Source organism: Rathayibacter sp. CAU 1779, assembly GCF_054551755.1.
The window spans coordinates 1-56,794 of the sequence record NZ_JBTOLK010000001.1; the positions used below are offsets into that span (position 1 = coordinate 1).

Sequence of the window (56,794 nt, forward strand, 5' to 3'; positions counted from 1 at the left end):
ACCAACTCAGCCACATCGTCTACGACACAAGCCCCACCGCAGAAGAAGGCCTCTGGACCCGATCAGGACACGTCCACTAAACGAACACGCCCGAACCCATCCACTCTTTTTGGCCGATAAGCCGCAAACACACCCGCCGCAGAGACGACAACACCCCGAGTTCCCATGTGTGTACTGGGTTCTCGGGGTGTTGGATGCGGTGGCAGGTGAGGGATTCGAACCCCCGAAGGCTAAGCCGGCTGATTTACAGTCAGATCCCTTTGGCCGCTTGGGTAACCTGCCTTGGCGCTCCCGACCACATGTGATCACCTGACCGAAGGCGCTCACTAAGAATACCTACGCACCGGCATCCGGTGAAATCGAGGCATCCGTCAAGCATCCACGCCGTGCCGGCGACGTTGATGACACGGCGGAACGGCGTCAGATCCGGGGCGGTTCTCCGTCGGTCGGTGGTTCAGACGACGGGGGCTCCGGGGCCGGCGGTTCAGACGACGGCTCCGCGGCCGGTGGTGCTGCCGCCGGCGGTGCGGTGTCGGCGGGAGCGGCATCCGCTCCGTTCAGGTCTGCAGCCTCGTCGAGGATCGTCTCGTCGGATGCCGGCGCATTGGGGTCCGGCTCGGGCAGCGTGCCGCCCGCGTCGGCCACCGCTTCGGCGGCGTTCTCGACCTGGCGCTCGGCGCGGCGTGAGCGAATGATGCCCGCCACGACGAGCGCGATCACGCCGAGCAACACGATGATGCCGGCGACGATGAGCCAGGGGGTCACGTCGGATCCGGTCGCGGCGAGGACGCCGAAGTCGTGGGTCACGCGGCCAGCATAGGGGGCGCGGGGTGTCACCGGCGCGTGGCGCCCCGTCCGTGAGGCTTCGACCGCGAAGAGCCGACGTCTTAAACTCGCTTGCAGACAAACCCACCACTCGAGGGAGCGCAGGTCATGGCAGATTCGTCGTTCGACGTCGTCAGCAAGGTCGACAAGATGGAGGCCGACAACGCGGTCAACCAGGCGCGCAAAGAGGTCGACCAGCGTTACGACTTCAAGAACGTCGGGGCGTCCGTGGAGTGGAGCGGCGAGAAGATCCTGCTGAAGGCGAACAGCGAGGAACGGGTGAAGGCGATCCTCGACGTTCTTGAGTCGAAGTTCATCAAGCGCGGCATCTCGCTGAAGAGCCTGGATGCCGGCGATCCGTATGCCAGCGGCAAGGAGTTCCGCCTGGAGATCGCCCTCAAGCAGGGCATCGACCAGGAGGCGGGCAAGAAGATCAACAAGCTGATCCGCGATGAGGCACCCAAGTCGGTGAAGAGCCAGATCCAGGGCGACGAGGTGCGCGTCTCCTCGAAGAGCCGCGACGACCTCCAGTCCACGATCGCGCTGCTGAAGAAGGCCGACGTCGACGTCGACCTGCAGTTCGTGAACTTCCGCTGATCGGATGCCGCTGCCTTCGACCGACACGGTCGTCCTGTATCCCACAGCAAACGCGGAGTCGTTGCGCGCCGGCGCCGTCGTGCTGCACGTTCAGCCGTACGGCGACGGGCATGAGGTGGTCCTTCTGGATCGCACGCCGGCGCATCCCATCGATCGTGCATGGCCCGATCAGGGGCCGGATCGCGGCACGATCCTCGTCGACGAGCGGGAGCTGCCCCTGCTCGACGTCGTCGTGGCAGCGACGGACGGAACGGGCCTGTTCATCGGGGACGAGATCCCCGTGCGCCGCGGCACGGAGGGTTGGGCGTTCGTGGTCGCGCATGTTCTCGAGACACCCAGCCGCATCGCCGTCGGCGACGAGGCGGTGGTCGCCGTCGACGAACGCCACCGTCGTGCGCTGTCCGTCGGACACACCCTCTGCCACCTGGCGTCGCTCGCGCTGAACGCCGCGCTGGCCGATCGGTGGAGCAAACCGGCCCGCGAGGATGCCCTCGGCCGGCCGGACTTCGACCACGAGGCCATCCAGTCGTCGACGATCGTGCCGAACGGATCCGTTGACGTGTTCCGTCTCAACAAGTCGCTGCGGCGCAAGGGATTCGCCACGGATGGCCTTGCAGAGTCGCTGACCGCACTCACGGAGATCACGGCCGCCGCGCTCGCCCAGTGGGTGGCGACGGATGCCGCGGTGCACATCGAGCGGGACGGCGACGGTCTCGGGGACCCGAGGTACTGGGTGTGCGAGCTGCCGGAGGCATCCGCTCGCATCGCCTGCGGCGGAACGCACGTCTCGCGGCTGGGTGAGCTCGGATCCGTCTCGGTCCAGTTCGAGCTCGGCGACGATGCAGGAACCCTGATGCTCACGATGCGCTGCGCCGCCGCGCCGGTCTGACGAAGCGCGCGTCACGAATCAGGACAGGGTGCCATTGGCGGCGGACATCCGCTCGGCGTTCCGAATGTCCCGTATCGCGTTCGGGTCGCGCATCGCACGTCAGCGCAGCGCGTAGCCGAGCCAGTGCTCGAGCGCGGTGTAGGCATCCTGCCGGATCGATTTCTGCGACAGCAGGATGTCGTGCAGTGCGCCATCGAAGCGACGCACGGTGACCGCCGACCCGAGTCTCGTCGCCCGCTCGGCGATCTCGTTGACGTCGAGCACGACGTCGCTGTGCAGCATCGCCTCACTCCACGTCGGTGAGATGGCCGAGCGCGCGGACAGCATCGTGAACACGGGGATCTCGAGCTGCAGACCGTTGGCGACGCGTCCGTGACCGGCGAGCACCGCGCGCAGCCAGGCGGGATGCAGCGCGAAGCCTCGTTCGGGGCGCCAGTCGAGGTTGTACGTCCACTCGCCCTGCTCGGTCGCCGAGACCGAACGCGTGTAGAAGCCGAGGTCGACAACGGGCATGCGTCCACGGGGCGAGACTTTGGCGTGCAGTTCGATCAGCGGCTGGATCATGTCACGCCCCAAGGCCCCGGTCTGGAACTCGAGCCACGGGCTGTTGAGCACGAGAGCGGATGCCGCGCCTCGGTGCCGCGCCGCCCACAGGCTGAGCGTGAGTCCGCCCGTTGAGTGCCCCATGAGCAGGAGGCGCCGGCGGGAGCGGTCGGACGGATCCAGCGTGTGGCCCATCGCCGCGAGTGCGGCCGCGATGTCCTGATCGTAGGTCTCGAGGTCGGTGACGTATCCGGGGGTCTGACCCTCGCGCAGGCTGCGGCCGTACCTTCGCAGGTCGAGCGCGAAGAACCGGGCGCCCTGCCGCCACCAGAACTCGGCGAGCTCCGTCTGGAAGAAGTAGTCCGACCATCCGTGCACGTAGAGCACGTCGACACCGCGCGCGGGTGCAAACGGCACGATCCGTGGCGGTCTGCGGTATCGCACGATCGTGGCGACGAGCTCACGACGACCCACGCCGCCGGCCTCCGCTCCGAGCGGCAGTGTTCGCTGCTCGAACGGGCGGCCGAGGACGTCCGGCACCCACTCCCCCATGCGGAAAGCCTAGGCGCGACCGGGTACCCAGCGATTGCGCCACCCTTCGGCTTCTGCGCCGGGAAAGGTGGCGCACAAGCCGAAACTCCGCGCAGTTATCGATCGCGGGCGAAGCGGGAGTGCCGAACTCTGGCGCTTGTCGATCGCGGATGAAGCGGGAGCGCCGAGCGTCCGGCGCGGTCAGTTCGCGACCGACACCTCTGGGTGGTTGGAGGCGCGGACCATTTCGTCGCGCGGCACCACCTTGATGCGAGCGCGGCCCTGCTCCGCTCCGAGCGCCTGCTCGAACGCGTCGAGGTTGTGCCATCCGTCGAGGTTCGTGTACTCGACGCCGCGCGACTTCAGCAGCTCGACGACCGATTGCTCGGACGGATCCGCCGGCGTCCACCAGTTGCCGAGATCGTTGATGAGGTGCGAGACCGTCTCCATGGCGTCCGACTTGGTGTGGCCGATGAGGCCGACGGGACCGCGCTTGATCCATCCGGTGGCGTACACGCCGTAGAACTGCGTGTTGTCCTCGGTGTGCAGCACCTGGCCCTCGTGGTTCGGAATCACTCCGTGGTGCTCGTCGAACGGGACGCCGTCCAGCGGCGACCCGAAGTATCCGACGGCGCGGTACGCGGCCTGCACCGGGATCTCGCGGATCTCGCCCGTGCCGACGACGCCGCCCTGCCCGTCGGGAGCCGTGCGCTCGTAGCGGATGGCTGCCACCCGGCCATTGCCGTCGTCGACGAACTCGACCGGACGAGCATAGAAGTGCAGATGGAGGCGACGGGATGCCTGCCCCACCTCCCGCTGCCGCCACTGCTGCAGCACACGGTCGATGACCAGCACCTGCTTGTTGCCGGCGATCACTTCGCGTGCATGGTCGTCGTAGTCGAAGTCCTCCTCGTAGAGGATCATGTCCACGTCGCGCAGCTCACCCAGCTCGCGCAACTCCAGCGGTGTGAACTTGACCGAGGTCGGTCCGCGACGGCCGAAGACGTGTACATCCGTGACCGGGGACTCCTTCAGGCCCTCGTAGACGTTGGCGGGGATCTCGGTGGGGAGCAGGTCGTCGGCGTGCTTCGCGAGGATGCGCGCGACATCCAGCGCCACATTGCCGTTGCCGATGACCGCGACGGATTCGGCGTCGAGCGGCCAGGTGCGCGGAAAGTCGGGGTGGCCGTCGTACCAGCTGACGAAGTCGGCCGCGCCGTACGACGCCTCGAGGCCGATACCCGGGAGATCGAGGCCGGCATCGCGGATGGCACCCGTCGCGAAGATGACCGCGTTGTAGTGGTGCTTGAGGTCGTCGAGCGTGATGTCGGTGCCGAAACGCACGTTGCCGAAGATGCGGATGTCGCCACGGTCGAGCACCTCGCGCAGCGCGGTGATGATGCCCTTGATGCGCGGGTGGTCGGGCGCGACGCCGTAACGCACGAGGCCGTAGGGCGCGGGCAACTGGTCGAACAGGTCGATCGACACGTCGAACTCGCGCTCCGCCTTGAGCAGGATGTCTGCCGCGTAGATGCCGGCAGGACCGGCTCCCACGATGGCCAGGCGGAGTTTGGTCATGACGGTATCCCCTTCGTCGTACTCGTGGTCGCTGTGCTGATCCGATGCGTCGTCCCGGCGCGCCGAGCGCCCGTGCAGTGCGCTGCTGTAGTGCATGCCGGCATCCGTTCAGTTCGGGGCGCGGGTCAGCTGGATCGCTCCACGATGGTATCCGCGAATCTGGTCAGAGCATTCTTGACCGACCCTTGAGGTAACGGAGCGATCGCCTCGACCGCCTCGCGGGCCCAGCGGTGCGCCTCGTCGAGGGTCTCCTGGGTGACAGGATGCTCCCGCAGCGCGGCGACCGCGCCACTCACATCCTTGTCGTCCGGTGCTCCGAGCACCTCGGTCTCGAGCCGTTCGAGCAGGGCCGTCGCGTCGGCGTCACCCTCGGATGCCCGCTTCCGCAGCTTGAGCAGAGGGAGGGTCGCCACGCCGGCGCGCAGGTCCGTTCCCGGCGTCTTGCCCGTCTCGGCATCCGTGCCGGAAAGGTCGATCACGTCGTCGACGAGCTGGAATCCGACGCCCACCTTCTCGCCGAACTCCATCACGGGGGCGATGTACTCGGCGGGAGCCCCCGAGAACATCACGCCCATCTGGGCTGCGGCCGCGATGAGCGACCCTGTCTTGTCGGCGAGCACGCCGATGTAGTGCTCGATCGGATCATCGGTCTCGTTCGGGCCGACCGTCTCGTGCAGCTGGCCCAGGCAGAGGCGTTCGAACGTGTCTGCCTGGATGCGGATGGCGCCCTCGCCGAGGCTCGCGACGAGCTGGCTGGCGCGCGCGAACAGCAGATCACCCGTGAGCACGGCGACGGAGTTGCCCCACACGTGCTGAGCGCTCGGCACCCCGCGCCTGGTCTGCGCGTCGTCCATCACGTCGTCGTGATAGAGCGATGCAAGGTGCGTGATCTCCACTGCCTGCGCAGCCGTGATCACCTCCGGCGTCGCGCCATCACCGAGCTGCGCGGTGAGCAGCGTGAGCATGGGGCGCACGCGCTTGCCGCCGGCGTTCAGGAGGTAGCGGGCCGTGACATCCGCGAGCTCATCGGCGTACTTCACCTGCTCGCGCAGGCCGTCTTCGACGAGGTCCAGGCCGGCGTCGATGCGCGCGGCCATCCGCTTGTCCTTGCCGGAGGCGAAGAGTCGTTCGGTGAAGCCGATCTGGCTCGACAGCGTGGTACCGCGTCGCACGAGAGGCAGCGAAGGCACTACTGGTCACCCTTCGGTTCGGAGTCCGACGTGCGGACGCTCGCCGGCTCTGCGCCCGTTGGGACGCGGGTCGGCTCCGGCACGAAGCCGCGGTGCAGCGCGACGATCCCTGCCGTGAGGTTGCGGTACGCGACGCGCTCGAACCCCGCGCTGCTGATCATGTGCGCCAACGTCTGCTGGTCCGGCCAGTCGCGGATCGACTCCATGAGGTACGCGTACGCGACCGGGTTCGACGAAGCGAGCCGGGCGAACACCGGCATGCCGTAGCGCAGGTAGGAGTAGTAGGCGGAGCGGATGACGGATGCCGGCGGCCGCGAGAACTCGCAGACCACGACCCTGCCCCCCGGCTTCGTCACGCGGAAGAATTCGGCGAGCGCTGCATCCGGATCGACGATGTTGCGCAGCCCGAACGAGATGGTGACGGCGTCGAAGCTGTCGTCGTCGAACGGGAGCTGTATGGCGTCGGCCTGCACGAACTCGATGTTCGGATTGCCGGCCTGACGATGCTTGCCGACGGCGATCATGCCAGGCGAGAAGTCTGCGGCGACAACGCGAGCCCCCGAACGGGCGAGGGAAGCGCTGGATGTTCCGGTTCCCGCTGCGACGTCGAGGATGAGCTGGCCGGGCCTCGGGTCGACGGCACGCGTGGTGGCGATGCGCCACAGAGTCGCGTTGCCGACGGAGAGCACCGTGTTCGTACGGTCGTAGGCGACGGAGACCTCGTCGAACATCGCGGCGACGTCCGACGGCTGCTTGCTCAGGTCGGCCCTTCTCACCCGGTCAAGCTTACGGACTCCTACCAGCGGTTGTGCACGTCCTCCGCCCAGCCGAGGAGGCCGTCGATGGACTGGCGGCGTCCGTCGTCGGTGGCGATCCAGCCCGAGTAGTGACCGAAGCACTGGTGGGTGTTCGAGGCGATGATCCCGAGCTGCGTCGCCGACTGCTTCAGGTGGAACGGGGTGAAGGTGGCATCCACCCGTTCTCCGTGGATGCGCCACTGCCGCATCCAGTCATCCGTCGAGTACTCCCAGACCAGTTCCTCGCTGAGCTTGTGCACGCGCCCGTCGACGGTCAGCGCGTTCTCCGTCGACCCCGTGCCGTCGGTCCATTTCGCGCCGAGCTGCACTCCGACACGTCGGCGCTCGGATCCCTCGCCCACGTACCCGGATGCCGCGCCCCAGTTCCACGCGACGCTGTACGGCCAGCGTCCGCGACCGTGATCCAGCACGGCCCATGACTCGCCTGGCGGCACCGGATGCTCAACGTCGTCGACCGTGATCGTGCCGATCGCCGGACGGTCGACATCCTTCACCGTGTATTGGAACAGTCGCTTGCTCCACGGCACGACGACGCCCATCGCCTCGTGATCGGCCAGCGTGCGCCCGTCGGGCCTGGTCGCAACGACGTCGATCGACACCCGAGGAGCGGATGCCGTCAGTCGCGTTCCGCTCTCCTCCTCGCGGATGTCGATCCGCAGCTCGCCGCCGCGCACCTTCGCAACGGCGCGTGCGGGGCCGGCACCCAGTGTTCCGGGAAGCTCGGCGCCTCGCCCGAACGGCACGACCGCGTTCGTCGGGATCGCCTCCCCCGTCGTGCGATCGAAGACCCACAGCTCGTGCACTCCGGCGTAGTCGATGGCGGAGACGGTGAGACCGACGAGGTGCGTCGACGTGGTGATCCCCCAGTACTCCCAGCGCTTGTTGCGACCCCAGGCGTAGCCGCCGCGGCCGATGCCGTCCGTGTTCAGAAGGGGGATGCGGGACCAGCCGACGGCATCCGGATTGAGGCGGCCGTTGCGAAGACAGAGGTCGGTCGCGGTCGTGAGCTCCCGCTCCGGAACGTGCCTGGAGCGAACGGATTCGGGTGCCACAGGACTCTCCTTCGAGTCGCGGGTCGGGTCGGGTCGGGTCGTGCACACCCTACCGGCGGCTCGGCCCATGACCGGCACGCCGCGAGCGACGGCCGCCGCTCGGCGATCTCGCGTCGTGGTGAGCAGACGTCCAGTGTGCGATAAGGCCGTGCCCAGGGCGCGGTCGTACGCTTGAGACGTGACCGTAACCGCGACCCGAGTACAGGCGTTGACGGTCGAGACCACCCCACTCGACGACGTCCGACACATCCTCCCCTTCACCGACGCGCACACTCCTCTGGTGTGGCTGCGCAAGGGAGAAGGCATCGCAGGCGTCGGGGAGGCCCTGCGTCTTCAGTTCCACGGGCCGGGACGCATCGCCCAGGCATCCGCGGCATGGAAGCAGCTCGCCGCCGCATCCACCGTCGCCGACTCCGTACGGATGCCGGGCACAGGCCTCGTCGCGTTCGGCACGTTCGCGTTCGACGACGAGAGTGCGGCGACGAGCGTTCTGATCGTGCCGGAGGTCGTGATCGGACGCCGGAGCGGACGCGCCTGGATCACGCGCATCCGGCCCTCCGGGTCTCAGACGCTTCCCGGGGTGCCGCATCCGCAGCCGTTCGGCGCCGAATACCGCCTCACGATGCTGCCCGGTGCATTGACCCGCGAGGCGTACAAGCGCGCGGTAGCGGTGGCCGTTCAGCGCATTCAGAGCGGCGACCTGGAGAAGGTCGTGCTGGCACGCGATCTGCGCGCCCACCTGCCCGTCGAATCCGATGTGCGTCGCGCGCTGGTGGAGCTCGCGCTCGGATATCCCGAGTGCTGGACATATGCCGTCGACGGCATGCTCGGATCGAGTCCCGAGACACTCGTGCGTGTGCACAACGGAACGCTGGATGCACGCGTGCTCGCCGGAACCGGCGAGCGCGGACGGGACGCGGCATCCGACCGTGAGTCCGCCGACGGCCTTCTCGCCAGCCGCAAGGATCTCGAGGAACATGCGGTGGCCGTTCGCAGCGTGCTCACGGCGCTGACGCCGCACACCTCGGCGCTCGAGTCGAGCCGCAGCCCGTTCACGCTCAAGCTCCCCAACCTCTGGCACCTCGCGACGGACGTGTCCGGCACGCTCGGAGACGGATCCGGATCCCTCGACCTCGTCGCCGCCCTTCACCCGACGGCAGCTGTCGCCGGAACGCCGACGGATGCCGCGCTGCAGCTCATCCGCGAGCTCGAGCCCTTCGACCGCGAGCGCTATGCAGGTCCCGTCGGATGGATCGGAGCGGATGGCGACGGCGAGTGGGCGATCGCACTGCGCGGTGCCCAGGTCAAGGCGACCGGCGACATCACCGCGTATGCCGGATGCGGCATCATGGGCGACTCCGTCCCCGAGCGTGAACTGGCCGAGACGAAGATGAAGTTCCGGCCGATCACCGAAGCGTTCGGATAGCTCGTCCGCGACCGGACTCCGCCTCCTACACCAGGATCGGGTAGCTGAACATCAGCACGATTCCGGCGATGGCGGCGATGCCGCCCAGCCCGAGCAGCGTCAGGCTCCCCCACTTGGTGATGTCGCGTTGGGACATGGCCGTGAGGAAGAGCACGAGCGCGAAGAGCACGGTCAGAAGCGAATACTGATCACCCCTGGCGTTGTCGGTCAACGCCTGGTCGTACCTGGTGTCGGCGACTCGACTCCAGTGCGCCGCCTGTGCCGTCCCCGGCGGAATGTAGGCCTTGTTCGTCAGCGGTGAGTTCTCCTTCATGCCCTCTTTCGTCCAGGCGTCGAACGCGAGGGCGAACTGAGTCGAGAAGCGCTCCTGGATGTACTCGGCGAGCGCGGTCTCCCCATTCGCCTTCGCCAGCACCCACTGGGTGTAGACCGAGAGATCGAACTGCCGGGCATCCCGCGCCTCACTGGCGTACTCGGAGGACTTGACCCTGGCGCTGGACGCCTGGCTGAAGGATATGGACATCGCGCCGCTCCACTTGGAGGACTCGAATCCACACCACGCCGTGGCGACAGCCATGATCGACAGCATGAAGACCGCGACGATCTCCTGAACACGATCCCGCCTGGATCTCCGGTCGACGGTCTCCGGCACGGGTGCCTGCGCGACGGGCGCCTCTCGCTCAGCCACGGGCCATCCGCTTCTACGGAATCACGATGTTGAACGCAGGGTCGCCCTGAGTGAGCACCGACGTCAGCGACGTCAGCACTCCGGAGTCGCCCGAGATCGCGACACCGGGACTCTGCTGGTCGCCTCCGACCAGCGCGAGCAGCCGCGGCTTGGTCAGCTCGAGCGTGACGCCGGCTGTTGAAGGATCCGCCGTCGTCTCCAGATACACGAGCGCACCGTTGTGCAGTGTCACGCGGAAGTTGCGCGACTCGTCCGTGAGCGTGATGTCGAGGACGAGGTCGAGATCCCACGCCTTCGGGCCGTCCACCGAGATCGCGATCGAGTCGAGCAGCTGCTCGGGTGTGAGCTGTGCGAGGATCTCCGGCGCGTTCGTCTGGGTCGGCGTGCCGAAGTTCCCTTCGCGCAGCTCGGTCGCGCCCGACAGGAAGAAGTTGCGCCACGTGCCGTTCTCCGCGCCGTAGGCGAGCTGTTCCAGCGTGTCCGCGTACAGTGTCCGCGCCGCCGTGTTCTCGGTGTCGGCGAACACAGCGTGGTCGAGCAGTGTCGCCGCCCAGCGGAAGTCGCCTGAGTCGTAGGCCGTCTGCGCGAGCTCCACGACGCGATCCACGCCGCCGATCGCCGCCACGTACCGTTCGGCGAGAGCCTTCGGCGGGTGCGGCCAGAGCCGGGCAGGGTTGCCGTCGAACCAGCCCATGTACCGCTGGTAGATGGCCTTCACGTTGTGGCTCACGCTGCCGTAGTATCCGCGCGCGTGCCAGGCGTTCTCGAGCGCGGGCGGCAACGTGATCTCCTCGGCGATCTCGGCGCCGGTCATGCCCTGGTTGAGCATCCGCAGCGTCTGGTCGTGCAGGTACGCGTAGAGATCGCGCTGCAACCCGAGGAACTCGCGGATCTCCGCGTTGCCCCACGTCGGCCAGTGGTGCGACGTGAACACCACGTCGGTGCTGTCGCCGTACCGGGCGATGGCTTCCGTGAGATACCTGGACCACACGTGCGGGTCGCGCACCAGCGCACCGCGAAGGGTGAGCAGGTTGTGCAGCGTGTGCGTGGCGTTCTCGGCCATGCACAGTGCCCGGTACTTCGGGAACAGGAAGTGCATTTCGGCGGGTGCCTCGGTGCCCGGCGCCATCTGGAACTCGATCTCGAGCCCGTCGACGGTGTGCTTCTCGCCGGTCTTCGAGACCTCGATGGTCGGCGGCACGATGCCGGCGTGACCGGTCGAGGTCGTCTGACCGAGTCCGGCACCGACTGCTCCCCTCGGCCCCCGATCCAGCGCTGCGCCGTACATGTAGCCCGCGCGACGCCCCATCGCGGTGCCCGCGTACACGTTCTCTGCGACGGCCTGCGCAACCGTGTGCTCTGGTGCGATCACCTGGACGGCGCCCGAGGCGAGCTCCTCTTTGGTGATGATCCCGAGCACACCGCCGAAGTGGTCGATGTGGCTGTGCGTGAAGATGACTGCCTTCACGGGGCGCTCTCCGCGGTGCTCTCGATAGAGCGCCAGCGCGGCCGCTGCGGTCTCCTTCGAGATCAGCGGATCGATGACGATCACACCGTTGTCCGTCTCGACGAAGCTGACGTTCGAGAGATCCAGTCCGCGCACCTGGTAGATGCCGGGGACGACCTCGAACAGACCGTGTTTCGCGACCAGCGACGACTGTCGCCACAGGCTCGGGTTCACCGTCTCGGGACCGTCACCCTGCAGGAAGTCGTAGCTGTCGGCATCCCAGACGACCTTGCCGTCGTCGTCCTTGACCACGGCCGGGCTCAGTGTGCCGAGGAAGCCGCGGCTCACAGCTTCGAAGTCCTTGGTGTCGTCGAACGGCAGCACGTCGCGCAAGGATGCCTGCTGCCCGCGGATCGCCTCTGTCGCGTCGTTCTGTTGCATGTTTCTGCCTCCTGTGGCGCCGTCGATGATCGCGTGATCGAGCCGTGCGAACGTGCCGGCACGACGCGTGAACGTCTCATCAGCCTCACGCCGGAGAGGAGGATCCACCGCGCTGAGCGGGACTTTCACCCTGTGCGGGGGACACCACAGCCAGGTTCCGGGGAAGTCAGGATAGATCGAGCTGGTTTCGACAAGCTCAACCAGCGGCCGGTGCTGAACCGGCGGTAGCGATGGTCAGCGCACCGTCAGGCTCTGCAGGCGCTCGCGCTGCGCATCCACGTCGAACCGAGCGGGCGGCCAGCCGAGGTGCAGCCCGTGCAGGGCGTCGATGAGCAGCTGCTGCACGGCGAGGCGTGCGTACCACTTGTGGTCCGACGGCACGACGTACCACGGGGCGTGATCCGTCGACGTGCGCTCGATGGCCGCCTGGTAGGCGTGCTGGTACTCGGGCCACAGCGCCCGCTCGTCGACGTCTGCCGGGTTGAACTTCCAATACTTGTCGGGCCGGTCGAGTCGGTGCATCAGGCGACGCTTCTGCTCGTCGAATCCGACGTGCAGCATCACCTTGACGATGCGTGTTCCGCCCTCGACCAGCTCACGTTCGAACTCGTTGATCGCGCCGTAGCGGCGCTCGATCTCCTCGGGCGATGCGAGGCCGCGCACGCGTCCGATCAGCACGTCTTCGTAGTGCGACCGGTCGAAGACGCCGATGATCCCCGGGCCGGGAACGTGCGGACGGATGCGCCACAAGAAGTCGTGCGCCAGCTCGTCGTCCGTGGGCTTCTTGAACGCCGTGTAGTGCACGCCCTGCGGATTCACCGCGCCGACGACGTGCCCGACGATGCCGCCCTTCCCCGCCGTGTCCATTCCCTGCAGCACCAGCAGCACGGCGTCGCGTCCGCCGTCGACGCCCGACGCGTACAGCCGTTCCTGCAGCTCGGCGAGCTCCGCGGATGCTCCGCGCAGCGCCCGCTTGCCGGACTTGCGGGATCCCTCGAAGCCGGGTCGGGCATCCGTCGCCCACCGCGACAACTCGAAGCCGTCACGGGCGGCGAGCCGGAGGGACGGATCGACGATCCACAGGTTGCGGTGATGCACGCCGTTGTGGGCCACGATGCTCCTCGTGTCGTTCGGGACGCCGTGGCGCATCCGCGTCACCGGGGCAGCGGCACCTCGAGGATGCTCGTTCCGGCCGGCGGTGCCGACAGCGCCTGGTCCAGTTCGCCGCGGGTCCCCGCCCGACGGTAGCTCCAACCATAGGCCTCGGCGAGAGCCTGGAGCTCGACGTTCTGCGGTGTCGTGAGCACGCGGCGGAGGGCGGCCGGCGGTGCGGTCTGCGCCACCTCGAGCGAGTCGAAGATGGTTCCGCCGCCGTCGTTGCCGACGACGACCTGCACGGTGGGGCGCCGCTCACCCTCGCCGAACAGGAGCGACCCCGCGTCGTGCAGCAGCGCGAGGTCGCCGAGCAGCACGCGCGTCGTTCCGGCCGGCACCTCGGAGCCGACGGGCTGGGCGGCCAGCGCAATGCCGATCGCCGTGCCGATCGTGCCGTCGATGCCCGCGAGCCCGCGGTTGGAGTGCACGCGGATCTTCTTGCCAGGCACGACGGAATCGAGATCGCGGATCAGCCGCGACGCCCCCAGCACGAGTCGGTCGTGCGGCCACGTGAAGCGCCAGAGCGCCTCGGCGAGCATGCGCCGCGTGATGGGAGCGCGTACTGCAGCGAACTCCGTCTTCGCGAACGCGAGTCGCTGCTCAGGCGAGTGCGAGCGTCCGGCCTCGACGTCGGGCGCGACGTGATCCGCGGATGCCTGTGCCTCCTCCTCGAGGAGCGCTCTGCTGGCGAAGACCCAGCGTCCGACCCACGCTCTGGCGTCCCGGTCGCGCGGGTCCGCGTTCCTCGCGTCGACGGATCCGACGATCCGCGCGGATCGCGCCGGGTCGTACACGTCCTCACCGATCGGCGCGACGACGACGACCTCGACATCCCCACGTTTCAGCAGTGCTGGCACCTCGCGACTGAGCGTCGGATGCCCGAACACGACGGCGCGTTCGACGGCACCACCGAACTCCGCTTCACGCAGCAGGTCCCGGTAGCGCACCACGAGATTCGGACCGAACCTCGCGCCGCTCGACGCCTCGGCTAGCAGCGGCCAGCCGCCATCGCGCGCGAGCTCCTCGGCCTCGGGTCCGGCCGCGTTGCCCGCGATCACGACGGTGCGGACGCCGGGTGCCAGCGAGAGGTGCTGACGGTCGGACGAGACGGCGGTCGGCGCGCTCGGGCAAGTCCCGGCCGCTTCCGTTCCTGCACGCTCGGCGGTCATCACGGCGACCGCAGCGGACAGGTCGGGCACCGCAACGGACAGCGGTTCGCGGAAGGCGAGGTTGAGGTGCACCGGCCCGGACTCGTCGACCGCAGCGGACCACGCCTGTGCGGCGAGGTCGGCGTAGGCATCCGCTTCGCCCTCGGCGCTGGTGGGTGCATCGACGTCGAGCGCCCTGCGCACCGCGCCTCCGTACATGCCGGCCTGCACGGTGGTCTGGTTGGAGCGGATGCCGCGCAGCTCGCTCGGCCGATCCGCCGTCAGCACGAGCATGGGCAGGTTGGAGTGGTGCGCTTCGAGCACGGCGGGGAGCAGATTCGCCGTCGCCGTGCCGCTCGTCGTCACGATCGCGGCCGGGAGCCCGGATTCCGCCGCCAGCCCGAGCGCGAGGAAACCGGCGACGCGCTCATCCAGACGCACGTGGAGCTCGATCGCGCCGATCCGTTCGAGCTCGGCGGCGACGAGCGCAAGCGCCTGGGATCGGGATCCGGGAGCCAGCACGACGTGCCGCAGCCCAACCGCGACGAGACGGATGAGCAGGGAGACGGCGGCGTCAGTCGCGGGATTGCCGGTCGGGATGGGTTCCGCGCGTCGCTGGGCGGACTCAGGCATCCCGGCGGCCGTCGGAATCGCCTGGGCGCTTCTTCGTGTCGTCGAGGTCGGCGAGCTCCTGCTCGAGCCGACGGATGCGCTCCTGATCGCGCCTGTCGCGTTCCACTTTGCGCAGGAAGTCGGGATCGTCGTCAGGGGCGACGATCCGGCGACCGGATGCCGTTCCGCGGCGAGGCCGTCCGATCAGGAACCACAGGATTCCGCCGATCAGCGGGAACACGATGACGATCGGGATCCACGCCGCCTTCGGCAGTCCTCGCACGCGTTCGCGTTCCGCCAGCGCGCAATCCACGATCGAGAAGATGTAGAAGAGCGCGGCGATGACTCCGACGACGAGCCACACGCGAATCATGTGGCCATGTTAACCCGGCGGCACCGGGTCGGTCCTGTGAGGTGCCGCCGAGACCTCGGTCCGAGGGCGTCGGCATCCACTCGGCCGTGTCGTGCCGGCCCGTTCCTTCCCTGCGATTCCTCCGCGCGCGATCCCGGTCCTCCCGGCACGTTCCGGGCGGGCGCCGTGCGCTTCACAGCGCCCTCACCGCGTCCGCGTCCCTACACTTGAACGGTGAAACGCATTCCGGCCTGGCTCACCTACACCGTGTTGCGGCTGCTCTTCATCGCCGTTCCGCTGGTGGTGCTGCTGCTCGTGCTGCCGGCGGATTTGTGGATCGTCTCGGCAGTGGCATCCGTCGTCATCGGATTCTGCCTGTCGTACCTGTTCCTGCGCGGTCCCCGGGAGAGCGTCGCCGAGCAGCTGGCTGCCGCACGCAAGCGTGAGCGCACCGAGGCGAAGCCGACTCTCGACGACGAGGTGGAGGACGCCGCGGTCGACGCCGCGAACGATGCGGCGGACAAGCCGAAATAGTCACGGCGATACCGCGCCTACCGTTCCCTCACCAACGCAACACGCTCCACGTCGCGGCGGCGTGCACGCCGCGACAAACGCAACCATTCATCAAGCCGACTGCGGCGCGCCGGGCGGGCGCGCTGGAGCTGAGAGCGGAGGCCATTTCTGGCCTCCGCCGCGACGCCAGCGCCGACGGTCGTCTCGACCGTCGGTCCTCCGGCGCGCAAAAATCACAGTGGCGAGAGCGCCAGCGCCATCCCGAAGAACGCCGCGTAGAGAAGTGCACTGATCGAGGTGAGCTGCAGCGCGATGATCAGCTCCCGAGGCGTGCGCGCGAAGATCGTGATGACGATCGCGGGCAGTGCGGCGATGAGCGTGAAGAATCCGAGCCAGCCGAGCGTGTAGAGCAGGCTGACCAGGGCGAGGATCAGGAACGGCACGACCACGAAGATCGTGTAGAGGACTCGTCCCCAGGTGCGTCCGACGAGCACGGCGAGGGTGCGCTTGCCCGCCTGGCGGTCGGCATCGATGTCGCGGATGTTGTTGACCATCAGCACGGCGCAGGCGAAGAGCCCGACACCGACTGCGCCGAGCCAGGCAACCTGCGACACGTTGAGGACCTGCACGAACATGGTGCCGGCCGTGGCGACGAGGCCGAAGAAGACGAAGACGAACACCTCGCCGAGGCCGTAGTAGCCGTACGGATGCTTGCCGCCGGTGTAGAACCACGCTGCAGCGATCGCGACCGCGCCCACGATGAGCAGCCACCATTGCTGCGAGGCGACGACGAGCAGGATCCCCGCGATCGCGCCGAGGCCGAAGAAGACGAGGGCAACAGCAAGCACGCGGTGCGGCTTGGCCTTGCCGGATCCGGTGAGGCGGCTCGGGCCGACGCGGTAGGCATCCGCTCCGCGGATGCCGTCGGAGTAGTCGTTCGCGTAGTTCACGCCGATCTGCAGGCACAGGGCGACGGCGAGACAGAGCAGCGCGCGGATCCAGTGGAACACCTCGGGGCTGGTCGCCGTGACGGCAGCACCGGTGCCCACGAGCACGGGTGCGATCGCGAGCGGCAGGGTCCGAAGGCGCGCGCCGCCGACCCAGTCACGGAATGTCGCCGGTGCGACGGCCCCACGTCGGCCCGCCGGATGCCCGCCCTTGCGCTTGGACTTGGGCTTCGGTCGATTGCGCGCGCTGCTACTCACAAGGCGGAATGATATCGATCGTGGTTATGCCCGTCACAGCCATGCACCGCAACTCGTGCACCGCACTGTGTCGTCGGACGCAGAATCGGCATGGGGTCAGCCGCCGGCGAGCGCGGTGAGTGTGATTCTGTCCGGTTTGCCTGATGCCAGCAACGGCAGAGTCTCCACCGCGATGACACGTGCCGGTGCAGCCGCGTGACCGAGACCCGCCTGCACGGCGGATCGGAGTTCGGCGAGCGAGAGCGCGGGCTCGCCGGCGACGACGACAACGGGAACCTGGCCCCATTCCACGCTCGGCGCGGCGACCACGACGGCCTCCCCGAATCCCGGATGCGCGCGAACGGCTCGCTCGACGGCATCCAGAGACACCTTCTCTCCGCCGGAGATGATCACGTTGTCGGCACGACCTGTGACGGACAGCCGGCCGTCGGCATCCACCGATCCGAGGTCGCCGGTGCGGTACCAGCGCAGGCCGTCAGCGGTGTGGAACGCGGCATCCGTGCGGTCGCGGTCGAGGGTGCCGTCGGCATCCAGGTATCCCTCGGCCAGCACGGGTCCGGCAAGCTCGATGCGACCGTCGACCTCGCGAGCGACGACCGTGCCGATCGGGACTCCGTCGTAGACGCATCCGCCGCCTGTCTCGCTGGACCCGTAGGTGCGCACTATCCGCAGGCCGGCATCCAGGGCGCGTTCGCGGAGCGCCGGCTGAAGCGCCTGCCCGCCGATGAGAAGTGCGTCGAAGCGCCGCAGGGTCGTCAGCATGGCGTGGTCGCCGCGGGAGGCGGCATCCGTCGCGGCGTCGAGAAGGCGTGCGAGCTGCACGGGCACGAGCGACGTGAAGCACTGGTCGGCGGCGAGCGTGTCGGCGGCGACGCAGAACGCGGCGGGATCGAAATGGCCGGGCGGCAGAATGATCGGGTCGGTCCCCGCCGTGATGGATCGCACGAGCACGTTCGCACCGGCGATGTAGTGCGCGGGCAGGGCGAGCAGCCACTGCGCGGTACCCGGCTGCTGTCCGCCGATGGCGCCTGCGGATGCCGCGGCGCTGGCGAGCAGCGCATCCGCACCGAGTGCGACCCGCTTCGGGGCGCCGGTGGAGCCGGACGTCTCGACGACGAGGGCCACATTGCGCGGCACGGATGTCGGGACCCGGGCTTCCGGCATTTCATGCGCCGCCCTGGGCGCCGGCTTCTGTTCTGCAGCCCGCCCACCCGGGGCACCCGCCGCGACCGTGTGCTGACGGGGGAGCACCGCCGGACCGTCGCCGGTCAGCGCGTCACGCAGGGCCAGATACACCGCATGCGGATCGCCGGCATCGATCACGGAGAGGGCGCGGGTCACGGTTCAACGCTAGTCCGGCCCGCGAACGCCTGCTCTGCAGCACAGTCCGAGCCCCCTGCTGTTTTCACCACGCACCCGTGGCGGAAACGCGGCGGTCAGTACTGCCAGGGGAACGGCGCCCAGTCCGGATCGCGCTTCTGGAGGAAGGCGTCGCGACCCTCGACGGCCTCGTCCGTGCCGTATGCCAGCCGGGTCGCCTCTCCTGCGAACACCTGCTGGCCGACCATGCCGTCATCGACGGCGTTGAACGCGAACTTGAGCATGCGGATGGCCGTTGGCGACTTGCCGAGGATGGTCCGCGCCCAGGTCAGTGCCGTCTTCTCCAGCTCGGCGTGCGGCACGACAGCGTTGACCGCACCCATCTCGTACGCCCGCTGCGCCGAGTACTCCTGAGCCAGGAAGAACACTTCCCTAGCGAACTTCTGGCCGATCTGACGGGCGAAGTACGCGCTGCCGTAACCGGCGTCGAAGGAGCCGACGTCGGCATCCGTCTGCTTGAACTTGCCATGCTCGGCGCTCGCGATGGTGAGGTCGCAGACCACGTGCAATGAGTGACCGCCGCCCGCTGCCCAGCCGGGAACGACGGCGATGACGACCTTGGGCATGAACCGGATGAGCCGCTGCACCTCGAGGATGTGCAGGCGACCGACGGCCGCGTGGGATCCCGACCGGTCGGCAGTGCCCCCTGCACCGTCCACGATCGATGTCTCCGAGTCGCTGTACTTGTAGCCGTCGCGCCCTCGGATGCGCTGGTCGCCACCGGAGCAGAAGGCCCAGCCGCCGTCCTTCGGGCTGGGGCCGTTGCCGGTGAGCAGCACGACGCCGATCCGCGGATTCTGACGGGCGTCGTCGAGCGCCGTGTACAGCTCGTCGACAGTGTGCGGACGGAACGCGTTGCGCACCTCGGGACGGTTGAATGCGATGCGGGCGATGCGTCCGTCGTTCGACAGGTGGTACGTGATGTCGGTGAACGCGGCACCGACGGGTGCCTGCACCCACTCGTTCGCGTCGAACAGCTCGGAAATCTGCTGCTGCTGGGTCATGGCTTCAAGCCTAGGAGTGCGCGCTACCCCAGCCACTCCCTCGCCGCAACGACCAGCGCCTGGACACCCACCTCGAGCGTCGGATGGATCAGCGGCGCGAAGTGCGGCGAGTGGTTCGACGGGACGTCGGCATCCGTCGTCCCGTTCGCCAGTCCCTTGGTGAAAAGCGAGGGGTCAAGCCCGCCGAGGATCCAGTACACGATGGGTGCATCGGCCGCGGTGGCGAGTGCACCGACGTCTTCGCTTCCGGTGACCCGACCAGGGTCGAGCACACGCTCGGCGCCGAACGCCGTGCGGAAGGCCCCGAGCGTGCGTTCCGTCGCCGCCTCGTCGTTGTACAGCACGGGGAACGAGTCGGTCGTCTCGACGTCCGGCGCCTTCGGTGCTCCGGATGCCGCAGCCTCCGCATTCGCGATCCGCGTGATCGCGGACACGACGCGGTCTCGCACGTCGGTGTCGTAGGTGCGGATGTTGATGCCGAGCGTGGCATCCGGCGGGATGATGTTGACCTTCGTGCCGGCATGCATCGTTCCGACCGTGACCACCGCCGTCTCACCCCCTGCGACCTCGCGGGACACGATGGTCTGCAGCCGCATCACCGTCGCTGCCGCCATCACCACCGGATCCACGGTCGCCTCCGGACGTGACCCGTGTCCGCCCTCCCCGTGAAGAGTGATCTTCACGTCGTCAGTGGCCGCAAACGCGGGACCGGCGTGGACGCCGACGATTCCGGCAGGAGCGGGGCCGACGTGCTGGCCGAGAACGATGTCGGGCTTCGGAACGCGATCGTAGAGTCCGTCCGCGATCATCTCGAGTGCACCGGATCCGAGTTCTTCGGCCGGCTGGAACAGGAAGACCGCGGTGCCACTCCACTCGGACCGCGAGCCGACGAGCGCCTCCGCGGCACCGAGCAGGCAGGTGACGTGCACATCGTGTCCGCACGCGTGCATTACGGGGACCTCGTGGCCGTCCGGATCGGTTCCGCGCTCCGTGCTCGCGTATTCGAGACCGGTCTCCTCGGCAACGGGCAGCGCGTCCATGTCGGCACGCAGCAGCACCACCGGACCGTCGCCGTTCGCGAGAACTCCGACGACACCGGTGCGTCCGATGCCCTCCGTCACCTCTGCACCGAGCCCGCGGAGCGCATCGGCGACGATCGAGGCCGTGCGATGCTCCTGATACGACAGCTCCGGATGCCGGTGCAGGTCCGTGTAGATCGCTTCAAGGTCGAGTGCCATCGTCATTCCTCCGCGACGGGTAGAGAGGGGTGGACCGCCCATCGTCTCGGCGACCACACTCAGTCTGCCGTGCAACACCAAGTCGTGACACCCTGCGGCCGTCGTCTCTCCGTCCCCATTCCTGCTCTCCCTGGTCCTTTCAGCGCAGGCTCGGTGCGGACGCCGCCGCGCGGCTCCGTCCGGATAGCCTCACTGGCAGTTCCGCAACCCTACGGGGAGAATGGAGACATGTACGTGTCCGTCGAGACGCTCACAACGGTGATCAGCTTCGCCGGGCTGCTGATCGCGCTCGCCGGCGGGTTCGGTTGGATGATCCGTCGCTCGGACGCGCAGTTCCGGGAGCTGGGCGCCAGGATCGACGCACAGGGCGTTCGACTGGACACCAAGATCGATCAACAGACCGCCCGACTCGACGCCAAGATCGAGGAGCAGGGTCGCGCGCTCGAGTCGAAGATCGAAGCCCAGACGCGGGAACTCATCGAGGTGAAGATCGCCGTGGCTCGGCTCGAGGGTCCGCGGCCTCACATCATCCCCGCCCGCTGACAACGCCCGTGCCGGCACCCGCCGCTGACACGGCACGCTCGGACCGGCACACTGGTACCCATGCACCACGCGCGCTCAGCACTTCCCGACGCCGACCTTCCACCGCTGGCCGATGTTCTCGCGGAGGCGAGGGTGGTGGCACTTCCGATGGTCACGAAGTTCCGCGGAATCATCGTGCGCGAGGCCCTGTTGACCCGCGGACCACGCGGATGGACGGAGTTCTCGCCGTTCGTCGAATACGACGACGAGGAGGCGGCCGCTTGGCTCGCCGCCGCTCTCGACTTCGGATGGGGCGACGATCCGCACGTCCTGCGTGACAGCATCCCGGTCAACGCCACTGTCCCGTCCGTTGCCGCGGCGGACGTCGCGGCCGTGCTGGCCCGCTACCCTGGCTGCCGCACGGCGAAGGTCAAGGTCGCAGAACCCGGGCAGCAGCTCGCGGATGACGTCGACCGCGTCGCGGCCGTTCGCGAGGTGCTCGGACCGGAGGGACGCATCCGGGTCGACGCGAACACGCTGTGGAACGTGGACGAGGCCGAGCACGCCATCCACGCCCTGGCGCCGTACGATCTCGAATACGTTGAGCAACCGTGCCCGACCGTGGAGGATCTCGCCGAGGTGCGCCGCCGCGTGAAGTACATGGGCATCCCGATCGCGGCGGACGAGAGCGTGCGCAAGGCGTCCGATCCGCTGGCCGTTGCGCGGGCCGGTGCTGCGGACGTGCTGATCGTGAAGGCGCAGCCGCTGGGCGGCATCCGTTCTGCGCTCGAGATCACCGCGTTGGCCGGGCTGCCCGTCGTGGTGTCGAGCGCGATCGACACCTCGGTGGGGCTCGCCATGGGAGCCATGCTGGCGGCATCCGTTCCGCGGCTCGACTACGACTGCGGACTCGGCACCGCCGCGTTGCTGGGAGCGGATGTCACGCGAGAGCCGCTCACGCCGGTCGACGGCGCGATCCCCGTGCGTCGCGTCGACATCGACGAAGCGCTCCTCGCCGAGCACTCAGCGGAGGCCGACCGCAGGGACTGGTGGCTGGCCCGCCTCGAGCGCACGTATCGCGTGCTCGAGTCTCACGCGGCGTCCGACCGCAGGGCCTGACCTTCCGCTCCAGGGAATGTCGGCGGTGTGTGGGAGGTTGTCCAGCACACGCGGCAACGGCGCCGGTCGATCACGGCGGGACGAGATCCCGCCTTCGAAGGGACCAGCGCATGACCGCAGTCGACGCCACACCCCGCACCACCGGCATCCCCGCAGAGGATGCACGCGCCCGCCGCCGTACGTCGCTCGCGTTCTGGACTGCCGCCGCCGTCATCGTCGTCGCGCTGTGGGCAAGCGGGTCGCCGGCCATGGTCTATCCACTGTACGAACACGTGTGGCAGCTCTCCCCCGCTGTCACGACGTCGGTCTTCGCGGTATATCCGGTGGTGCTCATCGTGGCCTTGCTGCTGTTCGGAGACCTCTCGGATCACATCGGCCGGCGTACGGCCATCCTCGCCGGACTCGCCTCCATCTTCATCGGTGTGCTCGTGTTCGCCCTCGCACCGAGCGTGGAGTGGTTGTTCGTCGGGCGCGTCTTCCAGGGCCTGGGCGTTGGACTCTCGCTCAGCCCGGCCGGCGCCGCCCTCGTCGAGCTCGACCGAACCGGCAAGCGTGCGAGCAGCGTCAACACGGTGGCGATCGCGATCGGTCTCACGCTGGCCACGGTCGTCGGCGGGCTGCTCGTGCAGTACGGTCCAGCGCCTCGCGCGCTCACCTTCTGGGTGCTGCTCGGAGTCGTCGTGCTCGTCGCGGCTGCGGCGCTCTTCCTGCCCCGGCACGCGCGCGACGAGTCGCTCGCGCCGTGGCGACCGCGTCCCATCCGCGTACCGAAGGCGATCCGTGGCATCCTCGCCATCGCGGCGTTCGCGATCACGTTGAACTTCGCCGTCGGGTCGGTGTTCATCTCGCTGGGCGCGCAGATCGCCAAGGACGTGCTGCACACCGACAACGCGCTGGTCGCCGGCGCGGTGCTCGCCATCGGCTCGGCCGTCAGCGGCGTCGTCTCCATCGCGCTGCGACGGATACCGGCACGCACTGCGGCGGTCATCGGAGGCATCGTCGGGGCGTTGGCGGTGATCGCTCTCGTTGCCAGTGCCTACGAATCCTCGCTGCCGCTCTTCATCGTGGCCTCACTGCTGTTCGGCGGGGCGAGCGCCCTGCTGTTCCTCGGCGGTCTCGGACTGATCGCGGCGAATGCCGCACCGCACCATCGGGCGGGAACGCTATCGATGGCGTATCTGTTCGCGTATGTCGGGCAGGTGGTGACATCCGTCGGGCTCGGCGTGCTCGCCACCGCGCTCGGACTGCGACGAGGACTCGACATCGTGGGGCCGGTTCTGCTGGTGCTCGCGGTCGTGACGATCGTGGTGGCCGCCGTCGCAGGTCGGCGCGGAGCAGGGCGCGAGCCGTCGGATGCTGCGGCCACGAAGGTGGACCTCGCGACTTCTCCCACCCCGGTCGTCGACTAGCACGACGATCCACAAACCGTAAGGACTAGTGAGTACCTCGAGTTAGCCTGCCGGGCTACGACGTGAGGCCGCTGTACGAGTGCAGGCCGTGGAAGAAGACGTTCACGACGCCGAAGTTGAACATCACGGCGCTGAAGCCGACGAGCGCCAGCCACGCCGACCGCGTGCCGCGCCATCCGCGGGTGGCACGGGCGTGGATGTAGCCGGCGTAGATGACCCAGATGATGAAGGTCCAGACCTCTTTGGTGTCCCAGCCCCAGTAGCGGCCCCACGCCTTCTCCGCCCAGATGGCGCCGGCGATGAGCGTGAACGTCCAGAAGATGAAGCCGACGATGTTGATGCGGTAGGCCAGGTTCTCCAGCGTGTCCGACTTGGGCAGCGTTGCCAGGAAGCGGAACTGCGTCGGCTTGTCGTGGGCGACCTGGTGCTCACGCCGCACCTGCAGGAGCTGCGCGGCCGAGAGCGCGAATCCGAGCGCGAAGAACGCTGTCGCCAGCAGCGCCACCATGATGTGGATGACGAGCCAGTACGACTGCAGCGCAGGCGGGAGGGGCACGACGGGCACGTAGTACTTCGTCGTCGCGATCATCAGCAGGATGCAGACGAGGAAGAGAACGAACGTGCCAAGGTAGCGCACGTCGAACCGCAGGTTGGCCACGAGGAAGATCCCGACGATGATGAGCGTTCCCGTCATCGAGAACTCCCACATGTTGGCCCACGGCACACGACCGGCCGCAAGGCCGCGGAAGAGATCCGCGAAGAGGTGGGTCGCGAAGCCCACGACGGTGACGACCATCGCCACTCGAAGGCTCGTGGAGGTGACACGGTCGCCGTGCACGTCGTCTTCGATCCGCGCTGTCAGGCGCGAAGTCACGCCGCCAAGGGTGCCGGATCCGTTCGATCCGCCCGACCGCTGCCTCGATGTCGTGACTGTCGTGGTCGAGGTCGGGTTCAGGACTGCGGTCGCCGTGACGGCGGCAGACGCGGAAACTGCGGCATCCGCTTCCCCGCTTCCCGCCTCGACGAAGACCACGTCTTCGGCCCCGGCGGAACGACGTGACACTGCACTCGGCACGGATGCCGGGATCGTGGCGCGCGCGCTGCGACGGGCGAGGTCGAGCGCGAAGAAGATGAACGCCACGGCGTAGAGGCCCATGGCCACATAGATGAAGATCTGCGAGAGAGTGTCGAGCACGATGTGAAGAATCCTACGTCGTCTGATGCGTTCGCTGACCGGCCGGTTTACCGGTCAGCTGCGCGATGTGCTTGTCCGCGATGGATGCCACGGCGTCGTCAAGTCGTGGATCCTCACCGCGGGCGAGTCCCGCGTACTCCAGCCGCAGCGATCCGTCCGGCTGGTTGATGACCTTGACCCAGAGCCGCCGACGCGGCACGAACAGCGAGGTGAGCAGGCCGCCGAGCACGAGCACGGCGAACAGGAGCACCCACAGCTGAGTCGGATCGTGGTGGATGTCGAGGCTCGCGAACCGCTTGACGCCGTCGAACGTGACGGTGCCGAGCCCGTTCGGCAGCTGCTTGGTGTCGCCGGGCTTCAGATCTATCGCCGCCGTCTTGGCGCCCGGCCCGGCGAGCTCCTTCATCTTGTCGATGTCGAGCGTGTAGACCGACACCGGCTGGCCCTTGTCGAGCCCGAGGTCGCCCTCATAGACGGTGAGGCCGAGCATGGGGTTCTTCGTGTCGGGGAAGCTCGAGGCGTATGCACCCGTCGACAGCTTCGTGGCTGTCGGATAGAAGAAGCCGATCATGCCCAGCTGCGCCCCCAGCCCGTCCGGCACCTTGATGACGCCCTGCGAGGTCATGTTGGCGTCCTGAGACGGGAAGGGGATCGCGTCGTGGAAGACGGCCTTGCCCTTGGCATTCCGCACCGTGATGACGGGCGCGTAGCCATTGCCGAGCAGGTAGACATTGGTGCCGCCGATGCCGAGCGGATCGTTCACCTTGATGGTGCGTGACGTGGACGAGCCGTTCTCCGTCGCGGTCATGTGGGCGGTGTAGTCCAGCGGCGATCCGAGGGCGTTCTTGTTCGTCGTGTCGTATGTGACGTCGAGACTGTTCAACCGGAGGGAGTACGGAGCCAGCGTGTCTGTGTTCACGAATCGGCCGGGGTTGAACGAGTCGTAGGTGCCCAGCGAGTTCACGAAGCTCTGGCCGTCCACCACGATGCGCTGACCCGTGAATCCGAAGCCGCCGCCGACGCCGACCGCGAGCAGGATGCCGACCAGCGCGGCGTGGAACACGATGTTGCCGGTCTCGCGCAGGTATCCGCGCTCGGCCGACACCGATGCGTCCTTTCCCGTCTCGAGCACGACGGTGCGGTATCCGGATGCCTTGAGCAGCTTCTGCGCCGAGCTCACCGCCGCCTGCCGCGCAGCCAGCGTGTCCACCGGGGTTCCGTCGGATGTCGCTGCGCCCTTCAGCACGCGCACCCGGTATCCGGCCATGCGCTGCAGACGCGCGGGAGTTCGCGGCGGCTTCGCCTTCAGCGCCTCGAAGTGGTGCTTGATGCGCGGCAGAACGCAACCGACGAGTGAGACGAACAGCAGAAGGTAGATGGCCGAGAACCACACCGACGTGTATGTGTCGAAGACCTGGAGCTTGTCCAGGATGGGATACAGCGTCGGATGCTTCTGCTGCCACTCCACGACGCCATTCGGGTCGGAGAGGTGCTGCGGCACGAGGGATCCGGGCACGGCCGCGACGGCCAGCAGGAGCAGCAGGAACAGCGCGGTCCGCATGCTCGTCAACTGCCGCCAGAACCAGCGCATCCAGCCGACGAAGCCGAGCTTCGGCTGGGTCAGGTCGTCGGCATCCGGGGTGTCGACGTGGCCGGATGGTCGGCTGTCTCGCCGCGCCTGTGCGCGCTTGTCCTTGGCGCGCTCTGCGCGAGCCGCATTCTTGATGCCATCAGCGGATGTCGTGCCCTTCGCTTCGGCGCCGCCGCGCGTCCCTCCCTCGGCGGTGTCGCGCTCCGCGTCCGGCAGCGTTCCGGTGTCAGAGTGCTGTTCCAAAGCTCGGGATCACCGCCCCCAGCGCGCTGATCCACTGGTTCCAGACCCCGGTGACCATGAGGATGCCGATGGCGATGAGCAGCGCACCGCCGATGATGTTGATGACCCGGATGTGCCGGCGCAGGAACCCGACGGCTCCGGACGCCCAGCCCAGCCCGAGCGCGATGAGCACGAAGGGCACGCCGAGGCCGAGCGCGTAGAAGAGGGCGAGCACGGCGCCCTGCCACGCGGATCCGCTCGAGTAGCTCATGCTCGTGATGGCAACCAGCGTCGGTCCGGTGCACGGGCTCCAGCCGATCGCGAAGATGATGCCGAGCAACGGCGCGCCTGCGAGGCCCGTGATCGGACGCCACTGCGGCTTGAACGTACGCTGCAGGAACGTGAACTGACCGACGAACACGAGTCCGAGCAAGATCAGCACGACACCGGCGATCCGCGTGATGAGATCGCGCAACGGGATCATCCAGAAGCCGAGCGCGCCGAACACGAATCCGGTGAGCACGAACACGGCGGCGAAGCCGAGAACGAACAGCGTCACGCCGAGCACGAGCCGGTTGCGGCCGGTGTGGTCGACCGCCGTCTTGGTCGTCGTGCCGGTGGCTCGGCCGCCCGCGGCACCGGCGACCGTCGCCGCCGCGGCCGTTTCACCCGTGAAACCGCCGATGTAGGCGAGGTATCCCGGCACGAGCGGCAGGATGCAGGGCGATGCGAACGAGATGAAGCCTGCCAGCAGCGCAACGGGCACCGTCAGCAGCAGGGGTGCAGACACGATGAAGTTCTCGATGCCCATCAGTTGCCTTCGGCCAGCGCGGAGTCGATCAACGTCGTCAGCGTGGACGGTTGCGAGTCGATGTTGCCGTCGATGCGAGCGGCGATGCGACCCTTCTTATCGATCACGAAGGTCGTCGGCGTGGCGTTCGGACGCATGGATCCGCTGAACGCGAGCTGAACGGCCCCGGTGTCCGCATCGATGATCGAGGGGTAGTCCACCTTGAACTGCGCGTCGAACGATTGCGCGGTCGTTGCGGAGTCCCGGGTGTTCACGCCGACGAACTGCACGCCCTTCGACTTGTACTCCGCCGAGATCTTCGTGAGATCGGATGCCTCGGCGCGGCATGGCGCGCACGCCGCCCACCAGAAGTTCACGACGAGAACGTCGCCCATCTCGGACTTCGAGGAGAACGTGCCGCCGCTCGCCGTCGTGCCCGAGAAGTCGACGGGGGCGCCGCGATCCGCCGCCTTCACCTCGGTGACGCCGCTGCCGGCGATGTAGTTCTTGTCGTCGCCCGACGTGTACTGCTTGGCGAGGGCATCGTTGCTGCATCCGGCGAGTGCCGCACCAACGGCGAGCATCGCAGCGGCCACCGAAAGGATGCGACGTGCTCGAGCACCGTTCGTTCGAACGTTCACACCGCACCCACATCCGTCGACGCCACCGCAAGGGCGAACGCAGGATCGGCGTAGCCGACCTCGACGAGCTCACCGCGACGGCGCTCGAACGTGGTGATGCTGGAGAGCGTGCAGCGGCGGGTGCGGGGATCGTGCACGAAGCGCTCGCCCGCGACGGACAGGTGGGTGATCCAGATGGGCAGCTGATGGCTGACCAGCACGGCGTCGGCACCGAGATCGGTGGCGACATCGGGCTCTCCGGACGAGACCGGGATGCGCTCGACGCGATCGAAGGCGGCGTGGATGGCTGCGAGCATCCGCTCCTCGATGGACCGGTAGGACTCGCCCCAGCTGGGCCGGAGCGGGTTGATCAGCCACGGCCAGTTGAGCGGATTGCGCAGCGCGTCGGACATGACCTTGCCCTCGAAGTGGTTCGCCGGTTCGATGAGGCGAGCGTCCGTGTCGATGGTGCGGCTGTAGATCGCCGCGATCGGTGCGGCGGACTCCTGGGTGCGCTGCAGCGGGGAGGCGATCACCGCGGCGACGGGACGGCGACGAGCGACGAGATCGTCGGCTGCGGTCTGCGCCATGCTGCGCCCGAGGCCGGAGAGGTGGAAGCCCGGCATCCTGCCATAGAGGATGCGATCGGGATTGTGCACCTCGCCGTGACGGACGAGATGCACCTGGGAAGCTGCCACGGAACCCAAGTTTACGGATCGGACGTCGGTGAATTCGCTGAAGGCGCTGGCGGGGGCGCGGAGCGACTGCGGCACGACCGAGTGTGGCCCCACCAGGTGGGCGGATGCGACTCTGCCAGGTAAGCGGATGCGACTCTGCGGCGGATGCGGATGCCACTCCCCTGCGAACACGGATCCGACGATGTGACGCGCGCGGAGCCTCCCCCCTGGGCTCCGCGCCGTGATCGCGAATCTAGCGCCTCGGACCGTCGGCGCGGGATGGGGAGGACTCCCCATTCCGGGTGGGGGTGCGATGGATGCCCGTAGAATCTTCTGGTGACTTCCCGCATCCTCGTCAAGAACCTCGCCGCCCTTCCCGACGGCCCCGTCACCGTTTCCGGATGGGTCGAGACCGTGCGGGATCAGAAGAAGGTGCAGTTCGTCATCCTGCGTGACGAGTCGGGTGATGTGCAGCTCGTTCACCCGCGCGCGGCGGCACCCTCGACCGAGGTGGTGGAGACATCCGGTGACGTGCCCGTCGGTGTGAGCGTGACGGATGACGTGGCCGAGACGATCTCCTCGCTCACCCTCGGCTCGTTCATCACCGTGACCGGCGAGCTCAAGCACGACGAGCGTGTGAAGCTCGGCGGCATCGAGGTGAAGATCGAGTCGCTCACGGTCGAGACGTACGCACATCCCGAACTGCCGATCGCTGCGGATTCCGCGCTCGACAAGCGTCTCGACTACCGCTTCATCGACCTTCGTCAGCCGAAGAACAACCTCATCTTCCGCATTCAGACCACGCTCGAGCACGCGTGGCGTACGTGGTGGATCGACAACGGCTACGTGGAGGTGCACACCCCGACCTTCATGGCGACGCCGTCGGAGTCGCGCGCCGAGCTGTTCCAGCTCGACTACTTCGACATGGGCACCGCCTACCTGGCGCAGAGCCCGCAGCACTTCAAGCAGATGGCGCAGGCCGCCGGTTTCGGCAAAGTGTTCGCCATCACGCCCGTGTTCCGTGCCGACCCGTCGTTCACGTCGCGGCACGCCACCGAGTACACCAGTGTCGATGCGGAGCTGAGCTGGATCGACTCGCATGAAGACGTCATGGCCATGCAGGAGCAGTTGCTCGTGGCCGGCATCGCGGCTGTCAAGGACAAGCACGGCGAGGAGATCAAGGCACTGTTCGACATCGATGTCGAGGTGCCGGCGGTGCCGTTCCCGCGCATCCCGCTCGGCGAAGCCCTCGAGATCGTAAAGCAGCGTGGCTACACCGTGCCGCGCGAAGACGGCGACATGGACCCGGAGGGCGAGCGCCAGATCGCCGCCTACGTCAAGGAGACGTACGGCAACGACTTCGTGTTCCTCACCGACTATCCGCTGTCGATCCGGCCGTTCTACCACATGGTCGACGAGGAGACCGGGCTGACGAGGAGCTACGACCTCATCATGGGCGGCGTCGAGATCACCACCGGCGCTCAGCGCGAGCACCGGCTCGACGTGCTCGAGGCCCAGGCCGTCAAGAAGGGGCTCGAGCTCGAGGGCCTCGAGTCCTATCTCGACTTCTTCCGCTATGGGATCGCGCCGCACGGAGGCTTCGGCATGGGCCTCGCGCGCGTCATGATGCAGCTGCTCGGCGAGCAGTCGATCCGCGAGGTGACCTACCTGTTCCGCGGGCCGACGCGCCTCAAGCCGTAGCGCGGCTCGGTGCGTCAGGCGAAGGCGTCCGCGTCGTAGTACGTCACCTTCGACGCCCATCCGCCGGGAAGCAGCAGCGGTCCCCACTCCTCGCGCGCCGCATCCGAGTCGAAGCTCACGTCGACTCGCTCGCGCCACCGGCCGTCCGCCATCCGCTGCAGTGTCCCCTCCCACGTCACGCCTGGCGTGCGCTTGGCCTGCAGGCGCAGGTGGAGGCCGATCCCGCGTTCCCTGGCGAGCAGCGTGAGCAGTCCGCGGTACACGGATGCCCGTCCCACCTCCTGGAACCACGGCCGGAGGCTGCGCACGAGCACGTCCGCGCTCCACAGGATGGCAGTCGGAAAGCCCGTGCGCGACTGGTAGATGTCCACGGCGATCACGCCGGGGACGCGCCGAAGCGTGATCCTCAGCTCGTCTCGTGTCACGCCGTCATCGACGGTCGAGTGAAAGTAGACGGGGACCGCCGGCCGCGGCACGTCGAATCCGATCCGGCGTGCGGCAAAGTCCGAGATCTGCTGGGCGCCGGAGAAGAACGGGCGGATGTCGTCAACATAGTCCGCGACGACCCGCGCGGGAGGCTCTGTCTCGATGGATCCAGCGGTCTCGGCGTAGCTCGGCGAGTGGTGCGTCGCCGCGATGCGATAGCCGCGCGGCAGGGGCGGACCGGCTTTCACGGTGATCCATTCGCCGGCATCCGGTCCGGATCGGTGCACGACCCCGTCCCGCGGCACGACGATCGGGTTCTCCCGCGCCTCGAGCCGCGGCACGGTGTCGAGGATGTGTTCCAGCGACAGCACCTTGACCGTGCGCGGCAGCCGGTAGCGGCCGATCGGCGATCCCGCCGTCACCAGGTGTGTCACGGTGAAGTGCTCGCGCTCGGCGAGATCCGCGATCTGTGTCGCGACCATGCCGCCGAGGCTGAATCCCGCCACGAGCACCGGTTCACCGGAGCGGATGCCTGCCTGCCGCATCGCCTGCACCGCCGCACGTGTGAGCGTCGTCTCGTGCATCGACAGCGCGACGAAGTCCGCCGTGAGGTCGTTCGGAGCTCGACCGGCCCGCGGATGCCACGTCTGGGTGCTCGGAAGCTGCACGATCCAGCGCACGCCGGCGCGCGCATCCGTCCCACCCGATTCGGGCGCAGCACCGCCCGGCAGGTCTGACGGCACGGCCTGGTCTTCGCCCTCACCGCGGGTCGCGGACGACGCGCCCTGCGAGGCACCTGCGGCGTCGATCACGTCGTCCACCCGCACGATGCGGATCACGGCCACGTCCGCGCGGTCGTCGAGATCCGGATCGCCGAGGTCGTCGATCTCGCGCTGCGAGATGAAGAGCTCGCGCAGGCCGCCGATCCGGGTGCGTCGCATGGCCGTCAGCGCCAGCCCAGGCAGCCCGAGCACATCGGGGAACGGGCCGAGGGTGAGCCCCGAGAAGTGCCGGGGCGTGCTCCATTTGGCCTCGGCGGGACGGAACGGACCCGAATCGCTCTCGTCCCGCCACCACACCAGGAAGTCGGCGCGCTGGGGGAACGTCTCGTGCAGGAACTGGTCGTACGGCATCACGGAGACCGCGCGGCCGTCGTCGAAGTAGCCGAGGTTGCGGCCGAGCCCGACGAGCTTGGTCTCCAGCGACGGCACGTTGAACACGGCGATGTAGGGACGCGCACGCAGACGTGGCTGAAAGATCCCGACGAGCGACGCCAGAAGGGCGAGGGGCGCGAACAGGAATCCTGCCGTCCGAGCCGCGAGTCCGATCGTCCTCGGCAGCGTGGACACCCAGGCGTCGTTCACGACCGTCGCGCGTGCGGCTGCGCCGAACGGAGGGCGCAACGCGAACGGATACGGCCGAGCTCGCAGTCCGCGCAGCAGGTACCACGCGAGGTCCGCGACGGTCATCACGATCCAGAGGAGTCCGCGCACAGCCCACGCGACGATCGCGACCGCTGCCGCGGCCAGCCCCAGTGCAAGCATCACGACGGATGCCACGGCGACCGTCACCGCCAGCCCGATCCATCCGAGCGGCGTGCGGGGCCGGCGCAGCCAGGGCGGCAGCTGCGGTGCAGGAGTCTGTTCCGCGTCGGGCTCGGGTGCGCTCATGCGGTGGTGCGCGACGTGCGGACAGTCCCGGATCCGGCGGAACACAGCGTGCGGACGAGGGAACGGATGCCGCCACTCGAGGGGCTGGGTGCGGCATCCGGGATCATGGCACCAGCATAGGGACGACCTACGACCCGCCCACGGTGGCCGGATGTCGCGTCTCACCCCTTCGGGCAACCCGCCCTTCGTGTCCGCTGGCTAGCATCGACGCATGCCGACGCCGACCGACCTGATGCTCATCCCCGCTGGCGACTACCTGATGGGCTCCGACCGCTTCTACGCGGACGAGGGACCCGTGCACCGTGTGCACGTCGAGGAGTTCGAGCTCGACCGTCATCCGGTGACCAACGCCCAGTTCGCCGAGTTCGTCGCCGACACCGGCTACGTCACGGTTGCCGAGCGTCCGCTGGATCCGGCCGACTTCCCTGGCGCGGATCCCGCCGACCTCGTGCCGGGCGGCCTCGTCTTCACGCCGAGCCGCGGCCCGGTGAACCTCGGCGACTGGCGGCAGTGGTGGGCATGGGGTGCTGGAGCGAGTTGGCGTCATCCGTTCGGGGCATCGTCGTCGGTCGAAGGCCGGGAGGAGCATCCGGTCGTTCAGGTCGCGTACGAGGATGCCCTCGCGTACGCCGCGTGGGCCGGCAAGCGTCTGCCCACGGAGGAGGAGTGGGAGTTCGCCGCCCGCGGCGGCGGCCCTGACGGCCTGACCTACGCGTGGGGCGACGACCCGAAGCCGGACGGACGGCTCATGGCCAACAGCTGGCAGGGCCGCTTCCCGTACCTCAACACCGGCGCGGACGGCTGGGTCGGCACGTCGCCGGTCGGCACGTTCCCCGCGAACGGCTACGGACTCGTCGACATGATCGGGAACGTCTGGGAGTGGACGTCCACGTACTACTCGCCGCGGCACAACGTCGCGGCGTCGCGATCCCTTGGCCTCACGGACGTGAGCGACGCTCACGGCGCCCACGGGCACTGTGATGGCGGCCACGACGCCCACCACGGGCACGGCGACGGCCACGACCACGGCGGTCACGAGCACGGCCACGACCACGGCGGTCACGAGCACGACCACGACCACGGCGGTCACGAGCACGACCACCCGACGACGGATGCCGCCCACGACGCCGAATGCGCGTGCGGGCCGAGCGGCTCGATGCGCCCCCAGGCGGCCGCCCAACCGGAGTCGACGCGGAGTCTGGCCGCAGCATCCGCCGAGGAGGATGCCCGTAAGGAGGCCAGCGCGGAGCCCGGAACCGGTGTCCCGCGCCGCACGCTCAAGGGCGGATCGCACCTGTGCGCACCGGAGTACTGCCTGCGCTACCGGCCGGCCGCCCGCTCACCCGAGACCGAGGACTCCTCGACCACGCACATCGGATTCCGCTGCGCCAGCTGAGCCGCTGAGCAAGCCCCTCGACGCGCAGGTTCAGAGCGTGTAGTCGACTCCGGCGCGACCGATCGTGTTCGCGCGTACGAACCGGACGACTTCCTGGTGAACGGGATGCTGGATGTACTGCTGGAGGGCATCCTCGTCGGCGAACTCCGAGACCAGCACGACGTCGAAGTTGTCGGCAGCACCGGCGTCGTTGAGCCCGACCTCGAACGACCGGATCACGTCGATCTGGGGCGGAAGCGACAGCAGCCGGTCGCGGAATTCGGACTTGATCGCGTCCCGTTCCTGCTCGGTGTCGCCTGCGACCTTCCAGGTCACCACGTGACGAAGGGTCATCGTTCCTCCAGGTTCTTCGTGATGGCGGCGGTGAGCCGCTCCTTGTCCACGCGCCAGTAGGTGTGCTGGCGGCCGTCGATGAGCACGACAGGGATCTCCTCCGCATAGCGGTCGAACAGCTCCGGCTCGTCGAGGATCGAGCGTTCCCCGATACCGACGCGGGACGGATCCGGAAGCGCCTCGATCACCTGACGGATCGCCTCTCGCGCGTCGTCGCAGAGGTGGCATCCTGGCTTGCCGATGAGGGTGAGCTGCACGTCGGGCACGGCGTCCAGCCTAGGACGGGATCCGCATCGTCACTGCTTGTGAATCGTGCGGTCGCGGGCGCGCCAGCGACCACGGGCACACGCAAAAGCGCCGGGTCGGAACCCGGCGCTGAGGCGCGAAAAAGCGCCGGGCGTGCCCGGCGCTCGTTCGTGCTACTTCTTGTTGCGACGCTGGTGGCGAGTCTTGCGAAGCAGCTTGCGGTGCTTCTTCTTCGCCATGCGCTTGCGGCGCTTCTTGATAACCGAACCCACAAAGACCTCACAAAGTATTTCGGGATGCTGCGCGGCACACGGCAGCACGATCGCCTAGTCTACCATCCGGCAGAAGCACGGCTAGCGCTTGCGCTTCGGGCGCACGCGACCGACCACGTTCGAGACCCGATGGCTGGTGTCGGCGAACACCTTGCCCACCTGTTCCGCGAACTCCTTGGTCTCGTCCTTCAGTCCCGCCACGACGGCGCTCACGTCGATGTCGGAGATGTCGAACTCGCCGCTGACGAACGGCATGAGCCAGTCCTCGATCTCCTCGAGCGGCGTGACGTCGATGCGGTAGTAGCGGTGCTGACCCTCTTCCCGCACGGAGACGAGGCCCGCCTCGCGCAGCACCTTGAGGTGCTTCGACACGGTCGGCTGGCTGAGCTCCAGTTCCCCGACGATCTGGGAGACGCTGATCTCTCCGTCGTCCGTGTCCTCTGAGGCATCGAGGAGCACACGCAGAATGTCGCGCCGTGTGGCATCCGCGACGATGTCAAAGATGTCCGGCATCACCCCAGGCTACTGGTCGGATGCCGGTGGCACCATGCCCGCAGCGGCATCCGTCACCGAGATGCATGCCGCGCGCGGCACGCGGTGCACGACCCGGGCGGCCGCAATGGCAGAGGTACCATCGACCGCGAGCAGTTCGCGAGGAGGGCGGCCGATGCGCGATACGGCACAGGCGTCGCGGCACCTCATACCCTCCACGTGGTGGGGACGCGTGCAGCTGAGGGTGAACGAATTCGCCGGATCGAGCCCGTCTCGCTTCGCGCTCATCGTGTTCGCGACACTGATCCTGCTGTTCACACTGCTGCTGTCGCTTCCGTTCTCGGCCGCCCGAAGCACGGGCACGCCTCTCGCCGACGCGTTCTTCACGGCGGTCTCCGTCATCTGCGTGACGGGACTGTCGACGGTAGACATGGCGTCGCACTGGTCGGCCTTCGGACACGTGATCATCTACGTCGGCGTGCAGATCGGCGGCATCGGCGTGCTGACATTGGCATCCATCCTGGGCATGGTCATCTCACGCAAGCTCGGGCTGCGCGCCAAGCTGATCGCCGCCAGCGACAGCAACCCTCTGCGCGTGCATGCCGGCCCGGTCGCCGAGGGTCAGGCGATCCGTCTGGGCGAGATCGGCAGCCTGCTGCGCACGGTGGCGCTCAGCGCCGTGCTCATCGAGCTCGTCGTCGCCTGCGTGCTCTTCCCGCGGATGCTCGCCCACGGCTTCAGCCTGTACGACAGCTCCCTGAACTCCCTCTACTACTCGGCCATGGCGTTCACGAACACCGGATTCACCCCGAACGAGGCGGGGCTCGCCCCCTTCGCCACCGATGACGTGTTCCTCACGGCGTTGATGGTGGGCGTCGTCGCGGGAGCCATCGGATTCCCGGTAATCTACGCGATCGCGCAGAACCTCCGTCGTCGTGTTCGACGTCGCTTCTGGACCCTGCACGTCAAGCTGACCATCGTCACGTTCGCGCTGCTGCTCGTTGCGGGCTGGGTGCTCTACTTCGCCCTCGAGGCAGGGAACCCGCGCACTCTCGGTCCGGGCGGCCCAGGCGACGCTGCCTTCCAATCCCTCTTCATGTCGGTGATGGCACGCTCGGGTGGGTTCTCGGTCGTCGGCATCGACCACCTGCACACGTCGTCACTCATGGTCACCGACATGCTCATGTTCGTGGGTGGCGGATCCGCGTCGACGGCCGGCGGCATCAAGGTGACGACGCTCGCGGTGCTCTTCCTCGCCGCGCTCGCCGAGGCGCGAGGCGTCGACTCGATGGAGGCGTTCCGGCGTCGCATCCCGACGGACGTGCTGCGCGTTGCCGTCAGCGTGGTGCTCTGGGGAGCGACGATCGTCGCCGTCTCAACCGTGACCGTGCTCGCGATCACGAAGGACTCGCTGGATCACGCGCTGTTCGACGTGATCAGCGCGTTCGCGACGTGCGGGCTCTCCACCGGGCTGACGCAGCACGCGCCGACGGCCGCCGTCTACGTGCTCGCCATCACGATGTTCCTCGGCCGCGTGGGTACAGTGACCCTCGCCGCAGCGCTCGCGCAATCGCAGCGCGGACAGTACTACCAGCATCCGGAAGAAAGGCCGATCGTTGGCTGATCGCATCAGGCACGACGCACCAGTACTCGTCATCGGCCTCGGCCGGTTCGGGGCCGCCACCGCCGGGCAGCTCGACCGGCTCGACCGCGAAGTGCTCGCCGTCGACACGGATCAGAACCTCGTGCAGAAGTGGTCGGAGCGCATCACGCACACCGTCCAGGCGGACGCCCGCTCCATCGACGCCCTGCGCCAGATCGGCGCCCAGGACTTCTCGATAGCCGTGGTCGCGGTCGGATCGTCGGTGGAGGCATCCGTTCTCATCACCGCGAATCTCGTCGACCTCGGCATCCCGCAGATCTGGGCCAAGGCCATCTCGAAGTCGCACGGCACGATCCTGCAGCGCATCGGCGCCAACCACGTGATCTATCCGGAAGCCGAGGCCGGCGAGCGGATCGCGCACCTGCTGGCGGGACGGATGCTCGACTTCATCGAATTCGACGACGACTTCGTGCTCGTGAAGATGTATCCGCCGAAGGTCATCAGGGGCGTTTCGCTGACCGAATCCCAGGTGCGACGCAAGTACGACATCACCGTCGTCGGCGTGAAGACGCCCGGCCAGCCGTTCACGTACGCCACCCCGGACACGGTGGTCAGCGACCACGACCTCATCATCGTGTCCGGAGCCAGCTCGGACGTGGAGCGGTTCGCGGCCCTGGAGTGAATGCAGCCCTGCAGTGAACGCTGCCCTGCAGGATCGCGCCCGGTTCTCGCACACGGCCGCCTTCGAGCGTGTCGCTGTGCCCTCTTCGAGCGTGTCGCCGTGCCGCCTTCGAGCGCGTCGCCGTGCCGTCTTCAGGCGCACGAGCGATCGGCACGCGATATGCGCTCCGATCGCTCGTGCGCCTGAAGAAGGAACATGCCGACAGCGTGGCAGCACGAAAGGAACGCGCTGACAGCCGCAAGGCACGACGGAACGCGCTGAGAGCCGGACAGCACGACGCAACCGAGTCTGCTTCGACGCAACCGAGTCTGCTTCGACGCAACCGAGTCGCGTCGACGCAACCGAGTCTGCTTCGACGCAACCGAGTCGCGTCGACGCAACCGAGACTGCGCCGACGCAACCGAGACTGCGCCGACGCAACCGAGACTGCGCCGACTCAGCCGGCAGCGAGTTCGCGCGCCCTGGCGAGCGCGGCATCCGTCGCCCGGTCGAAGACCGCCTTCAGGTCGGCCTCCTGCAGCACAGCGACGGCGCGCTCGGTCGTGCCCTTCGGGCTGGTCACCTGGATGCGCAGCTCGGTCGGTGTCGCATCCGACGCCTCCAGCAGGTGCGCAGCACCGATGAACGTGCCGTTCACGAGCTCGGCCGCCTGCTCCGGAGTGAACCCCTTGTCGATCGCCGTCGCGGTGAGCTGCTCGATGAGCAGGTAGACGTAGGCGGGACCCGAGCCCGAGATGGTGCTGAGCGCATCCAGCTGCGACTCCGGCACCTCCACCACGGTTCCGACCGTCTCGAACAGCGCGCGCACGGTCGCGACCTGGTCCGGCGTCGATCGGGTGCCGGCGCTGACACCGGTGACAGCCCTGCCGACGATGGCCGGGGTGTTGGGCATCGACCTGACCACGGCGACGGATGCCGGCAGCAACTCCTCGAAGCGCGCGACGGTCACGCCCGCCGCCACGCTCACGACGATCGCGTCCGGCTCGATGGCGTCGGCGATCTCGGCGAGGAGGTCGGGCACCATGGCCGGCTTCACCGCGACGAGCACGATGCCGGCGCCGGCGACGGCCTTGCGGTTCGCCTCCGAATCCTCCTCGGTGGCCAGCGCCTGCACGCCGTCCTTGTGCTCGAGGGACGCGGCGCGCGCCGTGCTCCTGTTGGTCACCACGATGTCGCCATCGACGCGGACCCCCGGCTGCAGCAGTCCGCTGAGGATGGCTCGGCCCATGGATCCCGCGCCCAGGATCGCGATCTTCGGCAGTTCGACGACGTTCTCGCTCATGGGCTCAAGCCTAGGGTTCGGTCGCCCAACTGGTTGAGGGTCGGCCGGCTGCTCACGCTCGTCGAAACGAGCCCAGCATGCGATAGGGCTGGAGTCGACGACGACAGAGCTGGTTTCGACAAGCTCAACCAGCAAGTGGCCGGCCGGCTTCGCTCCCCGGCTCAACCGGTGGGTCAGGCTCCAGCGCGTCAATAGGATTGAGCGCATGAGCGAGGCGGATCGTACGGCGGCGGCACAGGACGCGGACATTCCGGATCACGCCGAAGGCAGCACCAAGGCGATCCTCGCGGCATTCGCCGCGAACCTCGGCATCGCACTCACGAAGTTCATCGCGTGGGCGTTCTCCGGATCCTCGTCCATGCTCGCCGAGGGCGTCCATTCGCTCGCCGACTCCTGCAACCAGGTGCTGCTGATGATCGGCGGACGGCGAGCGAAGCGACGGGCCGACACCGAGCATCCGTTCGGATACGGCCGCGAGCGGTTCGTGTATGCGTTCGTGGTGTCGATCATCCTGTTCTCCGTCGGTGGCGTGTTCTCCATCTACGAGGGCATCGAGAAGATCACGCATCCACATCCGATCGAGGTGTGGTGGCTGCCGCTGCTCGTGCTGGTCATCTCGATCTGCCTTGAGAGCTTCTCGCTGCGCACGGCCATCCGCGAGTCGCGCCCGCACAAGACCACACGGTCGTGGTTCGCGTTCGTGCGCCGCGCGAAGGCACCGGAGCTGCCGATCGTGCTGCTCGAGGACGTCGCTGCGCTCACCGGCCTCACGTTCGCGCTGATCGGCGTCGGCCTCGCGATCCTCACCGGCAACGGCGTCTGGGACGGCATCGGCACCGTGTTCATCGGCGCTCTTCTCGTGGTCGTGGCCGTTGTGCTCGGCATGGAGACCAAGAGCCTGCTCGTGGGCGAAGGGGCGAGTGAAGCGGATGTCGCGGCCATCCAGAACGCGATCCTTTCCGGCGGCGAGACCGACCGGGTGATCCACTTGAAGACCCTGTACCTCGGACCGGACGAGCTCATGGTCGCGGCCAAGATCGCTCAACCGGCATCACGCACACTCCGCGATGTCGCCGCCTCGATCGACGCGATCGAGGCGCGCATCCGCGATGCCGTACCCGTGTCCGGCGTCATCTACCTGGAGCCGGATGTATTCCACGACGACCAGCCGGCCCCGCCGACGGAGACGATCGTGATCAAGGGCGAGGACTGAGGCCAAGCCTCCCGAACTCGGCGGACGTTCCCAGGGTTCTCGCCAGGTATCGGTACCGCGCCCGGTATTGGGTACCGCGCCAGAAAAGGTGGCGCAGTCGCGCAAGGCCGGCGCGATCGCGGGGCACGCAGTGACGAACAGTGGTTGTCACTTCACGTCGGCCGGCAGCACTGCCGCGACGAGGGCGCGCGCCGTCGCGCGCGGACGCTTGACGGAGTCACGTCCGTCGAAGACCGCGAGAAACGCGGTGTGCAATGCTGCGCCCGTGAGAAGCGTGGCCACGGCGTCGGTGTCGAGCTCGGCCGGCAGTCGTCCCGCCGCTTGCTGCCGCTCGAGGTAGGCCCGCACGGATCGCTGCGGGGCCGCGGGCCCTGCGCCCGTCGCGTCGGCCATCCGACGCTGCGCGGCAAGCAGGTCAGGCGTGCTGAAGACGGAGACCGAGATCGGGAACGACGCGACGTAGAAGCGCATCATGGCAGCCACCAGCCGTTCCAGCGCGCGGCGCACGTTCACCTCGTCGTCCTCGATCGCCGCCCGGAACGATGGCAGCCGTTCCTCGAGCACCGCGACGAACAGTCGGGACTTGTCATCGAAGTACTTGTAGAGCATGGCCTCCGAGTAGCCGGCCGCCCGTGCGATCTCCTTCGTCGTCGCGGCGCCGATGCCCTTCTCGGTGAGAACCGCGGCAGCGGCATCGAGGATCCGGTCGCGCGGACCACGCGTCTCGTGCCCGTTCTCGGCCATGTCCGCCCCTTCGACCGCGAAACCCTTGACAGGTGAGTGTTCACTCACCTTACACTCAGGCATGGTGAGTAAACATTTACTCACCCACGATCGAGCCTCGTGTCGGGAGCGACCGGATTCACGCGCGCCGACAGCACGCGATTCGAACCAGGTCCATTCGCCTCGGGTCGATCCGACCCCACGACCATGAAGGAGACCGCAGATGCGCATCGCCGTCATCGGAGCCAACGGCCGCACCGGCCGCCTCGTCACGGAATCCCTGCTGGCCAGGGGCCACGAAGTGACAGCCGTCGTGCGCTCCCCCGAGAAGTTGGGCGACCTCGCGGCGCGAGTCCGCGTGGTGACAGCATCCGCGGACGACATCGACGGCATCGCGAGTGGAATCGCGGACGCGGATGCCGTGATCAGCGCCCTCGGGCACGGCCCGTCTAGCGGCGAGCAGGTGCTGGCCGACGGCATCCGCACCGATCTCGTCGCGATGGACCGCACCGGACGCCGCCGTCTCGTGATGATCTCCGCTGCCGGGATCACGACGGATGGCGACGGCTGGTTCACGCGCACGATCGTCAAGCCGCTGCTCGGCCTCTTCCTCCGCAAGTCGTTCGCGGACACCAGGAACGCGGAGGCTCTGCTTCAGGCGTCGGATGCGGACTGGATCATCGTGCGCCCGCCCATGCTCCGCGACGGCGCGCCCAGCGGATACGTGTCTCGCGAGGGCCTCAACGTGCGCGGCCTGTTCACGATGAACCGCGCCGATCTGGCGGAAGCACTCGTCGACCTCGCCATCGACGCTCCGCCGCGCACGGTGTTCGCCGTCGCGAGCAAGAAGCCCGCACGGGCGGCGGAGCGGCAGAAGCTCGACGCCTGATCCGATCCGGGGGCGGAGGGTCGCACGTCGACTCGCTTCCCTCGTTCAACGAGCTCGTCGAACGCTCAGCGCTCTCATCGGACCCGCACCGAGCTCGCCGGAGGAGTTCAGCGGCGCGACTCGAAGAATTCCTCGAGGAGGGCGGCACAGGCATCCGCTTCAACACCGCCGTACACCTCGACTCGATGGTTCAGGCGACGGTCGCGCAGCACGTCGTACACACTGCCGGCGGCACCGGCCTTCTCGTCCCACGCGCCGAAGACGACGGTGGGCACGCGAGCCGACAGGATGGCGCCGGCGCACATCACGCACGGCTCGAGCGTGACGACGAGCGTGGCATCCGTCAGATGCCAATCACGTGTCGTCTCGGATGCTGCCCGGAGCGCCAGGATCTCGGCGTGAGCCGTCGGATCCTGCCGGGCCTCGCGCTCGTTGCGGCCCGCGCCCAGTACCGTGCCATCCCGGTCGAGCACGATCGCGGCCACCGGCACGTCGCCCGTCGCGAGGGCGAGACGGGCGTCGGCGATGGCCCGATGCATCCATCCCGGCTGGTCGATGGTGGGCACTGCTTCCCTTCGGTCGTGCTGCTGGATCCGTGCGCCGAGCGAACGAATCGAGACGGCCGTCGGCAATCCGCCGGGCACAGCCTAGGGTTGAGCCTATGCGAGTGCACGTTGCCGACCACCCCCTCGTCACCCACAAATTGACGGTGCTCCGCAACCGCGAGACGCCCGCCGTGACCTTCCGTGCGTTGGTCGAGGAGCTCGTGACGCTGCTCGCCTACGAAGCGACCCGCTCGGTGCGCGTCGAGCCGATCGACATCCAGACTCCGGTGGCGCCGACGACCGGCGTGACGCTGGCGGATCCGAAGCCCCTCGTCGTGCCGATCCTGCGCGCCGGACTCGGCATGCTCGAGGGCATGGTGAAGCTCGTCCCCTCTGCCGAGGTCGGTTTCCTCGGGATGGTGCGCAACGAGGAGACGCTGCAACCCACGACGTATGCCGAGCGGCTCCCTGAGGATCTCTCCAACCGTCAGTGCTTCGTGCTCGACCCGATGCTCGCCACCGGCGGATCGCTGAGCGCTGCGATCGAGTTCCTGTTCAAGCGCGGAGCCGTGGATGTCACGGCCATCTGCATCCTCGCCGCCCCCGAGGGCCTCGAGGCCGTCGAGCGCCTCACCGAGGGCCGCAATGTGACGCTCGTCGTCGGAGCGGTCGACGAGCGACTCAACGAGCACGGATACATCATCCCCGGCCTCGGCGACGCCGGCGATCGGCTCTACGGACTGGTGTAAGTCACGTGCAATGAAGGAGGGGCCCGTCCGCCCGGACGGGCCCCTCCTTCATTGCGGTGTGGCTATTGCTCGCCTGCGGTGCGGCGACGGCGGATCAGTGCGAAGGCGAGCACCGCGCCGCCGAGCACGATGATGGCGCCTCCGCCCACGAGCGGGAACACGAGGTTCGAGCCGGTGTCAGCGAGCCCGTTCGACGCATCCGTCGTGGCCGCGGCCCCGACAGCGGTCGGCTTGGAGTCGAACGTGAAGGTCTGGCATCCGACGGTGATCGAGACGATCTCGGCCGAGCCCTTCTCGTCCGCGCCGAGCTGGAAGCCGACGCTCACGATCGTGGCCTTCGGGTTCTTCGCCAGGTAGTCCTGCAGCGTGCCGAGGCTCGCGAAGCCGGAGCCTGCCGCGACGCCGAAGTCATGGGCGTCCGTTGCCCACTGACCCGCTCCCTGATACACGAGGTCTCCGTCGGAAGTGCCCTCGCCGTTCAGGTGGATGCCGAGCCTGAGGCCGGGCGCGACGCCGCTCACGTTCGTGAGGTCGATCGCGGGCGAACCGGCGTCCTGCAGCGGGATGTCCACCGTGTGGGTCCCCGCCACGAGGGCGTTACCGGAGGCGTCATCCGTCCACACCTTCAGCGTCGTCGGCGTGTAGTCGTAGTGACCGGCGGACCGGACCGTGTAGTCCCAGCCGGCGTTGTCCAGATTCGATGCCAGGATCACCGGAAGCTGGGTGTCGCACGCCGTGATCGTCGGCGGCACGTAGCACTCGGCCTGCGGGTTCGTGCTCTGGTTCGTCTTGATCGGGCTGAACGACACATCCTGCTCGAACGGCTGCGCCAACGAATATCCCGCCGCCGCCGTGGCGGTGATCACGTTCGGACCGCCGGCGTTCATCGGATACGTGCCGGGTGCCTGATCGGTCGCCGGGTTGTTCACGTGCCAGACGACGCCTTCGACGGCAGGAAGGGTGAGCGTGGCATTCGATGTGCCATTGCCACAGACGTTGTCGGTGTACGTGACGTGGGGCTCCACCACCTGCTTGCAGTCGGGGTTGATCACGAACTTCCACGCCGTGTTGAGGCCGCCGGGAGAAAGGGACTCCGCCGGATGGCCCGGTGACGTGAGGTTCGTGCCGTTCTTCGCCGCCGCGAGCAGAGCCTGCGTCGTCGCGTTGTCGATGTAGCTATCCACCTGGTAGTACGTGCCGCAGGTGTCGGGCACGGGAACGTCGAGCGTCTCGGTCGTCTCGGGGGTGGCGCTCACGAACGTCTGCGGCCAGGTCGCCGAGTTGCTGTCCGCCGGCTTCGTGGGCATCTGCCAGACGACCGTCTGGTAGCTGGTGGGCGTGCAGTTGCCACCCTTCAGCTCGTCTTGCACCTCATAGGTCACCGTCGTCGTGTTCTTCCCGTTCGAGAACAGGTGGCCGTCGGTTGCCGTCGCCGCACGCGAGTGCGTTCCAACCGCTGTGGAGTACGAGTCCGAATCCCACGAGGCGTTCTCGATGGCGAACTGCACCGTGGACGTGCTGGTGCATGTCGGCGGGGTCACCGTCGCCTGCGCGACCGCATCGTGGCCGGGCGCGACGACACAGTCGCCGCCGAGCTGGACCGTGCCGCCATTGTCGACGCTGCGCCAGCGCTGCCAGTCGGTCTGCACGGTGACCTCAGCGGCCTTCGCGCTCCCCTTGATACCCGCCTGGGTGAAGGTCGTGGTCCAGTTGCCCGTTCGTGTCGGGATGCCGGACTGCCCACCCGATTTCCGGTGAGCGTCGACGGCGTTCAGCCACAACTGTCCGTCCACGGGCCCGGAGACCCCCACCCCCGCCGCGTACAGGGTGCTCGGCTCAGGCGTGTGCGCGATCACCTTGACGTCGGCATGGTCGCCATCCGGTGTCTGGGTCTGGGTGTAGGTCCAGGTGACCGTGTACGTGCCGTCGTTCTGACACTGGGCGGTTCCCGCCACTGCGCCGGTGTGCGCGCTCGCGGGCGCGGCGATGCCGACCACTGCGCCTGCTGCCAGCAGAGCTGCCGCGCCGATCACCGCCCCGATTCTCTTCAGATTCATTCGCTGTGGCTCTCCAGATACAGGGTTGCTTGCGCCCAAAGGTGAGTTATACTCGACTTCTGCGTCACAGCGGCATCGAGGCCTCCGGGAGCTGTCGAAAAAGGGCGCGCGAAGCCCTGAGGGTGCAGGGAAGCGGCGCGTGCCGAGGGTCGGAATCTCGACGAGCGTTCGGGGTGGCTCGGGGGTGCGGGTGAAGCTCGAGTGGTGCTGGGGGCGCTTCGCGCGACTCACGACAAGGCGCGCGGTTGCGCCAGTTTAGCGGCACGGCGACCCTGAAAATCAACAAATCCGCAGCAGCGCATCGGCGGCTTGCCGACCGTGCTCCGACGAGCAGATCCGGTGCATGCCCACACCGCTTCGGAGGACGGGATGACCGCGTCTTCCGAAGGATCGACCGCCGTCGCAACGCGAGTTTCGTGTTTGACAGAGACTCGAGCATCCGCTTTACTTGCACACATGACTGCACCCACGCGCACCCTGACCTCCTTCGAGGCCCTTGGGCACGCCGGCATGATGATGCCCGGCCGCGCTGCCGTCATGTGCTGTCGAATGTGTCGCTGATCTGACGACCATCCGCCGAGCCGTCGTCGACCGAGTTGCATCGCAGATCACGGAGAGACCACTTCGTGCATCGCGACACAACCGGCCAAGCAGGAACAGGATCTGCGCCACGCAGACTCGATCCGCTCGATGACACTCCCGCGAAGCCTCGCTCGCGATCCTCGCAGGCTTCCGCACCGGCCGATTCAACGGCCCGAAACAGTACCGAACCCGCTCCACCGGACCAGCTCTCTCCGGCAGCAACTGCAGGTTCCCCGCATCATCATCTCGAGGACTCGATTCCCATGTCTCTTGCCACCGTCACCCCGCTGACCGACACCACCGCCATCGCCGCCCGCCCTGTGGCGGTGCGCACCACAGCCTCCCCCGCCGTCACCCCCGTCGCACAGACGACGGTGGTGCCCACCCGCACCGCCCACCCGCGTCGTGTGGATCCCGCGAACCCGCAGCCCGTGCAGCCGCTGCCCGTGCAGCAGCGCGCCGCACGTCCCGCGACCACCGCGCCTGCGCAGGATGCTTCCGCGTCGGTGCGCATCCGCGCCGTTCCGAACGGCACCCGTGCCCGCGGATTCGCGCTCTACGTCGGCTTCGACGAGGACAAGGCAGGAGCCGCGGGAACGGATCTCGGACACGTGGTCGAGGCGCTCAAGCGCCTCGCTGCCGAGATCGCACCCGGATCCGAGACGTACGCCGCCGTCGCGCTCGCGCCCGAGGCCGCCGGGGGCCGCGACATCGACGTGGTGCGCCTTGCGCTCCAGGATCCCGCCGCGATCGCCAAGAACCGTCAGACCGCCGATCCGTCGCAGGATCGCGCCACCGGCGTCGTCGTCGACATCTCGCGCAAGCGCCTCCTGCTCGACAACGAGAACGTCGCCCTCACCTACAAGGAGTTCGAGCTGCTGCAGTACCTCGTGCTTCGCGAGGGACGCACCATCGACCGCAGCGAGCTCATCGCCTCGCTGTGGGAGGCCGGCGACGATGAGGTGCCGAACGAGCGCACCATCGACGTGCACGTGCGACGTCTGCGCTCCAAGCTCGGCACCTACGAGGACATCGTGCGCACTGTGCGCGGCATCGGATATCGATTCGACCGCCACGCGGACGTCACCATCCGCCACGCGGGTGCCCCGAGCCCCGACCTGTTCTGAGCTGTCTGAATCCCGGCGGCCGAGACGGCCGCCGGCGCCGGCGTCGCGGCGACAACCGCTACATAACGGTTGCCGATTCAAATGCCAAGGAGCTTCTGCTTCGCTGCCGCGAACTCCTCGTCGGTGAGCACGCCCTGCTGGTGCAGTGTCGCGAGACGCTGAAGCTCGCTGGTGACGTCGCCGGCGGCGGGCGCTGCCGGTGCCGGCTGCTGCTGTGCGACGGCTTGCTGCGCAGCGGCTTCCATCTGCGCCTGTTGCTGCTGGGCCTCGTACTGCTGCTGCTCGTACTCGGACTCGGCCTTGCGCTGCTGGTGGGCCATCATGCCGCCGCTGACTGCGGTGGCGGTCCCTGCGACGACGGCGGTACGGGCGGCGAGGCCGACAAGGCCCGGGCGTCCGATTCGGCGAACGAATGGCATTTTCTGTTACTCCGATCCTTTTCGACGAGAAGACGGCGCGATCACTCGGCGCGAGCCAGCGACACGACCTCGTTCACGATGGGTGCCGGGATGCGCTCGCTGGCCAGGACTGCGCCACCTGAGGCGGCGAGACGAGACGCGAGCTTCTTCGCCCAGAGGAGCTCGACGACCAGCAGTTCGGCGCTCGCGCCCGGCTCCAACGCCTCGGCGAAGTACGCGATGTCCTCGTCGGCGGCCAGACCGGAGAGGTCGAGTTCCGCGTCCTCCAGGCCGTAGGCATCCGAGGCATCCTCCACCTCGACCGTCTCCACGTCGCCGGCGACGCTCTTGCTCACGAGGATCGCGTCGATGACACGAACTGCGCCGTCGTGGATGAGCTCGCGGATCGCCTCGACGACACCCGGATCCGGCGCCTCGCCGGAGAATCCGACGAGCACGAATTCGACCGGCCCGTATTCCAAATCGCTCATGTCGTTCCTCTCGCTGTGCGATGACCTACCCAGCATGCGCTTCGGACCCCCGGATGCCGTCACCCCCGCCGGGTGAAGGGGCCAGGCCCAGGCACCCGGTCTCACCGTCACGCCCACCGTTCACCCGGATGACATCGACCGGCGATACCGTGATGCCCACGCGGCGACGCCGGCGGGTGTCGGCAGGTCGAGAGTCGAGGACACGCTCGACGGCGGTCCGCGCGACAGCTCGACCGCGATCGATGCGACAGGCGGATGCGACAGTGGATGCGACGGAGGATGCGATGGCCACGCAGTACGACGTTCAGCGGATCATCGACGAGCGACTGAACGCGTTCGCTGCGCCAGGTGTGCTGGGCGTGCGCCCCGGATTCCTGCTGCGCGACGGCTGGATCACGAGCGAGCGCGCGATCGTGGTCACGGTGGCCGCGGGGACCGAACCGACCCTTCCCGCCGAGGTCGACGGCGTGCCCGTCGACCTGCGCATCGCGTCGCCGGCGAAGGCCGCGCAACTGGCGGCGCTCGCGCGGCCGGAGGCCATCCGTGCCGTGCTCGGCATCGCTCCCGACTCGGGCGCCGTGCCCGTGTTCGCGGACGAACGGGTGATCACGCCGGAGGTGCTGGAGCGGGCGGGCGTGTCATCCGGACCCGCGGAGGATCACGCACTGGTGCTGGGTGCGGCCACGCCGACCGGGGCGGGTGCCGCGACGGTGGCGACGCATCCGGATCAGGCAGCGGCGAAGCCGGCCAAGCCGCAGCTGCCGTACACCGCACCGACCGGCGTGACGCTGGCTCCTGTCTCCGGCGTCATCGAACTCGAGCTCAGCGCGAGCCCCGACTCCGGCTGGCCCGTGCTGAAGAAGTTCCTGCACGGGACGACGAGGTCGCTCACGGTCGGCCTCTACGATTTCACGTCGGCTCACGTGCTGAGCGACTTCGAGAGCGCGGCAGCCGGCACGACCGTGACGTTCGTGCTCGACCGCCCGGCCAAGAATCCGACGGCGGATCAGACCGACGACCAGACGATCGCCGCGCTGCAGAAGGCGCTCGGATCGCGCTTCGACCAGGCGTGGGCGCTGGAACGCGCGGATCCGCACGCGGCGGCCTGGATCTTTCCGTCGGCGTACCACATCAAGGTCGCGGTGCGGGATTCGAGCGCCGTCTGGCTCTCCAGCGGCAACTGGAACAACTCGAACCAGCCCGACATCGACCCGGTGAACGACCCGTCGGATGCCGCGCAGGCCAGGTCGCGCGACCGCGACTGGCACGTGGTGATCCATGACGCCGAGCTCGCGAAGGTGTTCGAGGCGTACCTGAAGAACGACCATGACGTCGCCGAACAGCACCAGGTCGACCTGTCGGGCGCCGCCGGCGGCACGGGCGCGAACGGCGTCGGGGCCGCGGACTCGATGCTCCTGCTACAGCCGCTTGCCGAGACGCCGCCGTTCCGCACGTTCACGGCATCCGAGACGCTACGCGAGCAGGTGTCCATCACGCCGGTGCTCACACCGGACCCCGGGGTGTATGCGGATGCCGTACGTGCGCTGATCGCGTCGGCGACGGCATCCCTCCACCTGCAGTTCCAGTACATCGAGCCGCCATCGACCGCGACGGACGCGAACGCCGCCTTCCGTGACCTCATCGAGGCCGTCGTCGAGCGCCAGAAGGCGGGCGTCGACGTGCGGATCATCATGAGCCAGTTCGAGACGGCCGGTTACCTCGAGCAGCTGCAGGAGCTCGGACTCGACGTGGTCGACAACGTGAAGCTGCAGAACAACGTGCACAACAAGGGCATCGTGGTCGACGGTGCTCGCACGCTCGTCAGCAGTCAGAACTGGTCGACGGCCGGCACGCTGCAGAACCGCGACGCCGGCGTGATCATCGACAGCACGCGCGTCGCCGCATACTTCGACGCCATCTTCCAGCACGACTGGGAGAACCTCGCGGAACAGAAGACCCACACGGACTGACATCCATCGCGCACCCTCGTAGAGTCGCCTCATGGGGGGATTCACAGATCGAATGCGTTCCGTGCTGCACTGGCCGTCGCGGAAAAAGCCGGTCACACCGGCGCAGCGCAAGCAGGAGAACCGCTGGGAAGGCGAAGGCGGGGCGCTGCATCCCACGGACGACCACGACGAGACGCACGGCGACTCGCCCGAGCGGTAGCGCGACGAGCCGCTGAGTCCGGCGACACACGCGAGCCTTCCGAGCGAACCAGCTGCTCTGGCTACGTCTACGGGATGAGGATGATCTTGCCGCGCACCTCGCCGGCTTCGCCCACGCGGTGCGCCTCGGCTGCCTGCGTCAGCGGATAGGTCGCGCCGATCTCGACCTGGAACGTGCCGTCCGCGAGACCGGCGAGCGCCACCTCGACACCCTCGGCCCGCAGCGCCTCCTCCTCAGGGGTGAGCGGCACCGGGCTTCCGCCGGACCACGCCTTGATCCCCAGTTCCGCCGCTTTGAACCCCACAACGATGGTTCCGATGTGGGAGCGATCGGCGACCAGGTCGAAGGAGGCCTGCAGTGCGGCATCCGTTCCGGCCATGTCGAGCACGTAGTCCACGCCCTGCGGAACCGCGGCACGCACGCGTTCCACCAGGCCGTCCCCGTACTCGAGTGCGAGGGCGCCGAGCTCACGGAGGCGGTCCAGGTTGTGTGCGCTCGCCGTGCCGACGACCGTGACGCCGCGGGCTCGGGCGAACTGCACCGCGGCCTGTCCGACAGCGCCCGACGCGCCGTGGATGAGCAGCACGTCGCCCTCGCCCGGGCCGAGCGAGACGACCACTTGATAGGCGGTGCCCGCCGGGACGCCGACGGCCGCGGCATCCTCGAACGACACGTCGGCGGGCTTGCGCACGAGCTTGCCCTCGGATGCCACGACCTCGCTCGCGTACGCCCCCGACGCTCCCCGCACGACGACCTCGTCTCCCACCGTCCAGTCGGACACGCCGGGTCCCAGCGCGGAGATCACGCCCGAGACGTCGGATCCCAGCCGCCGTGGCGTCTCGATCGGCGCCGACGGACGGATGCCGCGCCGCAGCTTCCAGTCGATCGGATTCACGCCGATGGCCCTCGACTCGATCAGCACCTTCCCCTCACCCGGCACCGGATCGGGCTTCTCGGCCACCTCGAGAACCTCAGGGCCGCCGAGGCGGGTGTACTGGATCACCGTCTGCATGGGAACTCCTCGCGTCGTCGTCTCTCACGATAGGCGAGGCGCCCGCACCGCACGTTGAGGCCGTCAGATCCCGCCGCAGGTGGAGCTTGTTGCCGCTGGTTGAGCTGGTCGAAACCAGCACCACATCAGAGGCTGGTTTCGACAAGCTCAACCACCGGCAGGGGGCTCAGTCGGCGGGAGCGGACCCGTGAGGTAACGCTGCACGGTCGGGGCGATGTGGTCGACGACCCAGGACGGATCCGCGGAGGCCAACGGCTCCCAGCGCAGCACGTAACGGGTCAGGATGACGCCGGTCAGCTGGCTGGCGAGCAGGGCGGAACGCGTGTCGACCTCCGCCTCATCCGGCGAGAACCGCGCCACGACGGGGTGCACCGCCCGATCCAGGATGAACGATCGCATCTGCGCGGCCATCGTCTTGTTGCGCGCAGCGCTGCGCAGCAGGGCCGAGACCACGGAGGAGTGCGCATCCCACACCTCAACCAGACGTGTGACGAGCTGGCGTGCTGCCTCGTCCGCATCCACCTCGAGCACGGGTGCGATGACGTCGCGCGGGTCGAGCTGCAGGGAGGTGACCGCGTCGAAGAGACCGCCCTTCGATCCGAAATAGTGGGCGATCATCGCCGGGTCGACTCCCGCGCGCTGAGCGATCTCGCGTGTCGTCGCGCCGTCGACACCGCGGTCCGCGAAGACCTCGCGTGCGGCATCCATCAACTCCTGACGGGTGGTGGACGGCCCGCGACGGCGGCCGCTCACGACGCCTTCCCATCGCGATCCAGCAGCACCATGGTCTCCTCGAGCGTCGCCGGCACCGGAGCCACCTCGGCGCGGATGCCGCCCAGCGCTTCTGTCACCCGGTCCCGCAGCGCATCCGCGCTGCCGCGTCCCGCCACGCGGATGCTCCGCCCGCTGAGCATGATGGGCAGGCCGGAGCGGTCCAAGACCTCGAACGCACGCTGCCAGTCCTCGCTCGTGACGAGCACCGCTGCAGCACCCCGGACCAGGTCGGACACCGTCCCGGACCCGACCAGCCGCCCCTGCGCGAGCAACGCCAGCCGGGTGCATTGCTCGGCCTCCTGCAGGTAGTGGGTGGTCACGATGACGGCGCGGCCGGCATCCGCCTGCGCGTGGATGACATCCCAGAGCCGAGCCCGGCCGAGCGGATCGACGCCCGAGGTGGGCTCGTCGAGCACGAGCAGTTCCGGGCCGTGGCTGAGTGCGAGCGCGAAGGCCAGCTGCCGTTGCCGGCCCAGTCCGATGTCGGCGACGATGTCGCGGCTCACCTCGCGCAGAGTGTCCGGCAGGACCGGCTTCGGCACGCCGTACACGCGGGAGAGGAACGCGACGTTCTCGCGCACGCTCAGCGTCGTGTAGAGCCCGAGGCCCTGGGGGACGTATCCGAGGCGGCGCCGGGACGCGTTGCTCGGCGGCGCCCCGAACAACGTCGCGTCGCCCTCGTCGGCGCGCTCGAGTCCGAGGAGGATGCGCAGCAGCGTCGTCTTGCCTGCGCCGTTCGCGCCGATCAGGCCGACGACTTCGCCCGGACGCACCTCGAGGCTCACGCCGTCGACGGCCGTGGCGTGGCCGAAGCGCTTCACGATCCGGCGAGCGGATGCAGTGGGTTGCTGCGACCGCTCGCCATCGCTCGGCGACGCGCCGGAACCGGCGGCGGGAACCCCTGGCTCAAGCGGTGGTGCCGACGGAGGGTCGGATTCGACGGGCTCACGCGGCGGTGCCGAAGGCGAGCGGGTCTCGAAGGGCTCGGCCCGCGAGAGCGAGAGGGCGATGAGGGCGTCCTCGAAGTCCGGTGTCGCGATCCGGGTGCCCGTCGTGGCCTCCCCCGGTGGCGACCACACGTGTCGTTCCGTACCACGGCGCCAGACGCGGGCGGCGATCGAGTCGGGAGGCATGGCATCCGGATCGTCCAGACGGGCGATCACGCCGGGAACCGACGCGACGATCTCGTCGGGCGTGCCGGAGGCGAGCATCCGTCCGGAGTCGAGTGCCACGACGGATGCCGCGCGCTGCGCCTCGTCCAGATACGTGGTCGCCATGATCACCGTCGTGCCCTCGGACGCGACGCCCCCGTCAGCGCCGGCCGGCCTGGCGACAGCACTGATCAGGCGCCAGAGTTCGACTCGGCTCACCGGGTCGACGCCCGTGCTCGGCTCGTCGAGCAGCACGAGCGTCGGCTCATGCAGGATGGCGAGCACGAAGCCGAGCTTCTGCCTCATGCCGCCGGACAGGTCATGTCCGAGGCGACGGCGAGCGGAGTCGAGTCCCGCGCGTTCGAGAAGCTCTGCAGAGCGCTCGCGGATGCGTGCGGCAGACATACCGTACGACCGTCCGACGAACTCGACGTTCTCCTCCACGGTGAGCGTCGGCCAGACTCCGGAGGTGGCCGGCTGATATCCGAGGCGTTCGCGCTCGACCGTGCTGAGCTCGCCGGCATCCGCCCGCACCCGGTGAGCGAGCACCCGCAGCAGCGTGGACTTGCCGGCGCCGTCCCCGCCGACGACGGCCGTGACCTCGCCGGGGCGGGCATCCAGGGTCACGTCATCGAGCGCGGTCGTTGATCCGAATCGGACGGTCAGGCCCGCGACGCCGAACGACTGGCGCCCGACCGGCGGCGCTGTGGGCGCCGGGGATGCCGGCGACGCCGGGGCGGGCATCACGCGACCTCCGTCGCACGCTGCTGCACGGCATCCGTCTGTTCCGGATGTCGCGGTGGCTTCACGGGAGAGATGCTGCGGCTGAGCCGGACCACGGCGAGCCCGAAGATGATGACCGCCATGATCGCGAGGATCACCAGCGGGAACCACAGGGAGTCCCAGTCGGCGCCGCGGATCATCACGCCCTGCGAGATCATCGTGAACCAGGTGAGCGGCAGCAGATACCCGATCCAGCGGACTCCGGCCGCCATCGCCGAGAGCGGGAAGATCATGCCGGAGAGCAGAATCTGCGGCAGCAGCACCATGAACGCGAGCTGGATGGCCTGCCCCGTCGTGCGCGACACGGACGAGATCAGCACCCCCAGGCCGAGCACGACGAAGAGGAACAACGCCGCCCCGACGATGAAGATGAGCGGATTCCCGTTGAACGGCACGCCGAAGAGCAGCAGCCCGAGCACCGTGATGAGCGCCATGTCGAAGCACGCGAGAAGGAAGTACGGCGTGATCTTGCCGAGCACGACGGCGCCCGCCCGCAGCGGCATGACGGCGAGCTGCTCCAGCGTGCCTGCCTCCCGCTCGCGGACCAGCCCGATCGACGTGATGATCGTGCCGATGAACGTGAGGATGAGACCGATGATGGCCGGAATCATCACCCACGAGGTCTTCAGGTCGGGGTTGAACAGGGTCGTCACGGTCAACGTGGGCGCCTGCGGAGCGGATGCCTGCGCCTGGCTCGACCCGCTGCTCGATGTTCCGGATCCGGACGGGCTCTGCCCCTGCCCGACCTGCGCTTGAGCCTGGGCCGCCGCCTGCGCTGCCTGTGCTTGTGCCTGTGCCGCTTGCTGCGCGAGCTGCTGCTGCACCTGCGCGAAGATCGTCTTCGCCGATTGCGCGGCGAAGAGATTCGATCCGTCGATGAGGACGGTCGCGCTCAAGGCCGGGCTTCCCTGCGGTCCTGGCGTGCTCGACAGGTTCTGTGCGTAGATCGCCACGTCGGCGCGGTCGTCGCGCAGTTCGGTGGTCGCGTCATCCTTAGAGCCGTGCTCGTCGGTGAGGACGACGTTCAGGTGATCCTTCAGCTTCGAGTTGTCGTCGATGAGCTTGACGACGTCGCTCGCCCCGGATCCGTACACCGCGACCGTCAGGTGATCGACGGTGAAGTTGGCCGCGTACCCGAAGATGATCAGCAGCAGGAGCGGCATCACGATGAGCAGGGCGAGCGTGCGGCGATCGCGCCGCAACTCCTGGAACTCCTTCAGCACGATCGCGCGCATGGCGGGCCTCCCGGTCGACGTCGTCCCGGCCGGATTTCCGACCGGTTCCATAATTCATCGCCTGGTGAATTACGTCAACATCCGGCCCGCCCATCGCCCCGATTCGGGAACAGCAGGGTCGGTCGGAAACAGCAGCTATCCCGCTGTTCTCAGTGCGAGAGCGCGATCTCTGCTGTTTCGGCGCCGCGGACAGAACCTTCAGCCCAGGTTGGCGGGGCGCCTCCAGTCATCACCGAGCACGTGCTGGCCGAGGAATGCGAACACCGTCTCGTACCAGACCACCGCGTGTTGCGGCTTCAGCACCCAATGGTTCTCGTCCGGGAAGTAGAGGAATCGATGCGGCAGCGTGCCGTCCGGCTCGGCGAAGCGGGCATTCAGCTCCGACCAGAGTCGCAGCCCCTCGCCGATCGGCACACGGTAGTCACTATCGCCATGCACGACGAGCATCGGCGTGACGATGTTGTCGATGTGGCGGTGCGGCGAGTTCGCCTCGAGTCCGTCCTGCGTGAAGATGCTCGCCCAGTACGCGGAGTCGTCCGTGGTCGGAACGAACTGATCGAGTGCCCAGAGGCTGGCGTGGGTGACGATCGCGCGAAAGCGATCCGTGTGACCGGCCACCCAGTTGGCCATGTAGCCGCCGAAGGAGCCGCCCATGGCCGCCGTGCGCGTCTCGTCGATGTCGTCGCGGGCGACGACCGCATCCGTGATCGACATGAGATCGGTGAACGGCGCGCCACCCCAGGCGTTCCAGCCCCTGGCGACGAAGTCGAGACCGTAGCCCGTGGAGAGAGCGGGATCCGGCAGGAGCACCGCATAGCCACGGGCCACGGCTAGCTGCGGGTTCCACCGCCAGCTCCACGCGTTCCAACTGTTCAGCGGGCCTCCGTGGATCCACAACAGCAGCGGCGCCGGAGCCCCGGCGCGCGCCGTCGCCGGCAGGAGCAGCCAGCCGCGCACCCGGGCTCCGTCGGCTGCCGCCGTCTCCACCTCTTCCATGTGCGCTGGAACGTCGGGCGCACCGCCCGGCACTGCCAACGGTGTGACCGTTCCGTCGCGTGCAATGCGGACCGGATGCGGCGCCGCCATCCACGAGGACCGCAGCGCGACCACGTCGCCGGTCCTCAGATCGAGCCCCACGTCCGAATACGTGAAGTCGTCGTCGGTGAGCTGCTGCACAGATCCGCCGCCCAGCGGGATCCGGAACACCGGGCCCCTGCCGTCCTGGTCAGCCGTCACGATGAGCGATCGGTCGTCGACATCGAACTGGAGGCTGGACGGCCAGCGGTCCCAGTCGGCGGCGAGACGACGTGGATCGATCAGTGTCGCCTCGACGGCGCCGTCCGCCTCCGTGCGGGCGACGCCCGCCACCCAGAGTTCTTGCTGCGTCGGAGCCTGCGGTGTTGCGCGGACCGTTCGCAGGTAGGCAATGACACGTCCGTCATGCGAGAGGCTGGGCATCTCGAGGTCGACCCGTGACTCATCGAGCAGCACGCCGTGTCTGCCGGATTCGACATCGATGGCTACCAGGCGATGATGCCGGTCATACCCGTCCGGGACCGGCAGCGACGCGATCACGGTCGTGCCATCCGGCGTGACCGCGACCCCCTCTGCCCCGCCCCGCCCCGGATGCGGCGTGAGGTCTTTCGGCCGCGGAAGCGATGCTGGATAGGGCTCGGGCACATCCTCCTTCGCCGTACTCGCCGGCTCCGCACCGCGTGCGGTGTCCGAGCGATCCGTGGATGCGGCGCCCCGAATATCCGCGTCGCCTACGGCGTCCGCTGCGCGCTCGACGCCGACCTGGTCGACGAGATCACCGGTGTCGAGGACGAGCAGGTGCGGCTCATCCGGGCCGAGATCGGCATCCCAATACCGCACGGGATACCCCTCGTGCAGGATCGCCGACACCTTGGACTTCTTCCGGGCAGCCCGCAATTTCGCGTCGTCCTCGAGCGTCTCGGCGCTCGGCAGCAGGTCGGCACCGAACACGACGCGGTCGACGCCTTCCGCCGACGCCTG

At 68.2% G+C, this 56,794-nt stretch carries 53 protein-coding genes and 1 tRNA gene (1 of these 54 cut by a window edge); 17 read left to right on the forward strand and 37 right to left on the reverse strand.

The features are described 5' to 3' along the window. Nucleotides 1–200 precede the first annotated feature (200 nt). Together ACX9R5_RS00005 and ACX9R5_RS00010 are read right to left on the reverse strand one after the other, a co-directional pair. Nucleotides 201–282, reverse strand: a tRNA-Tyr gene (locus tag ACX9R5_RS00005). A gap of 138 nt (nt 283–420) precedes the next feature. Beyond that, entirely contained in the window at nt 421–807 is a 387-nt protein-coding gene (locus ACX9R5_RS00010; protein WP_459406956.1) for an LPXTG cell wall anchor domain-containing protein, read from the reverse strand. Nucleotides 808–933: 126 nt separating this feature from the next. On the opposite strand from ACX9R5_RS00010, the gene ACX9R5_RS00015 reads away from it, so the two are divergent. Then, nucleotides 934–1,422 (forward strand): YajQ family cyclic di-GMP-binding protein, encoded by a 489-nt coding sequence (locus ACX9R5_RS00015; protein WP_459406957.1) that lies wholly within the window; start codon nt 934–936, stop codon nt 1,420–1,422. Nucleotides 1,423–1,426: 4 nt separating this feature from the next. Further along, entirely contained in the window at nt 1,427–2,311 is an 885-nt protein-coding gene (locus ACX9R5_RS00020) for a metal-dependent hydrolase (RefSeq protein ID WP_459406958.1), read from the forward strand. A gap of 99 nt (nt 2,312–2,410) precedes the next feature. Here ACX9R5_RS00020 and ACX9R5_RS00025 read toward each other — a convergent pair whose 3' ends face one another. The 5 genes from ACX9R5_RS00025 to ACX9R5_RS00045 form a co-directional block, all read right to left on the reverse strand. Beyond that, entirely contained in the window at nt 2,411–3,406 is a 996-nt protein-coding gene (locus tag ACX9R5_RS00025; protein WP_459406959.1) for an alpha/beta hydrolase, read from the reverse strand. 180 nt (nt 3,407–3,586) lie between these two features. After that, on the reverse strand, nt 3,587–4,963 hold the full coding sequence (locus ACX9R5_RS00030) for an FAD-dependent oxidoreductase (RefSeq protein ID WP_459406960.1): 1,377 nt from the start codon (nt 4,961–4,963) through the stop codon (nt 3,587–3,589). A 125-nt stretch (nt 4,964–5,088) separates the two neighbouring features. Continuing rightward, complete coding sequence (locus ACX9R5_RS00035) at nt 5,089–6,153, reverse strand: polyprenyl synthetase family protein (RefSeq protein WP_459406961.1); 1,065 nt, start codon at nt 6,151–6,153, stop codon at nt 5,089–5,091. Further along, nucleotides 6,153–6,929, reverse strand: a complete 777-nt coding sequence (locus ACX9R5_RS00040) for a demethylmenaquinone methyltransferase (protein ID WP_459406962.1) — start codon at nt 6,927–6,929, stop codon at nt 6,153–6,155. The genes ACX9R5_RS00035 and ACX9R5_RS00040 overlap by 1 nt, the downstream gene beginning before the upstream one ends. A 20-nt stretch (nt 6,930–6,949) precedes the next feature. After that, nucleotides 6,950–8,023 carry a DUF2804 domain-containing protein gene (locus ACX9R5_RS00045; RefSeq protein ID WP_459406963.1) on the reverse strand — a complete coding sequence of 358 codons (1,074 nt, stop codon included), beginning with the start codon at nt 8,021–8,023 and terminating at the stop codon, nt 6,950–6,952. Nucleotides 8,024–8,201: 178 nt separating this feature from the next. Here ACX9R5_RS00045 and ACX9R5_RS00050 point away from each other — a divergent pair, with 178 nt between their 5' ends. Next, nucleotides 8,202–9,449, forward strand: a complete 1,248-nt coding sequence (locus ACX9R5_RS00050) for an isochorismate synthase (protein WP_459406964.1) — start codon at nt 8,202–8,204, stop codon at nt 9,447–9,449. A gap of 25 nt (nt 9,450–9,474) precedes the next feature. Here the strand turns inward: ACX9R5_RS00050 and ACX9R5_RS00055 are convergent, their stop codons facing one another. The 5 genes from ACX9R5_RS00055 to ACX9R5_RS00075 form a co-directional block, all read right to left on the reverse strand. Further along, on the reverse strand, nt 9,475–10,137 hold the full coding sequence (locus ACX9R5_RS00055) for a hypothetical protein (RefSeq protein ID WP_459406965.1): 663 nt from the start codon (nt 10,135–10,137) through the stop codon (nt 9,475–9,477). Nucleotides 10,138–10,150: 13 nt separating this feature from the next. After that, nucleotides 10,151–12,025, reverse strand: a complete 1,875-nt coding sequence (locus tag ACX9R5_RS00060) for an alkyl/aryl-sulfatase (RefSeq protein WP_459406966.1) — start codon at nt 12,023–12,025, stop codon at nt 10,151–10,153. A 234-nt stretch (nt 12,026–12,259) separates the two neighbouring features. Beyond that, the gene (locus ACX9R5_RS00065; protein ID WP_459406967.1) at nt 12,260–13,138 is read right to left on the reverse strand and encodes a PPK2 family polyphosphate kinase; all 879 of its coding nucleotides are present in this window, start codon (nt 13,136–13,138) and stop codon (nt 12,260–12,262) included. Between the two features lie 41 nt (nt 13,139–13,179). Next, nucleotides 13,180–14,961: a 2-succinyl-5-enolpyruvyl-6-hydroxy-3-cyclohexene-1-carboxylic-acid synthase gene (menD, locus tag ACX9R5_RS00070; RefSeq protein WP_459406968.1), complete on the reverse strand. Its 1,782-nt coding sequence runs from the start codon at nt 14,959–14,961 to the stop codon at nt 13,180–13,182. Next, a complete protein-coding gene (locus ACX9R5_RS00075; RefSeq protein ID WP_459406969.1) occupies nt 14,954–15,313 on the reverse strand; it encodes a PLD nuclease N-terminal domain-containing protein in 360 nt (119 codons plus the stop codon). Before ACX9R5_RS00075 ends, menD begins: the two co-directional genes overlap by 8 nt. Before the next feature lie 213 nt (nt 15,314–15,526). On the opposite strand from ACX9R5_RS00075, the gene ACX9R5_RS00080 reads away from it, so the two are divergent. Beyond that, nucleotides 15,527–15,826, forward strand: coding sequence for a DUF4229 domain-containing protein (locus ACX9R5_RS00080; protein ID WP_459406970.1), 300 nt, complete (start codon nt 15,527–15,529; stop codon nt 15,824–15,826). A 212-nt stretch (nt 15,827–16,038) separates the two neighbouring features. Here ACX9R5_RS00080 and ACX9R5_RS00085 read toward each other — a convergent pair whose 3' ends face one another. The 4 genes from ACX9R5_RS00085 to ACX9R5_RS00100 all read right to left on the reverse strand — a co-directional run bounded on the left by ACX9R5_RS00085 (nt 16,039) and on the right by ACX9R5_RS00100 (nt 20,632). After that, nucleotides 16,039–17,010, reverse strand: coding sequence for a 1,4-dihydroxy-2-naphthoate polyprenyltransferase (locus tag ACX9R5_RS00085; RefSeq protein WP_459406971.1), 972 nt, complete (start codon nt 17,008–17,010; stop codon nt 16,039–16,041). A gap of 96 nt (nt 17,011–17,106) precedes the next feature. Beyond that, nucleotides 17,107–18,351 carry an AMP-binding protein gene (locus ACX9R5_RS00090; RefSeq protein WP_459406972.1) on the reverse strand — a complete coding sequence of 415 codons (1,245 nt, stop codon included), beginning with the start codon at nt 18,349–18,351 and terminating at the stop codon, nt 17,107–17,109. A gap of 95 nt (nt 18,352–18,446) precedes the next feature. Further along, on the reverse strand, nt 18,447–19,394 hold the full coding sequence (locus ACX9R5_RS00095) for a 1,4-dihydroxy-2-naphthoyl-CoA synthase (protein ID WP_459406973.1): 948 nt from the start codon (nt 19,392–19,394) through the stop codon (nt 18,447–18,449). A gap of 23 nt (nt 19,395–19,417) precedes the next feature. Beyond that, the gene (locus ACX9R5_RS00100; protein WP_459406974.1) at nt 19,418–20,632 is read right to left on the reverse strand and encodes an amidohydrolase; all 1,215 of its coding nucleotides are present in this window, start codon (nt 20,630–20,632) and stop codon (nt 19,418–19,420) included. Between the two features lie 228 nt (nt 20,633–20,860). Between ACX9R5_RS00100 and ACX9R5_RS00105 the strand changes: the two genes are divergently transcribed. From ACX9R5_RS00105 to ACX9R5_RS00115, 3 genes are all read left to right on the forward strand, one after another. Beyond that, on the forward strand, nt 20,861–21,175 hold the full coding sequence (locus tag ACX9R5_RS00105) for a response regulator (RefSeq protein WP_459406975.1): 315 nt from the start codon (nt 20,861–20,863) through the stop codon (nt 21,173–21,175). Nucleotides 21,176–21,235: 60 nt separating this feature from the next. Beyond that, a complete protein-coding gene (locus ACX9R5_RS00110) occupies nt 21,236–22,273 on the forward strand; it encodes an o-succinylbenzoate synthase (protein WP_459406976.1) in 1,038 nt (345 codons plus the stop codon). A 110-nt stretch (nt 22,274–22,383) separates the two neighbouring features. Next, nucleotides 22,384–23,682: an MFS transporter gene (locus ACX9R5_RS00115; protein WP_459406977.1), complete on the forward strand. Its 1,299-nt coding sequence runs from the start codon at nt 22,384–22,386 to the stop codon at nt 23,680–23,682. 55 nt (nt 23,683–23,737) lie between these two features. On the opposite strand, the gene ccsB is transcribed toward ACX9R5_RS00115, so the two are convergent. The 5 genes from ccsB to ACX9R5_RS00140 form a co-directional block, all read right to left on the reverse strand. Continuing rightward, nucleotides 23,738–24,838, reverse strand: a complete 1,101-nt coding sequence (ccsB, locus tag ACX9R5_RS00120; protein ID WP_459409001.1) for a c-type cytochrome biogenesis protein CcsB — start codon at nt 24,836–24,838, stop codon at nt 23,738–23,740. 52 nt (nt 24,839–24,890) lie between these two features. Then, the gene (gene resB, locus ACX9R5_RS00125) at nt 24,891–26,468 is read right to left on the reverse strand and encodes a cytochrome c biogenesis protein ResB (RefSeq protein ID WP_459409002.1); all 1,578 of its coding nucleotides are present in this window, start codon (nt 26,466–26,468) and stop codon (nt 24,891–24,893) included. Nucleotides 26,469–26,694: 226 nt separating this feature from the next. Continuing rightward, nucleotides 26,695–27,501 carry a cytochrome c biogenesis CcdA family protein gene (locus ACX9R5_RS00130; RefSeq protein ID WP_459406978.1) on the reverse strand — a complete coding sequence of 269 codons (807 nt, stop codon included), beginning with the start codon at nt 27,499–27,501 and terminating at the stop codon, nt 26,695–26,697. After that, a complete protein-coding gene (locus ACX9R5_RS00135) occupies nt 27,501–28,076 on the reverse strand; it encodes a TlpA family protein disulfide reductase (protein WP_459406979.1) in 576 nt (191 codons plus the stop codon). The genes ACX9R5_RS00130 and ACX9R5_RS00135 overlap by 1 nt, the downstream gene beginning before the upstream one ends. Nucleotides 28,077–28,117: 41 nt before the next feature. Further along, on the reverse strand, nt 28,118–28,798 hold the full coding sequence (locus ACX9R5_RS00140; RefSeq protein ID WP_459406980.1) for a histidine phosphatase family protein: 681 nt from the start codon (nt 28,796–28,798) through the stop codon (nt 28,118–28,120). A gap of 315 nt (nt 28,799–29,113) precedes the next feature. Between ACX9R5_RS00140 and aspS the strand changes: the two genes are divergently transcribed. After that, nucleotides 29,114–30,478 (forward strand): aspartate--tRNA(Asn) ligase, encoded by a 1,365-nt coding sequence (aspS, locus tag ACX9R5_RS00145; RefSeq protein WP_459406981.1) that lies wholly within the window; start codon nt 29,114–29,116, stop codon nt 30,476–30,478. A gap of 14 nt (nt 30,479–30,492) precedes the next feature. Here the strand turns inward: aspS and ACX9R5_RS00150 are convergent, their stop codons facing one another. Then, the gene (locus ACX9R5_RS00150) at nt 30,493–32,574 is read right to left on the reverse strand and encodes a hypothetical protein (RefSeq protein WP_459406982.1); all 2,082 of its coding nucleotides are present in this window, start codon (nt 32,572–32,574) and stop codon (nt 30,493–30,495) included. A 211-nt stretch (nt 32,575–32,785) separates the two neighbouring features. Between ACX9R5_RS00150 and ACX9R5_RS00155 the strand changes: the two genes are divergently transcribed. Then, nucleotides 32,786–33,970 carry a formylglycine-generating enzyme family protein gene (locus ACX9R5_RS00155; protein ID WP_459406983.1) on the forward strand — a complete coding sequence of 395 codons (1,185 nt, stop codon included), beginning with the start codon at nt 32,786–32,788 and terminating at the stop codon, nt 33,968–33,970. 30 nt (nt 33,971–34,000) lie between these two features. On the opposite strand, the gene ACX9R5_RS00160 is transcribed toward ACX9R5_RS00155, so the two are convergent. The 4 genes from ACX9R5_RS00160 to ACX9R5_RS00175 all read right to left on the reverse strand — a co-directional run bounded on the left by ACX9R5_RS00160 (nt 34,001) and on the right by ACX9R5_RS00175 (nt 35,334). Further along, on the reverse strand, nt 34,001–34,303 hold the full coding sequence (locus ACX9R5_RS00160; protein ID WP_459406984.1) for a Dabb family protein: 303 nt from the start codon (nt 34,301–34,303) through the stop codon (nt 34,001–34,003). Further along, a complete protein-coding gene (locus ACX9R5_RS00165; RefSeq protein WP_459406985.1) occupies nt 34,300–34,569 on the reverse strand; it encodes a glutaredoxin family protein in 270 nt (89 codons plus the stop codon). Before ACX9R5_RS00165 ends, ACX9R5_RS00160 begins: the two co-directional genes overlap by 4 nt. A 153-nt stretch (nt 34,570–34,722) precedes the next feature. Next, nucleotides 34,723–34,821 carry a 30S ribosomal protein bS22 gene (locus ACX9R5_RS00170; protein WP_003792170.1) on the reverse strand — a complete coding sequence of 33 codons (99 nt, stop codon included), beginning with the start codon at nt 34,819–34,821 and terminating at the stop codon, nt 34,723–34,725. Between the two features lie 81 nt (nt 34,822–34,902). Further along, on the reverse strand, nt 34,903–35,334 hold the full coding sequence (locus ACX9R5_RS00175) for an ArsR/SmtB family transcription factor (RefSeq protein WP_459406986.1): 432 nt from the start codon (nt 35,332–35,334) through the stop codon (nt 34,903–34,905). A gap of 154 nt (nt 35,335–35,488) precedes the next feature. Here ACX9R5_RS00175 and ACX9R5_RS00180 point away from each other — a divergent pair, with 154 nt between their 5' ends. Together ACX9R5_RS00180 and ACX9R5_RS00185 are read left to right on the forward strand one after the other, a co-directional pair. Continuing rightward, a complete protein-coding gene (locus tag ACX9R5_RS00180; RefSeq protein WP_459406987.1) occupies nt 35,489–36,937 on the forward strand; it encodes a TrkH family potassium uptake protein in 1,449 nt (482 codons plus the stop codon). Continuing rightward, entirely contained in the window at nt 36,930–37,598 is a 669-nt protein-coding gene (locus ACX9R5_RS00185; RefSeq protein ID WP_459406988.1) for a potassium channel family protein, read from the forward strand. Before ACX9R5_RS00180 ends, ACX9R5_RS00185 begins: the two co-directional genes overlap by 8 nt. 436 nt (nt 37,599–38,034) lie before the next feature. Here ACX9R5_RS00185 and proC read toward each other — a convergent pair whose 3' ends face one another. Further along, nucleotides 38,035–38,880, reverse strand: coding sequence for a pyrroline-5-carboxylate reductase (gene proC, locus ACX9R5_RS00190; RefSeq protein WP_459406989.1), 846 nt, complete (start codon nt 38,878–38,880; stop codon nt 38,035–38,037). 205 nt (nt 38,881–39,085) lie between these two features. On the opposite strand from proC, the gene ACX9R5_RS00195 reads away from it, so the two are divergent. Next, entirely contained in the window at nt 39,086–40,093 is a 1,008-nt protein-coding gene (locus ACX9R5_RS00195; RefSeq protein WP_459406990.1) for a cation diffusion facilitator family transporter, read from the forward strand. A gap of 147 nt (nt 40,094–40,240) precedes the next feature. On the opposite strand, the gene ACX9R5_RS00200 is transcribed toward ACX9R5_RS00195, so the two are convergent. Next, entirely contained in the window at nt 40,241–40,837 is a 597-nt protein-coding gene (locus ACX9R5_RS00200) for a TetR/AcrR family transcriptional regulator (protein WP_459406991.1), read from the reverse strand. Nucleotides 40,838–41,039: 202 nt separating this feature from the next. Between ACX9R5_RS00200 and ACX9R5_RS00205 the strand changes: the two genes are divergently transcribed. Then, nucleotides 41,040–41,705, forward strand: coding sequence for an NAD(P)-dependent oxidoreductase (locus tag ACX9R5_RS00205; RefSeq protein ID WP_459406992.1), 666 nt, complete (start codon nt 41,040–41,042; stop codon nt 41,703–41,705). A 107-nt stretch (nt 41,706–41,812) separates the two neighbouring features. Here the strand turns inward: ACX9R5_RS00205 and tadA are convergent, their stop codons facing one another. Continuing rightward, nucleotides 41,813–42,271, reverse strand: coding sequence for a tRNA adenosine(34) deaminase TadA (gene tadA / locus ACX9R5_RS00210; RefSeq protein WP_459406993.1), 459 nt, complete (start codon nt 42,269–42,271; stop codon nt 41,813–41,815). A 95-nt stretch (nt 42,272–42,366) separates the two neighbouring features. On the opposite strand from tadA, the gene upp reads away from it, so the two are divergent. Continuing rightward, nucleotides 42,367–42,999 carry a uracil phosphoribosyltransferase gene (gene upp / locus ACX9R5_RS00215; protein WP_459406994.1) on the forward strand — a complete coding sequence of 211 codons (633 nt, stop codon included), beginning with the start codon at nt 42,367–42,369 and terminating at the stop codon, nt 42,997–42,999. A 62-nt stretch (nt 43,000–43,061) separates the two neighbouring features. Here upp and ACX9R5_RS00220 read toward each other — a convergent pair whose 3' ends face one another. Beyond that, nucleotides 43,062–45,056: a hypothetical protein gene (locus ACX9R5_RS00220; RefSeq protein WP_459406995.1), complete on the reverse strand. Its 1,995-nt coding sequence runs from the start codon at nt 45,054–45,056 to the stop codon at nt 43,062–43,064. An 845-nt stretch (nt 45,057–45,901) separates the two neighbouring features. Between ACX9R5_RS00220 and ACX9R5_RS00225 the strand changes: the two genes are divergently transcribed. Then, complete coding sequence (locus ACX9R5_RS00225) at nt 45,902–46,765, forward strand: winged helix-turn-helix domain-containing protein (RefSeq protein WP_459406996.1); 864 nt, start codon at nt 45,902–45,904, stop codon at nt 46,763–46,765. A gap of 77 nt (nt 46,766–46,842) precedes the next feature. Here ACX9R5_RS00225 and ACX9R5_RS00230 read toward each other — a convergent pair whose 3' ends face one another. Both ACX9R5_RS00230 and ACX9R5_RS00235 read right to left on the reverse strand, forming a co-directional pair. Then, a complete protein-coding gene (locus tag ACX9R5_RS00230; protein WP_459406997.1) occupies nt 46,843–47,184 on the reverse strand; it encodes an SHOCT domain-containing protein in 342 nt (113 codons plus the stop codon). A 41-nt stretch (nt 47,185–47,225) separates the two neighbouring features. Continuing rightward, on the reverse strand, nt 47,226–47,654 hold the full coding sequence (locus ACX9R5_RS00235) for a DUF6325 family protein (RefSeq protein ID WP_459406998.1): 429 nt from the start codon (nt 47,652–47,654) through the stop codon (nt 47,226–47,228). A 284-nt stretch (nt 47,655–47,938) separates the two neighbouring features. Here ACX9R5_RS00235 and ACX9R5_RS00240 point away from each other — a divergent pair, with 284 nt between their 5' ends. Continuing rightward, on the forward strand, nt 47,939–49,624 hold the full coding sequence (locus ACX9R5_RS00240) for a phospholipase D-like domain-containing protein (protein WP_459406999.1): 1,686 nt from the start codon (nt 47,939–47,941) through the stop codon (nt 49,622–49,624). A 31-nt stretch (nt 49,625–49,655) separates the two neighbouring features. Beyond that, nucleotides 49,656–49,823: a hypothetical protein gene (locus ACX9R5_RS00245; protein WP_459407000.1), complete on the forward strand. Its 168-nt coding sequence runs from the start codon at nt 49,656–49,658 to the stop codon at nt 49,821–49,823. Between the two features lie 67 nt (nt 49,824–49,890). Here the strand turns inward: ACX9R5_RS00245 and ACX9R5_RS00250 are convergent, their stop codons facing one another. The 5 genes from ACX9R5_RS00250 to ACX9R5_RS00270 form a co-directional block, all read right to left on the reverse strand. After that, nucleotides 49,891–50,835: a quinone oxidoreductase family protein gene (locus ACX9R5_RS00250; RefSeq protein ID WP_459407001.1), complete on the reverse strand. Its 945-nt coding sequence runs from the start codon at nt 50,833–50,835 to the stop codon at nt 49,891–49,893. A 147-nt stretch (nt 50,836–50,982) separates the two neighbouring features. Then, a complete protein-coding gene (locus ACX9R5_RS00255; RefSeq protein ID WP_459407002.1) occupies nt 50,983–51,588 on the reverse strand; it encodes a TetR/AcrR family transcriptional regulator in 606 nt (201 codons plus the stop codon). Further along, nucleotides 51,585–53,504 carry an ATP-binding cassette domain-containing protein gene (locus ACX9R5_RS00260; protein WP_459407003.1) on the reverse strand — a complete coding sequence of 640 codons (1,920 nt, stop codon included), beginning with the start codon at nt 53,502–53,504 and terminating at the stop codon, nt 51,585–51,587. Before ACX9R5_RS00260 ends, ACX9R5_RS00255 begins: the two co-directional genes overlap by 4 nt. Next, the gene (locus ACX9R5_RS00265; RefSeq protein ID WP_459407004.1) at nt 53,504–54,778 is read right to left on the reverse strand and encodes an ABC transporter permease; all 1,275 of its coding nucleotides are present in this window, start codon (nt 54,776–54,778) and stop codon (nt 53,504–53,506) included. Before ACX9R5_RS00265 ends, ACX9R5_RS00260 begins: the two co-directional genes overlap by 1 nt. Before the next feature lie 198 nt (nt 54,779–54,976). After that, nucleotides 54,977–56,794, reverse strand: partial view of a S9 family peptidase gene (locus ACX9R5_RS00270; protein WP_459407005.1) — the 3' portion only. It continues 363 nt past the right edge of the window; 1,818 of the gene's 2,181 nt are visible here — the last part of the coding sequence; the start codon falls outside the window, past its right edge; the stop codon is at nt 54,977–54,979.

Coding starts and splice junctions, on each gene's coding strand:
- ACX9R5_RS00020 (WP_459406958.1), top strand. CDS start 1,427: ATGCCGCTGCCTTCGACCGACACGGTCGTCCTGTATCCCACAGCAAAC.
- ccsB (WP_459409001.1), bottom strand. CDS start 24,838: ATGGGCCTCTACGCCGTGGCGTTCATCTTCTTCGCGCTCGACCTCGCC.
- ACX9R5_RS00240 (WP_459406999.1), top strand. CDS start 47,939: ATGGCCACGCAGTACGACGTTCAGCGGATCATCGACGAGCGACTGAAC.
- proC (WP_459406989.1), bottom strand. CDS start 38,880: ATGAGCGAGAACGTCGTCGAACTGCCGAAGATCGCGATCCTGGGCGCG.
- ACX9R5_RS00250 (WP_459407001.1), bottom strand. CDS start 50,835: ATGCAGACGGTGATCCAGTACACCCGCCTCGGCGGCCCTGAGGTTCTC.
- ACX9R5_RS00025 (WP_459406959.1), bottom strand. CDS start 3,406: ATGGGGGAGTGGGTGCCGGACGTCCTCGGCCGCCCGTTCGAGCAGCGA.
- ACX9R5_RS00265 (WP_459407004.1), bottom strand. CDS start 54,778: ATGCGCGCGATCGTGCTGAAGGAGTTCCAGGAGTTGCGGCGCGATCGC.
- ACX9R5_RS00225 (WP_459406996.1), top strand. CDS start 45,902: ATGTCTCTTGCCACCGTCACCCCGCTGACCGACACCACCGCCATCGCC.
- ACX9R5_RS00130 (WP_459406978.1), bottom strand. CDS start 27,501: ATGGGCATCGAGAACTTCATCGTGTCTGCACCCCTGCTGCTGACGGTG.
- ACX9R5_RS00095 (WP_459406973.1), bottom strand. CDS start 19,394: ATGACCCAGCAGCAGCAGATTTCCGAGCTGTTCGACGCGAACGAGTGG.
- ACX9R5_RS00160 (WP_459406984.1), bottom strand. CDS start 34,303: ATGACCCTTCGTCACGTGGTGACCTGGAAGGTCGCAGGCGACACCGAG.
- ACX9R5_RS00230 (WP_459406997.1), bottom strand. CDS start 47,184: ATGCCATTCGTTCGCCGAATCGGACGCCCGGGCCTTGTCGGCCTCGCC.
- upp (WP_459406994.1), top strand. CDS start 42,367: ATGCGAGTGCACGTTGCCGACCACCCCCTCGTCACCCACAAATTGACG.
- ACX9R5_RS00105 (WP_459406975.1), top strand. CDS start 20,861: ATGTACGTGTCCGTCGAGACGCTCACAACGGTGATCAGCTTCGCCGGG.
- ACX9R5_RS00060 (WP_459406966.1), bottom strand. CDS start 12,025: ATGCAACAGAACGACGCGACAGAGGCGATCCGCGGGCAGCAGGCATCC.
- ACX9R5_RS00115 (WP_459406977.1), top strand. CDS start 22,384: ATGACCGCAGTCGACGCCACACCCCGCACCACCGGCATCCCCGCAGAG.
- menD (WP_459406968.1), bottom strand. CDS start 14,961: ATGCCTGAGTCCGCCCAGCGACGCGCGGAACCCATCCCGACCGGCAAT.
- ACX9R5_RS00195 (WP_459406990.1), top strand. CDS start 39,086: ATGAGCGAGGCGGATCGTACGGCGGCGGCACAGGACGCGGACATTCCG.
- ACX9R5_RS00220 (WP_459406995.1), bottom strand. CDS start 45,056: ATGAATCTGAAGAGAATCGGGGCGGTGATCGGCGCGGCAGCTCTGCTG.
- ACX9R5_RS00175 (WP_459406986.1), bottom strand. CDS start 35,334: ATGCCGGACATCTTTGACATCGTCGCGGATGCCACACGGCGCGACATT.
- ACX9R5_RS00200 (WP_459406991.1), bottom strand. CDS start 40,837: ATGGCCGAGAACGGGCACGAGACGCGTGGTCCGCGCGACCGGATCCTC.
- ACX9R5_RS00110 (WP_459406976.1), top strand. CDS start 21,236: ATGCACCACGCGCGCTCAGCACTTCCCGACGCCGACCTTCCACCGCTG.
- ACX9R5_RS00015 (WP_459406957.1), top strand. CDS start 934: ATGGCAGATTCGTCGTTCGACGTCGTCAGCAAGGTCGACAAGATGGAG.
- ACX9R5_RS00205 (WP_459406992.1), top strand. CDS start 41,040: ATGCGCATCGCCGTCATCGGAGCCAACGGCCGCACCGGCCGCCTCGTC.
- ACX9R5_RS00150 (WP_459406982.1), bottom strand. CDS start 32,574: ATGAGCGCACCCGAGCCCGACGCGGAACAGACTCCTGCACCGCAGCTG.
- ACX9R5_RS00155 (WP_459406983.1), top strand. CDS start 32,786: ATGCCGACGCCGACCGACCTGATGCTCATCCCCGCTGGCGACTACCTG.
- ACX9R5_RS00235 (WP_459406998.1), bottom strand. CDS start 47,654: ATGAGCGATTTGGAATACGGGCCGGTCGAATTCGTGCTCGTCGGATTC.
- ACX9R5_RS00180 (WP_459406987.1), top strand. CDS start 35,489: ATGCGCGATACGGCACAGGCGTCGCGGCACCTCATACCCTCCACGTGG.
- ACX9R5_RS00075 (WP_459406969.1), bottom strand. CDS start 15,313: ATGATTCGCGTGTGGCTCGTCGTCGGAGTCATCGCCGCGCTCTTCTAC.
- ACX9R5_RS00260 (WP_459407003.1), bottom strand. CDS start 53,504: ATGCCCGCCCCGGCGTCGCCGGCATCCCCGGCGCCCACAGCGCCGCCG.
- ACX9R5_RS00030 (WP_459406960.1), bottom strand. CDS start 4,963: ATGACCAAACTCCGCCTGGCCATCGTGGGAGCCGGTCCTGCCGGCATC.
- ACX9R5_RS00245 (WP_459407000.1), top strand. CDS start 49,656: ATGGGGGGATTCACAGATCGAATGCGTTCCGTGCTGCACTGGCCGTCG.
- ACX9R5_RS00100 (WP_459406974.1), bottom strand. CDS start 20,632: ATGGCACTCGACCTTGAAGCGATCTACACGGACCTGCACCGGCATCCG.
- resB (WP_459409002.1), bottom strand. CDS start 26,468: ATGCGCTGGTTCTGGCGGCAGTTGACGAGCATGCGGACCGCGCTGTTC.